This is a genomic window from Pseudomonas sp. AMR01 (genome assembly GCF_041946035.1).
GTDB lineage: Bacteria > Pseudomonadota > Gammaproteobacteria > Pseudomonadales > Pseudomonadaceae > Aquipseudomonas > Aquipseudomonas antarctica_B.
On sequence record NZ_JAUTYR010000023.1, the window covers coordinates 1 to 57083 of the forward strand.

A 57083-nucleotide genomic window follows, 5' to 3' on the forward strand; every position below is an offset into this window, starting at 1 on the left:
GCGGGGCAAGCCCGCTCGCCACAGGGATAGTGTTCGCCCTTTCAGACAGATTCCCAAAGACCTTGAAAGGGCTGGCTGTAAGAGCGGAACCATAAGCCGCCATAACGCAACAACGGATATGCCCCCACAACTGTTGCCTGAACAACAGCAATCAAGCAGTTCATACACAATTACAACATGCCGCCCATCCTAAAATGTTTATATCTACATGATTCGTATAAAGAAAAATCCTGGCACGAGCTCTGCAATACCCCTGGCCAACCCCTTCCCCAGGTCGCCCAGCGGAGCCCCATATGCCCTCCACCCCCAACAAATTTTCCCGTTTAATCTATCTAAGCGCTGCACTGCTCCTGGGCCACGCGACCCTCTCTCAGGCCACTGAAGACACCACCACCGTCCCCTCACTCGCCGGCAAACGCATCGCCGTCAGCATGACCGGCACCAGTCACTATTTCGACATCAAAGCCTTCCAGGCCCAGGTCGACGAAATCAAACGCCTGGGTGGCACACCGATCACCCTCGACGCCGGGCGTAACGACAAAAACCTCGTCACCCAACTGCAAACCGTCGTCACCCAAAAGCCCGACGCCGTCATCCAGACCCTCGGCACCCTCAGCGTCATCGACCCCTGGCTCAAGCGCATCAGCAAGGCCGGCATCCCGCTGTTCACCATCGACGCCCCGTCGCAATACAGCCTCAACAACACCACCTCCGACAACGTCGCCACCGGCAAGGAACTGGCCGAGCAACTGATCAAGGACGCTGGCGGCAAAGGCAAGATCCTGGTGTTCAACGGCTTCTACGGCGTGCCCGTCTGCGCAATCCGCTACGACCAGTTAAAGCTCGCGCTCAAGGACCATCCGCAACTGGAAATCATCCAGCCCGAGCTGCGTGATGTGATCCCCAACACCGTGCAGGACGCCTATTCCCAAGTATCGGCCTTGCTCAACAAGTACCCGAAGGGCAGCGTCTCGGCGATCTGGTCGGCGTGGGATATTCCGCAGTTGGGCGCGAGCAAGGCGTTGATCGATGCCAAGCGCACCGAGATCAAAACCTACGGCGTCGATGGCACTCCGGAAGTGCTGGCGCTGCTCGGCCAGGCGGACTCGCCGGTTGGCGCGGTAGTGGCGCAGCAACCGGCGTTGATCGGCAAAACCGCCGTGCAGAACGTCGCACGCTACCTTGCCGGTCAGCGCGATTTGCCGAAGGAAACCCATGTGGCGACCTTGCTGACCACCGCCGCCAACCTGGCGCAGGTTCAGCAATTGCGGGGTGACTGATGACAGCGTTGCACCTGCAGCATCTGCACAAACGCTTTGGCGCCACACGGGCGCTGGATGACGCAAGCCTCAAGGTCGAGCGCGGCACCATTCACGGGCTGGTCGGTGAAAACGGCGCGGGCAAGTCGACCTTGATCAAAATTCTCGCCGGTATCCACAAGGCTGATGCCGGGCAGGTGAGTATCGACGGCCAGGCCTATGCCTCGCTGTCGCCGCGCCAGGTGGACGGGCTGGGGGTGCAGTTCATTCATCAGGAGCGTCTGTTGCCCGCCAGTTTCACCGTGGGCGAAGCGCTGTTTTTCGGGCATGAGTTGCGCCGTGGTCCCTTTGTGGATCGGCGCCGCCAACAGCGTGAAGCCGAGCGTTTGCTGGTGGAATATTTTGACCTGCAATTGCCTGCCGGCGCGCTGGTGAGCGAGCTGAACAGCGCCGAGCGCCAGGTGCTGCAAATCACTCGCGCGCTGATCCGCAAGCCGAAGATTCTGGTGTTCGACGAACCCAGCGTGGCGCTGGTCAAGCGTGAGGTCGACCAGTTGCTGCGCATCGTCAAACGCTTGCGCAGCGAGGGCTTGTCGATCCTTTACATCTCTCATTACCTGCAGGAAATCGACAGCCTGTGCGATGAAGTCACCGTGTTGCGCAATGGCCGGGATGTGGCGGTGGTGGAGCCTCGGCACACCTCCAGCGCCGAGATTGCGCGGCTGATGGTCAACCGTGAAGTGCAGGAGATGTACCCCAAGGCAGCAGTCGAACCTGGCGAACCGTTATTGCAGGTGCGCGGGCTGAGCCTGGCGCGGCGTTATCACGGCATTGACCTGGACGTGCGCCGCGGCGAAATCGTCGGCCTTACCGGGCTGGTCGGCTCGGGGGCCAAGGCATTATTCAAGACGCTGTTTGGCGTCGAAAAACCTGACAGCGGCAGCATTCATCTTGAAAGGCGTTTGTTGCGCCTGCGTTCTCCCGGCCAGGCGATTGCTGCGGGGATAGCACTGGTGCCGGAGGAGCGCCGCACACAAGGCATTTCTCCCGTTTTGTCGGTGCTGGAAAACCTCACACTCGCGGGGCTCTCCCGGTTCACGCGCTGGGGCGTGTTGAGCCGCCACAAGGAGCAGGCGGAAAGTGCCCGTTTGATCGAGGCGTTGGCTATCAAGGCGCCCGGTCCTCATGCCGCCGTCAGCCAGCTCAGTGGTGGCAACCAGCAGAAAGTCGCCCTGGGTAAATGGTTGAGCCGTCGCTCGGCCGTGTACCTGTTGGATGAGCCGTGTGTGGGTGTGGATGTCGGCGCCAAAGTAGAGATTTACCGCTTGATCGGGCGGCTGGTGGAGGAGGGCGCGGCGGTGCTGGTGCTGTCCTCGGACCTGCCGGAATTGCTGGGTATCAGTGATCGCATTGTGGTGCTGCATCGCGGAGAAATCGCCGGCGAGTTCCGCGCAGGCGAGGCTGACAGCGATCAGTTACTGGCCTGTGCCACGGGCGCCGCGCCTGTCTCGACGGCGCTTGTGCGGGAGGTTGAACATGCTTGAAGTCGCCCCGTCGGGGTTTTCGCAACGCCTGTGGGTGCTGGTGCTGCGCCGAGGTTCGGTGGGCGTATTCCTCGCGATCCTGTTGGGGTTTGCCATGACGGCGCCGAACTTTTTGTCGGTGGGTAACCTGGCGAATGTGTTCAGCCAGTCGGCCATCCTCGGCGTGCTGGCCTTCGGGCTGACGTGCGTGATGATTGGCGGCGGCTCAAACGTGGTCGCCGGTGGCCTCGACCTTTCGCTCGCGGCCAATCTCGGGCTGTGTGCCGCCGTGTTCAGCCGCCTCAACAATGCGGGCCTGGAGCTCTGGCTGACATTGCTGCTGACCTTGGGGTGTGGCCTGGCGGTGGGTTTGTTCAACGGGCTGGCCGTGGTGGTGCTGCGTTTGCCGCCGCTGCTGGCGACGCTGGCGAGCATGAATGTAGTGGCCGGTTTGGAGCTGGTGCTGACGGAAAATACCGTGGTGTCCACCGATTCGCCGGTGCTCGACCTGCTCAGCGGTGGCGCTTGGCTGGGCGTGCCCGCGTTGGCCTGGGTGCTGCTGGTGACGGCGGGGTTGCTGACCGTGTTGATCCAGCATTCGGCCTACGGGTTGCGCCTGCAAGCGGTGGGCGAGTACCCACAGGCAGCCGAGGCGGCGGGTTTGCGCGTGCCAGCCTACGTACTGTCGAGTTACCTGTTGGCCGGCCTGTGCGCGGCGGTGGCCGCGCTGTGTTCGGCGGCGTTTTTCAGCGGCAGCACCACCGGTTCCGGCGACATGTTGCTGTCGGTGGTGGCGATCGCTTTTTTGGGTGTGGTGTTTTCCCGGCGGCTGGTGGCAAGCATTCAGGGCACCTTGCTCGCGGCCTTGTTGATCGGTTTTCTGATCAATGGTTTTCAACTGCTTAACGTCTCGAGTTTCTGGGTCAACGGCGTGCAAGGCGTGTTGATCCTGTTGGTGGTCGCGGCTTCCAGCGCATTGAATAAAGGGGCGAGTTCATGAACCTGCGTGCCTTGCTGCCGCTGACGTTGCCTGTGGTGTTTGCTGTCATTGTGGTGCTGTTTGCCGTGCAGGCACCGGGGTTTTTGAGTGCCGGCAACCTCAAAAGCCTGGTACTGAATAACTTCGTATTGCTGGCGATTGTCGCCATCGGCATGACCTACGCGGTGGCGGCCGGTGGTATGGATTTGTCGGTGGGCACAGCGCTGGATTTCGCCAGTTTCAGCTTTGTGGTGCTGCTCAATGGCGGGCATGGCTGGGCCTTCGCTGCCACCGGCGCATTGGCCGCCGCGCTGCTGGTGGGCGCGGTGAATGCCGGGTTGATCGCCGGGCTGCGGATCAGCCCGTTTTTGGCGACCCTCGGCACTTTGTTTATTGGCACCAGCGCCCAGCAATTGCTCTCGGACGGCGGCCAGCCGATCTATATTAGCCAAGGCCTGGAGCCTGAGCTGGCCGGGCTGACGCCGTTGCTGATCGTAGTGGGTTTGGCGGTGTTTTACGGCCTGGCGTTGGCGCGCGGGCGCCTGGGCCGTGAACTGCTGGCCCAGGGCACGCAGCCGCTGTTGGCGTATTACTCGGGGTTGTCGGTGCGGCGCATTGTCACCGTCGTGGCATTGGCCACGGCCTTGGCGTGCGGCGTGGCCGGCGTGCTGCTCAGCGCAACTGTCAGCGCCTACGTGCCGCTGTCCGGCAACGCGTTTTTGCTGAACGCGATTGGTGCGGTCTTTATCGGCACCACCCTCAGCCGGCAAGGTCGCGCGAATATTCCCGGGACCTTGCTGGGCGTGCTGTTTATCAACGTGATTGCCAACGGCTTGCTGCTGATCGGCTGGAATTTCTATTGGCAGCAGGTGGCGACCGGCGTGCTGATTTTTGCGGTGCTGACCTTCAGTTTTGCCAGTCGCCGGGTGTTGGAGAGCGCTTGATCAAAACTGGTATTCGGCACCTGCTCCGGCGTACCACGAACGGCCCGGCGCGGCTTCGTAGTAACGCCCATTGCCGTCGCCGACGATCACCGAGCCGACGTACTGGCGGTCCAGCAAGTTATCCAGGCGCAGGGTCTGGTGGAAGGTCCAGTGCTCCACCTTCTGTTCGAAACGCGCGCGCCAGTTGAACACGCTGTAGCCGGGGGCGGCGTGTTGGGTGTTGGTGTCTTCGACGTAGACCTTGCTGCGGTACAGGCCTTCGAGGGCGGTGCTGACCCAGTCGCGGGGCTTCCAGTTGAGTTCGGCGAACAGCGTGGTTTGCGGGACGCCGGGGAGGTAGTTGCCCTTGTCGATTGGAGTGTTGCCGCCGCTGACGAAGTCGCTGTCATAGGTGGCTTGCAGGCGGGTGTAAGCGAGGTGGGTGCTCCACTGTTCGCTGAGTTGGCTTTCGACGCCCAGTTCAAAGCCGCGCCGTAACGTGCGGCCAGCGTTTTGGTAGGTGGTGCGACCGCCGCTGGATTGCTGCACCACCAACTCGTCTTCGGTGGTGATCTGGAACACGGCGGCGTTGAGGCGCGTGTCCTGGCCGAGCCTGGCCTTGAGCCCCACTTCATACTGTTTGCTGACTGACGGTTTGAGCGCAAAGTTAAAGCCGTTGACGGTGCTGGAATACGCCGATTCGGCCTGGGTCGGGGTTTCGAAGCCTTTGCCTGCACTTACATAGCCATGCAGGTCCGGCGTGAAGGCGTACATGACGCTGACCGACGGCGTGTTCTTCTGATACGTCTTGTTGCCGCTGTCGTTACCGTCGCTGAGGAAGTGGTCATCCACGTCCATCTTCATGGTGCTGTGGCGCAGGCCGGCCTGCAGAGTCCAGTCGCCCAGTAGCCAGTTGGCTTGTACGAACGGGTCGAGGCTGGTAGCGGTGTCGATTTCGTCGCGGCCCAGGGCGCCTTTGACACCGTGCACGCCGTTCAGGGTGTTGGAATAGCCTTGGCGATCATCACTGCTGCGGTCGTAGTCGAGGCCGGTGATCAGGGTCAGGTCGCCGGGAGCGCTGGTGATGGGTTGCAGCCAGTGAAGGGAGCCGCCGTAGAACGTGCGGTCGAAGTCCACCACGCCGCCGCGCTTGTCTGCTGGGCTGCCGCCTGGAATCGACAGATACTGAATCACGCTCCGTCGGCCCGTGTACGCATTCACCTGCAGCGTCGCATCGCCGAAATAACGCTCGTAATTCATCCCCAGTTGCTGATGATCGATGCTTTTTCGCGTGTTGTACGTCAGCGCAGCCGGAGCCACCGAGCGCGGGTCGGCCTTGTACGCCGCCCAGGTTTGCCCCAGCGGGTCCTGAGTGCCGTTCTGCTCCAGGCTGCTGTAGATCAGCGCCAACTTGCTGTCGTCGTCCGGCTGGACGTTGAGCTTGGCGAACGTCTGGTCGCGGCGGGCGCTGCTGTGGTCGCGGTAGCCGTCGGTGTCCATGCGCGAGGCGTCGAGCACAAAACCTGCGCCATTGGCCGAGCCTTCGGCGGTCAGGTGGTTCTTGTTCAAGCCATCACTGCCCACCAGCGTTTCAGCGCCGATGCGCGGCGGGCCTTCGCCGTCGCGGGAAAACATCTGGATCACCCCGCCAGCGTTGCTGCCGTACAACGTGGCCGCCGGGCCGCGCAGCACTTCGATGCGCTCGGCGGTGTCGAGGTTGAACGTGGCGGCCTGGCCCTGGCCGTCCGGGGTGCTGGCGGGGATGCCGTCGGCGATCAGCTTGATGCCGCGCACGCCAAACGCCGAGCGGGCGCCGAAGCCTCGGGAGGAGATCTGCAGGTCCTGGGCGTAATTCTGACGGTTTTGCACCACCAGGCCCGGCACGCGGGACAGGACCTCGGAGGCGTTGATGCCGAGTTGGCCGTCGCTGATTTGCTCATGGCTGATGCTGTCGACCGAGTAGGGCAGGTCGAAGGTCGGGCTGGCGCTGCGCGAACCGGTGACGACGCTGGGGTCGAGCGTCAACGTGGCCTCTTCGGCCAGGGCGTTACAGCTCAAGCCTAAGAGCATCAGGGCCAGAGGGGTGGTTGCGGATGTATTCATCGGGGAGCCGGATCAGAGGAACTGCGCGGGTGACAGGCGTCAACGCGGGGAAAAACCGAGTTTACCGGTTACTCCCGTTCTTTTGCCGAAAAAGAAGGTTCCTACTCTGTTTTGGGTACTTGGAAGCTGTGGGTGCCTGGTCAGGGTGTTAGGTTTGCGCCTTTCCCGTGAGGCGAGGCAACTATGAAAGTAACAAAAATGGCAGGCCTGCTGGCTTTGATGGGCGGTTTTCTGGTCATGGGCGGCTGCGGTACGGTGACCACGGTGTTTCGAGCGGACAACGCCACGGTTCAAAGCCTCAAGGCGAAAAAAACCTATTGTCAGTCTGTTCCGCGTGTCTACAGTGGCCTCGCCTATGACTTGTGCGTGCTGCATGCGCCGCCGAGTTCCGCAACCGGGGTGTCGTTGAACAGCGTGCCCTGGGCTTTCATTGATGTGCCTGTCTCCGGCGTTCTGGATACGCTCATCCTGCCTTACACGATCTACCGGCAAAACGTCGACGGCAGTATCGAACTTCGCTAGTCCTCGCGGCTAACAGCTTCCTGCTGCTTTTACGCTATAATCCCGCCCTTTAGCTGTTTCCTGCCCAGGCGGGAAGCACACTTTTTTCAGGCGCGACCCGCCTGCATGCAGACTAAAAGAGGCTAGACCCCTGTGGCATTGACGATTCTTGGCCTGTCCGGCGCCCTTAGCCATGATCCTTCCGCAGCCCTGTATATCGACGGCAAGCTGATCGCGGCCGCCGAAGAAGAGCGCTTCGTACGCGACAAACATGCAAAGAACCGCATGCCCTACGAATCGGCGAAGTTCTGCCTGGAACAGGCCGGTATCAAGCCTTCCGACGTTGACGTGGTGGCGATCCCGTTCGCCCCGATCAGCCTGTTCGGCGAGGCGCGCTGGCACTACGCCAAGCGTTACTGGTACGCCCCGGACCGCGCCCTCGACGCGATCCTGATGGGCAACCGTCGCTACAAGCGCTACCGCAACAAGATCGTCTGGTGCCTGGAGCAACTGGGCTTCGATCCGAAGAAAATCAAGATCGAACCGGTTGAACACCACCTGGCACACGCCTCCAGCGCTTACCACTGCTCGGGCTTCCAGGAAAAAACCGCGATCCTGGGCATCGACGGCAAGGGCGAGTACGCCACCACGTTCTTCGGCTACGGCGAAAACGGCAAGATCCACAAGATCAAGGAATTCTACGATCCGGACTCCCTCGGCGGCCTCTACGGCGCGATCACCGAGTTCCTCGGTTTCGAGATGCTCGACGGCGAGTTCAAGGTCATGGGCATGGCGCCGTACGGCGATGCCAGCAAATACGATTTCTCGCGCCTGGCCTCCTTTGAAAACGGCGAGCTGGTGATCAACACCGACTACGCCAACGTCATTGGCCTGCGCCGCTACAAAGAGAAGGGCAAGGGTTTCTACTTCTCGCCAAAACTGATCGAGTGGCTGGGCCCAAAACGCGAAGGCGACATCGCCGACGAGCCGTACATCCACTACGCGGCCAGCATGCAGGCGCTGTTCGAGAAGCTGGCGTTGCAGATGATCGACCATTACCTGGGCGACATCCTCAAAGACACCGGCAAGCTGGCCTTCGCTGGCGGTTGCGCGCTGAACGTGAAGCTGAACCAGAAAATCATCGCCCGTGACGACGTGAAGGAACTGTTCGTGCAGCCTGCGTCCGGTGATGCGGGTACTGCGGTGGGCGCGGCGGCCTATGTGTCCCACGCCCGTGGTGTGCCGGTGGAGAAGATGGAGCACGTCTACCTCGGCCCGTCCTACAGCAACGAAGACGTGATCGCCGCATGCGCCAAGCATGCGAGCAAGCCCAAGTGGCGCCAGATCGAAAACATGCCCAAGCGCATCGCCAAAATCATGGTCGACGGCAACCCGGTGGCCTGGTTCCAGGGCCGCATGGAGTTTGGCCCGCGTGCCCTCGGCGGTCGTTCGATCATCGGTTGCCCGAGCGCCACCGGCGTGGCTGACCGCATCAACCACCAGATCAAGTTCCGCGAGCGCTGGAGGCCTTTCTGCCCGTCGATGCTCGACACCGTGGCCCCGCTGATGATCAAGGTCGATCACCCGGCGCCGTTCATGACCTTCACTTTTGAAGTGTCTGAAGAGTGGAAAACCCGTGTGCCGGAAGTGGTCCATGAAGATGGCACCTCCCGCGCCCAGGTGCTCAAGCGCGAATACAACCCGCGCTACTACGACATGATGAAAGAGCTGGAAGTGCTGACCGGCAACGGCGTGTCGCTGAACACCTCGCTCAACCGTCGTGGTGAAGCGATGATCTGCTCGCCAACCGACGCGCTGAACATGTTTTTCGGCTCGGACCTCGAGTACCTGATCATGGAAGACATCCTGGTCGTCAAAGACGGCGTGGACCCTTATGACACGGTCGGCTGAACGTCACGTCCTGCAGTTCTGCCACGGCTATGACGGGCCGTTTCTGGATTGCGCGCGACAGTACGCGAGCCTGTTCGCAGGCTCCGGCTACAAGGTGACGACGGTGTTTCTCACCGGGGTCGCCGACCCCGATGTCGCCGCCGGTTGTGCCAGTGATGAAGTGTTGTTCATGGAATTCAGCTCCAAGGCCATTCGTGGCCTGAAGCTGGGTGCCATCCGTGAGCTGCGCAAGATTGCCGCATCGCGCAATTTCAGTTTTTGCATCGCTCACCGCTTCAAGCCGATCTATATCGCACTGCTGGGTACGCGCCTGCCGGTGATCGGTGTGCATCACGCATTTGGTGACTACAAGCGCGGCACCCGCAAACTGTTCGCGTCGATTTTTCGCAAGCGCCTGAGCCTGCTCGGTGTGTCTGATGCGGTGCGCGATGACATGCGTCGCTGCCTGCCGGCTTGGCCTGCGGCGCGCATCCAGACCTTGTATAACCGCATCGACGTTGAGGCCATGCAAGCGCTGCAAGTGCCGGCCGAAGCTGCGCGCGACGCCTTGGGGTTGTCGCCGGATGAATGGGTGGTCGGTAACGTCGGCCGCCTGCACCCGGACAAGGACCAAGCCACGCTGATCAAGGGCTTTGCCCGTGCATTGGCGCATTTGCCGGCGCAGAGTCGCCTGGCGATCCTCGGCACCGGGCGCCTGGAAAAGGACCTCAAGGCCCTGGCCCGCGAGCTGGATATTGCCGACCGCGTGCTGTTCCTTGGCCAAGTGCCGGACGCGCGCCGGTATTTCCGTGCGTTCGATGTGTTTGCGTTGAGTTCCGACCATGAACCGTTTGGCATGGTGTTGCTCGAAGCCATGGCCGCTGGCGTGCCGCTGCTGGCCACCTCCTGCGGTGGCGCCCGGGAAGTGGTTGACGGTGTGGGGATCCTGTTTCCCTTCGGCGATGCCGACCACCTGGGCCAAGGGCTTCGGCACCTGGCGGCGATGGACCGTCAACAGCACCAGCAATGTGCCGAAATGATGCTGGAGCGCCTGCACGCGCGGTTCTCGGATCAGGCGGTACGCGCGACGTTCTGGCAGTTGCCTCACGTCATCGAACTGACCGCGAGGGCTTGATGCTCAATCGATTCCAAGGCTGGCGCGAGCGTGGCTGGTCCGTCGTTGATGCCTGCACCTACAGCGCTGCCTGGCAGCGTTTTGGTGGCAGTGTGGCGACCCATCCGCAGGTGGTTGAGCGGCTGGCCGGGCTGGCTGAAATCCCCGTGCGCTATCTGGCGTGGGAGCAGGGCGGCGAACTTAAGGCGAGCATCGCCACCTGGGGCCAGGATCTGGCTTTGTCCAAGGACGTGCTCAAGCGTCAGGGCAAGAAAGGCTTGTTTGACCTGGGCAATGCCGAGCTGATCCTGCCCGCCGCTGCCGACGCCCAGGTTCCGCTGCGCCATCGCGGCCGTTACTTGTCGGCGCTGAATGAAGGCCGGTTTGCCGGTATCAAGCTGCAGGCCGAACAGTTGGCCATGGCGCGCAGCCCTGAAGAGCTGTCGAAAAAATTTCGCTACAACCAGCGCCGTGAGCTGCGTCTGCTCGAGGAAGCCGGTGGCGTGGTGCGTACGGTGCAGGAATTTTCCAGCGCTGAGCTGGCGGCGATCTACTGCGATCTGTTCCAGCGCCGCTGGGGTTTTGCCGCCACCGGCGCCGAGCACATGGCGCAGGTCATCGAGTTATTGCGCGAATGGCTGATCGGTTCGGTGATTTTCCTTAACGATGCGCCGATTGCCATCCAGTTGGTGTACCGCGTTGAAGCGCCGCAGTGGGTCAGCGTTGAGTACATCAACGGCGGTGTTGACCCCGAAACGCGCGCGTTCAGCCCAGGCAGCGTGCTGAGTTTCCTCAACACACAAAGTGCCTGGGAACAGGCGCGGGCAGTCGGCAAGCCGCTGCGGTTTTCGTTTGGCCGCGCCGACCGTGAATACAAGGACCGTTGGTGCAACCCCGTGCCGGTATTCAAAACATGAGTGAGTCCGTGAGCCGCAAGCAGGCGCTGCTAAAGCGTCATCGCCGCCATAAACGCATCAGCCTGCTGGTTGGGTTGTTGCTGTTGGTGGCCGTGGGTGTGCTCGTGGCCTGGTGGTTGCCGCTGGTGCTGGCGGTGCTGGCCTGGGTGGCGCATGAAGCGTGGTTTGCCGATCACCTTTTCTACTCGCCCAAAGACGACTATCAGTATCAATTTGCGGCGGACACCGAGCAGCCTGAAGTCAGCCTGGAGCAGGGTCGCCTGGTGCTCAGCCAGCCTTTAAAGCTGGCCGGCGATGAAACGCTGATCCTGGCGCTGCGCCTCAAGAGCAATTGGCTGGGCCGCTTTATCGATCCGTTCATTGCCTTGCCCGACGGTGACCGTCAGGTGTTCGAGCGCGGCGTGAATGGCTTGCGCTACCTGAACCTGACCGGCCAAGCGCAAGCGCTTCTCGATGGGCAGTTGCTGCTGCGCAGTCGCTTCTGCCGCGTGCAGGGCTCGCCGGTTTTATCAGTCTTCCGCCAACCCGACGTGCGCCGGCAGCGGGTGATGGTGATTGCCCCCCACGCCGACGACGCCGAGTTGGCAGCCTTTGGTCTCTACTGCCAGGCGACGCAACCCTGGGTCGTGACGTTGACGGCTGGCGAAATTGAAGCCGAACACTATCAGCACATGGGCCTGAACAAGCCTGCGGCGGCGCGGCTCAAGGGCCGCTTGCGTGCCTGGGACAGCATTGCCGTGCCGCGTTGGGCCGGGGTGGCGCAGGAGCATTGCGTGCAGTTGGGGTATTTTTGCCTGCAGCTGGCGGCGATGAAGGCCGAGCCTGACCGGGCGGTAGCGTCCCGGGAAGCCGACCTGGATGATATTCGTGTGTTTCGCCAGTTCAACCCGTTCACGTTGCCTGCCGATGCTGACGGTCGACCGACCTGGAACAACCTGCTGGCTGATCTTCGCGCGGTGCTGTTGATGGCGCGTCCGGAGGTTATCGTGCTGCCTCATGCGGTGCTGGATCCGCACCCTGACCATATCTGCGCTCAGCAAGCCGTGTTGGAAGCATTGCAGGGGCTCGAATGGCAGCCGACCACGTTGCTGGGTTACGCCAACCATTTGCATGACAATGACCGCTGGCCGATGGGCGATTCGGGCGCTGGTATCGCTTTGCCGCCATGCTTTGATTCAACGTACACTTTGCAGCCTTATTGCCTGCCGGTATCTCAAGAGCAGCAGTGTGACAAGGCGATGTCGCTTGGCATGATGCATGACTTGCAGCCGAGGATGCCGTTCAAACGGCGCGTTCGGCGTGTCATTCAGCGCCTGTTGGCAGGCAGAGCCGTCTCGCCCTGGGGAGAGAACGAGTTCTTCCGCAAAGCCATCCGGCGCCATGAGCTTTTTTGGTTCATCAATCATAAGTAACGTAACGTGATGGAGCGAAGAGCGCTCCCGCCTCAATGACAGTGAGTCCCCAGAGTGATAAATCAGTGCCCCCGCATTCTTTTCATTATTCCTTACTTTGGCCGCTGGCCATTCTGGATGCCTTTTTTCCTCGAAAGCTGTCGGCGCAACGCGGACATTGACTGGCTGCTATTCAGCGATTGCCCAATGCCCAAAAACGTGCCGGACAACGTCAAGATTGAAAGCATCACGTTTGCCGATTATTGCGCATTGGTTTCGCAGCGCCTGAACATCAACTTTGCGCCTCAAGCGCCTTACAAGTTGTGTGACATAAAGCCGGCACTCGGGCATATCCATGCGGATCGCCTCGATGGCTATGATTTCTGGGCGTTTGGCGACCTGGACCTTATCTACGGCAACCTGCGCAATTACTTCACCGCCGAGCGATTGGCCCGCTATGACTTGTTTTCGACCCATGAGCGCCGGGTCGCCGGCCATTTGTGCCTGCTTCGCAATACCGCCAGAAAACGGCATGCGTTCATGCAGATCAAGGATTGGGAAGCGCGTTTCGCCTGTCAGGCGCATCATGCGCTGGATGAGGGCGCGTTCAGCCGTATTTTCCTGTGGCGCAAGAATTTCCCGAAACCGTTGTTCAACCTGGTGGGCAAGTTCAATCCCTGGCGTCGACGCAGTGAATTCACTGAGGCGTTCAGCACGCCGGGTGGCGTCATCAAGTGGCATGACGGCAGTGATCGCTTCCCTCATCAATGGTTCTGGAACAACGGTCGGCTGACCAATGACAGGGATGGCGAGCGGGAATTTCCGTATTTCCATTTTGTCTGTTGGAAGCGTAATCAGTGGCCGTTATTACCGTCGCCCAGCGACGAGTCCGTTGAGGCGCTGGCTGCGCAACCCTCTTGGGTTGTTGATGCCACAGGTTTCCATCGAGGAGAGTTATGAGTCGGCGTTTCAAGGTTCTGCAATTGCAGCCTGACTACAATGTTAAATCCCATGACTTTGCCGACCTTGCCGAGCAGATCGTCAAGGCATTGCCGGCAGACCGCTATGAGGTCACGGCAGCGTTCCTGCGTGGCCGTCCTGGGCCCGGCGCGCCGGTCAGTCGCGCGGGCACATCGGTCTACTTCGAGTTTTCCGACAAATCCCTCAAAGGCTTGAGGCTGCGCGCCATGTGGCAGCTGTACAAGTTCTGCCGCCGGGAAAAGTTCGACGTCGTGGTGTGCAACCGCTTTAAGCCGGTCAACATGATGTTGCAACTGAACCGCTGGTTGGAGATCCCGCTGTGTATCGGCATCTCCCACGGCTTCGGCGAGTATGACCGTCTCTACCGGCGCAAGCAGGCGCAGCGCTGGATCGACGAACACTGGCGTTTTGTCGGAGTGTCACCTGCGGTCAAACAGTACCTGCTGGACTGCCAGTGCGGCTTTACTGACAGCAATACCTACGCCATCACCAACGCCATCGACATCGAGCAGGCTGAAGCCCTGCAGCATTCGCGCGAACGTGCACGCGAGTTGCTCGGCATCGACCCTTCGGTACGTCTGATCGGCGCGCTGGGGCGCCTGGTGCCCGTCAAGGGCCACACCTATTTGTTGCAGGCGTTCGCCGCACTCAAAGACAAGTACCCCACAGCACAACTCGCCATCATTGGCGCGGGGCGCGAGGAATCCAACCTGGCCGCGCAAATCCAAAGCCTTGGTCTGGACGGGCGCGTGCATTTGTTGGGTTTCAAGGAGAATGCCCTGCAGTACGTGCGCGCTTTCGATATTTGGGCCATGCCGTCGCTGGCAGAAGGCCTGGGCCTGGCGCTGCTGGAGGGTATGAGCGGCCGCCTGCCGGTGATCGCTTCAAGCGTGCCGGCCATGCTGCCACTGATTGAGGGAGCGGGTGGCCTGGCGGTCGAACCGGCCAATGTCCCCGAACTGACCGGGGCGCTGGACACCTACCTGGCGCTGCCCGTTGAGGCGCTGGCGCAGAAGGGCGAACAGGCTTACAGGTACCTTCAGGCGCAGCACGACATTGAGGTCTTCCGTCAGGAATACCTGGAACTGATTGATGCCGGATTGGCTCAAGCACACGGGAACAGTGTATGAACCAGCCTCAGCCTTTGGTCACCGTGATCATCGCGTCTTACAACCATGCGCCCTACATTGAGAACAGCATCCTCAGCGTCCTGAACCAGACGTACCCCAACATCGAATTGCTGGTGATTGACGATGGTTCGACAGACGACAGCGTCGAGCGCATTCGCCGGTTGCAGGAACATCACACCTTCGATTTTCGCGTGCAGCAGAACCAAGGGCTGACCAACACGCTTAACGGTGCCATTGCACGGTCCCAGGGCCCGCTGATTGTGCCGTTCGGCTCCGATGACATTATGTTGCCCGAGCGCATTGCGACCCAGGTGGCCTATATGGACGGCAAGCCCGAGGTGGGGATTTGCGCGGGGAACATCGAACTGATCGATTCCCAGGGTGAGCTGTTTCCGGAAAAGCGCCAGCGTCGGGATGTGCCTTTCCGGCGCTTGGACTTCGACGACTTGTTCATGGAGCGCAAGCCTTATCCGCCTGCGCCCACGCTGATGATCCGCCGCGAAGCGCTGGAGAAGGTCGGCGGTTTCGACCCTGAAATCCGCCTGGAAGATTTGCTGATTGAATTGAAAATTACCCACGCCGGATATTTCATCGACGGTTTGAACGTGGTCATGGCGCGCTACCGCAAGCACGCCACCAACTCGTACAAGAATCACCGCTTCATGATCGACAATATCCTGCGTTCGTACGCGTTGTTCAGTGACCATCCGCAATACGACGAGGTGCGTTACAAGTTTCTCAGTTCCATGTTCCTCAAAACGTCCAATCGCAACCGCGCGTTGGCGAGGGAGCTGCTCGCGCAGATTCCGTTTCGGGCATGGAACAAGAAAACGTGGCGGGGCTTGATGCGGCTGTATTTTTCCCCGCTGGAAAAAGACTGACCGCGACTGCGTGCGCTCCTCTAGGGCATAGGTATCTACACAAATCGAGCTAGACGCTTAAACCCCAGTAGGCAGGGCTTTCGTGGCGAGCGGGCTTGTCGAATCGTCGCACCGCCCGCGTTGGGCTGCGAAGCAGCCCCAGTAAAGAAGAATACGGTGTGTCAGACACTTCGTAGTGGCTGTTTCTGGGGCTGCTACGCAGCCCAACGCGGGCGGTGCGACGATTCGACAAGCCCGCTCGCCACAGAGAGATTCGCCAGCCTCTAAAAGTTGTGTAGATACCTATGCCTCTAGGGGGCGCATCTTTCAAATGGCTCAGGCAGCAGGGCGAGCGAGTGACTGAACCTGCTCGCGGATTTTTGCCGTCGCTTGCGGCGACGCTACCGATGCATAGCCCTGGGCCAATTGTTCGAAGTGCGATTCGAACAGCCAGTTGCGGTCCTGCGGGTAGCGTTGCATATGGTTCAGGTTGCGCTGGCGCAGTGCATTGCGCAGAGAGGACGGGAAGATGCGCAGGTCGGCCACATCAATCAAGCCAAATTCGCCGTCATCCATCAGCAACACATTGCCCAAGTGCAGCGAACGGAAGTACACGCCGCGTTCATGCAGCAGTGCGACGAAGCGGCCGAAACGTTCTACCAGTGACTCGCGCAGGCTGCTGTCCAGGCTTTGCAGCGCCTGACGCAGGGTCAGGCCGGGCAGCGGTGTGTAGACGACAGCGCTGCTGCCATCGTGCATTTCATAGAGGTTGAGAATTTCCGGGGAAGGGATGCCCAGCGTGCGCAATTGCTCACTGTTGCTCGCGAACCGCTCGGAGTAAGGGTTGAAGCTGCCCGAGGTATACCAGCGGCGTGGGCGGAACACTTTGAGGAAACGGCCGTCTTCCAGGCGTAGCACTTTCGGGCCGAGGCCATCGGCTTCGATCACGTGAGCGTTGCGGCTCAGTTGATCAAACGCTTGCGGCTTGAGGCTCTGCACCGGCATGCGCAGCATGCTGCGGCGGCGTTGGGCGATGCTCAGGCCGGCCAGAATTGCCAACGGAATCCACAGCAGGAACCAATGCTCCTTGGGACGCGACAGAATGCCACCGCCTTCGGTGAGGCCGGCGCCGATGCCGTAGGCCAAGAGTGTCGATGCCAGGATGAACAGCGGTTTAGCCCGTTGCTCGAAGCCTTTGTACAGGCCCCAGCAGAGCATGAAGGCCCACGGGATAAAACCGATGATGCCGACGTAGTAGAGCACGCCGAGGGCAAAGCTGTGGGGCTCAACCAGCGACATCCCTTCCACCGACAGCAGCAGGTCGGAATTGAAACTGTGGCCGATCCATGGGTATTCAGCGATGCGTTGCATCGTCAAGCCCCACAACTGGAAGCGGAACGAACTGCCGCGTTCAGTGATCGCTTCGGGATAAAACACGAGAAGCGCTGCTGTCGCCACGATCAGGGTAGTCATGAGTAGCGCAGAGCGACGGTTACGGCTGACGAAGGTTATCCACAGCACGCCCATGGTCAGTGCAACCAAAGGGGTTCGGGAGCCGGTGGCGAGGACTGCGGCCGTCATCACCGCCAGCGCGGGCACGCTCAACCACAACACCTGCAGGCGCCGGCAGGTGATGCACACATACAGCCAGTAAACGCAGAAAAAGCCGAAGACGTGAGAGCTAAGCAGCGGGTTGTCGAGGGCGCCACGACCGCCGATCATGCGCATGCCAGGCTCGAAACCTTTGAAGAAAGCCGCCAGGTTGCACGCGCATACCACCAGTGCAATCACCGCAGCGCCGAAGAAAATCGGTTTGAACAGGTCGTTGCGGTAATGCAGCAGCAGCCCGCACCCGCCGAACAGCATGAAGGTGTGCAGCGGTCGTTTGAAAAGGTCGGAGTCGACATCGGGAGCATGGCTCCAGAACAGCGTGATCAGCGCCCAGATGCAAAATGCAGCGAATGCGAGCACCAGTGGTTCGCGCAGCAATTCTTTCAGCTCTCGAGGGCGCAAGCACAGCAGCAGCAGGGTCGGTGCACTGAAAAAGCCATAGTAAAACTTATGCAACGTATTGCGGTTGGTCACGATGAACAGCGCACTTAGCAGCAAAAATAAGCCAATGGGCAAAATCCACAGAACCAGGAAGTCGAAAACGCGATTTGAGCCATAGTGAAGACGCTTGGACTGCATACAGTAAAAGCCATTCCAGAATAGAGAAAGCCGACCATGTTAGAGTGGTGGCTATATGATGTCGCCAATTGGATCCAGCCGGGCTGAGGGTCATGCCGGGTGCAAGTACAACAGAGAAGCTGTGCTAAAGTCAGCATCCTTTTTCAAAACGCCGCGTGATATGACCGACTCTAGTCCGAGCGCAAGCCCTTCGAGCTTGAAAATATACTTCCGTCTGCTCACCTACGTTAAGCCCTATGCCGGCTTGTTTGCGCTGAGTATCATTGGATTTCTGATTTTCGCGTCGACCCAGCCCATGCTGGGGTACATTCTCAAGTACTTCGTCGACGGCCTGTCCAACCCCGAAGCGGTGCTGTTCCCAAGCGTACCGCTGCTGCGGGATCTGCAATTGTTGCAAGCCGTGCCGCTGTTGATCATCTTGATCGCCGCCTGGCAGGGTTTGGGTTCGTTTCTGGGCAACTACCTGTTGGCCAAGGTTTCGCTGGGCCTTGTCCACGACCTGCGTGTGCAGTTGTTCAACAACCTGCTGACATTGCCGAACCGCTACTTCGATAACCACAATTCCGGGCACTTGATTTCTCGCATCACCTTCAACGTGACCATGGTCACGGGTGCGGCGACCGATGCCATCAAGGTTGTGATTCGCGAAGGCATGACGGTGATCTTCCTGTTCGCCTCGCTGCTGTTCATGAACTGGCGCCTGACGCTGGTGATGGTCGCCATCCTGCCGTTGATTGCCGTGATGGTCAGAACCGCCAGCAAGAAATTCCGCAAGCAGAGCAAGAAGATTCAGGTGGCCATGGGCGACGTGACCCACGTCGCCTCTGAAACCATCCAGGGCTACCGCGTAGTGCGCAGCTTTGGCGGTGAGATCTACGAGGAAAAGCGTTTCCTCAAGGCCAGCCTGAGCAACACCAACAAACAACTGAGCATGACCCGCACCGGGGCGATCTACACCCCGGCGCTGCAGTTGGTGATCTATACCGCCATGGCGGTGCTGATGTTCCTCGTGCTTTACCTTCGTGGCGACGCGTCGGCGGGTGACATGGTGGCTTACATCACGCTGGCGGGCCTGCTGCCCAAGCCGATCCGCCAATTGTCTGAAGTCAGCTCGACCATCCAGAAAGGTGTGGCCGGTGCCGAAAGTATTTTCGAACAGCTGGACGAAGAACAGGAAGTCGACGGCGGCACCGTCGAGCGCGACAAGGTCAGCGGCCGTCTGGACGTGCGCAATCTGAACTTCACGTACCCAGGCACCGAACGCCACGTGCTCAAGGACATCAGCTTCACCGCCGAACCTGGGCAGATGATCGCCCTCGTCGGCCGTTCCGGCAGTGGCAAGTCGACCCTGGCCAGCCTGATTCCGCGTTTCTATCACCACGAAAGCGGTGAAATCCTGCTCGATGGCGTAGAAATCGAAGACTACAAGCTGCTCAACCTGCGCAAGCACATTGCCCAGGTCACCCAGCACGTCACCCTGTTCAGCGACACCGTGACCAACAACATTGCCTACGGCGATTTGGCCGGTGCACCACGGGCAGACGTTGAGGCCGCGGCGGCAGATGCCTATGCCAAAGACTTCATCGACCAGTTGCCAAAAGGCTTCGACACACAGGTCGGCGAAAATGGCGTGCTGTTGTCCGGCGGTCAACGTCAGCGTCTGGCAATCGCCCGGGCCTTGCTCAAGAACGCGCCGCTGCTGATTCTCGACGAGGCCACCTCGGCGCTCGATACCGAGTCCGAACGGCACATTCAGGCCGCCCTGGACAAAGTCATGCAGGGCCGCACGACTCTGGTGATCGCGCACCGCTTATCCACCATCGAGAAAGCCGACCTGATTCTGGTGATGGATGACGGCCGCATCGTTGAACGCGGCACCCACGGCGAGTTGTTGGCACAGAACGGCTATTACGCCCGCCTGCATGCCATGGGCCTGGATGCACCCCTGCCGGCCGACATCACCTGAATCTCTGTGGGAGCGGGCTTTTGTGGCGAGGGAGCTTGCTCCCGCCGGGACGCGAAGCGGCCCTGAAAATGGGCCTGCTGCGCAGTCCAGCGGGAGCAAGCTCCCTCGCCACACCATCTTCTGTCACGCCCGCGACAAGCCTCCTGTAACCCTGTGCTAATATCGCGCCCCTGTTCATTTTGTATGTGGGTTGCTCCATGAAGTTGTCCATGCCGCGATTCGATCAAGCCCCTGTCTTGGTGGTCGGCGATGTCATGCTCGACCGTTACTGGCATGGCGGTACCTCACGGATTTCCCCTGAGGCGCCGGTACCGGTAGTCAAGGTCGAGCAAATCGAAGACCGCCCAGGCGGCGCTGCCAACGTTGCCCTCAATATTGCCGCCCTCGGCGCCCCGGCCTCCCTGGTGGGTGTGACCGGCGACGACGAAGCCGCCGACAGCCTGGCCAACAGCCTGCGCGGTGCTGGCGTGCGCGCGCTGTTTCAGCGCATTGCCCATCAGCCGACCACGGTCAAGTTGCGGGTCATGAGCCGTCACCAGCAATTGCTGCGTATCGATTTCGAAGAACCCTTCGCCACCGACGCCCTGGCCCTCAGCGGCCAGGTTGATTCGTTGCTCGAAGGCATCAAGGTGCTGGTGCTGTCGGATTACGGCAAAGGCGCCCTGAAGAATCACCAGGAACTGATCAAGGCCGCCAAGGCCCGAGGCATTCCCGTACTGGCCGATCCCAAGGGCAAGGACTTCTCGATTTATCGGGGCGCCAGCCTGATCACGCCAAACCTCAGCGAGTTTGAAGCCATCGTCGGCGGTTGCGCAGATGAGCACGAGCTGGTGACCAAGGGCGCGACGCTGATGGCCGACCTCGACCTCGGCGCCTTGCTGGTCACCCGTGGCGAACACGGCATGACCCTGCTGCGCCCGGGCCACCCGGCGATGCACCTGCCGGCGCGCGCCCGTGAAGTGTTCGACGTCACTGGCGCCGGTGATACCGTTATTTCCACCCTGGCCGCCTCCATCGCGGCCGGTGAGGAATTGCCCCACGCCGTGGCCCTGGCCAATCTGGCGGCGGGCATTGTGGTGGGCAAATTGGGTACCGCTGCTATCAGCGCTCCCGAGTTGCGCCGTGCGATTCAGCGCTCCGAAGGCTCGGAACGTGGCGTGCTGACTATCGAACAATTGCTGCTGGCGATTGACGATGCGCGCGCCCACAACGAAAGCATTGTGTTCACCAACGGCTGCTTCGACATCCTCCACGCCGGTCACGTGACCTACCTGGAACAGGCGCGCGCCCAGGGCGATCGTTTGATCGTCGCGGTCAACGATGACGCGTCGGTCAGCCGCCTGAAAGGCCCGGGCCGTCCAATCAACAGTGTCGATCGGCGCATGGCCGTTTTGGCCGGCTTGGGCGCCGTGGACTGGGTGATCAGCTTCTCTGAAGGTACCCCGGAAAACCTGCTGGCCCAGGTCAAGCCGGACGTGCTGGTCAAGGGCGGCGATTATTCCGTCGACCAGGTAGTGGGGGCCGATATCGTCAGTGCCTACGGCGGCACGGTCAAAGTGTTGGGCCTGGTTGAGAACAGCTCGACCACGGCCATTGTCGAGAAGATTCGCAACAATGAGTGACGCTGAGCAGTGGATTCTGATCACCGGCGGCGCTGGGTTTATCGGCTCGCACCTGGTCGATGCGTTGCTCGCCAAGGGCTATGCCGTGCGGGTGCTGGATGACCTGTCCACCGGCAAACGCAGCAATCTGCCGTTGGACAACCCGCGCGTCGAACTGATTGAAGGCGATGTGGCCGATGCCGAACGGGTGGCGCACGCCGCCATCGGCGCGACGGCGGTGGTGCACCTGGCCGCCGTGGCGTCGGTGCAAGCCTCGGTCGATGACCCGGTCAGCACACACCAGAGCAATTTCGTCGGCACCTTGAATGTCTGCGAGGCCATGCGCAAAGCCGGTGTGAAGCGCGTGGTATTTGCCTCCAGCGCGGCGGTGTATGGCAACAATGGCGAAGGTGCTTCGATCGACGAAGAGACCACCAAGGCGCCGTTGACGCCGTATGCATCGGACAAGCTGGCCGGCGAGCACTACTTCGACTTCTACCGCCGCCAGCATGGCCTGGAGCCGGTGATCTTTCGCTTCTTCAATATCTTCGGGCCGCGTCAGGATCCGTCATCGCCGTATTCCGGCGTGATCAGCATCTTCAGCGAGCGCGTGCAGCAAGGCGTGCCGATTACCGTGTTCGGCGACGGCGAGCAAACCCGCGATTTCATGTACGTGGAAGATCTGGTGGATTTGCTGGTGCAAGCCATCGAGGTACCGGATGCGCCGGTGGGTGCGATCAATGTCGGCTGGAACCGCACCACAACGCTCAAGCAGGTGTTGCAGGCGCTCGAAGAGGTAGTGGGCGCATTGCCGGCGATCACTTACGGGCCTGCGCGGTTGGGGGATATCCGGCATTCGCGGGCGAATAACCAGCGGCTTTTGGCCAGTTTCACGCTGCCTGAGCCGACGCCGCTGAAGGTCGGCCTGGAGCGCCTGCTCAACGGCTGAACGCAATCAAATGTGGGAGCGGGCTTGCTCGCGAATGCGGTGTATCAGTTACAGATGTACTGACTGACACGACGCATTCGCGAGCAAGCCCGCTCCCACATTTGATCTACTTCGTCTGTGAGTTCAGTGGCTGGCTTTTTTCTTCGGCACAATCTTGCGCAGCATCTGCTTTGCCTTACCCGTCAAGCGCTTGAGCTTCGACTCTTTTTCAGGCTGTGCCAAGCCTTGCTGACGCAACCAATCCTTCCAGCGAATCCGCTCGTCCCGCACCAGCCAGCCTTCCTGCAACGCGAAGCTTTCCGCCAGGTATAAACCGCGGGTGCTGGCCGGGATGAGCTGGTCTTTCTTGACGGTGTACAACTCGGCAATCGGTTGCCCGTCTTTCAACGGCATCAGGTACAAGTCCGGCCGCTGGCGGTCAAGGCGCGCCACCAGTTGGTCGCCTTCCAGCCGTTCATCCACATGGAACAGGCTGAGGGACTTGGCTTCCTTCGGCACCTCCAGTCGCAAGTCGTAAATCAACTGCAACGACGCCGTGGGCAAGTGCACATAGGCGCGTGGGCGTTCGATAAGTTGGGTGGTCGCGCAGCGCACCGGGCGCGCGGCGCCAGACAGCGGGCTCAAGCGAAAAGGCAGGGCCTCGCGGTAATGCAGGGCGGCGGAGTAGGGCGCCGGCAGCCAGGTGTCATTGAAGCGCCCGCCGAGCCAGCCTTCGGGCGTCTCCAGCAAACATTCTTCGGCAATTTCCTGGATGGCGGTATGCAGCGGCAGGTTCAGTTCATGGGCAGGGACGTAGCCGGAAATCAGCTTGAGCACCACGTCGCCACGGTCCTGGCGGCGTTGACGTACCAGCACCCAGTAATCCTTGTTTTGCCAATGCAGGGTCAGGCGTACCGACACACCGAGGTTGGCCAACTCCACAGCAAAACGCTCGGGGTTTGCTACCTCCACCGGCTTGCGCCGTTGCAGGGTCTGGGCGAAGTTGAGCGGCATGCCCACGCTCTGGTAACTCAGGCCTTCGGGTGTGGCTTCGACGTGCAGCGGCAGTGTTTTGAAGTTGCTCGGGTTTTTTCTTATGAGCGTTCGCGGCATGTCGGCTCCTTCTTGCGACGGTGTCGGCCGCGTGGGCGGCATCAGAGTTGACGAATGACTTGGGCAGCGGTCGCCACGTTATGGGCCAGGTGCAGCGGATTAATGGTCCCGACAATAGCACTGGCGACGCCCGTTTGCGCAAACAACAACATGAAACTGGCACGAATTGGATCCATTCCCGGCTCCAGGCACACGTGGCCGCTGGCCAGCGCCTTTTTCACCAGGATGCCTTTGCCATGGGCCGCCGCGTAATCAATCACGGCTTTCTCGCTCTGTTCGTTCAAATTGTAGGTGACCATCGCGCAATCGCCCCTTTCCAGAGCCTTCACGCCGCCTTCAACGGTTTTGCCGGAGAAGCCGAAACCGCGAATCTTGCCTTCTTTTTTCAACGCTTCCAGGGTCTCGTAGACTTTGCAGTCGTTGAGGATGTGAAGGTCATTTCCATCGGAATGCACCAGCACCAGGTCGATGAAATCCGTTTCAAGGCGTTTCAAGCTGCGCTCAATCGACATCCGCGTATGGGCCGCGCTGAAATCGTGATGGGACACGCCCGCTTCGAACTCCTCACCGACCTTGCTGACAATCACCCAGTCCTTGCGCTGGTCACGCAGCAGCGGGCCAAGGCGCTCCTCGCTGCGGCCATAAGCAGGTGCGGTGTCGATCAGGTTGATGCCCAGTTGTCGGGCCTGGCGCAATAACATCCGCGCTTCGTCATCATCGGGAATCTGGAAACCATTGGGGTATTTCACCCCTTGGTCGCGGCCCAGCTTGACTGTGCCCAGGCCCAGTGGCGAGACCAGCAGGCCAGTGTTGCCCAGCGGGCGATGCAAGTCGTGCAGGGTTGGCAGGCTCATGGCAACAGTTGCTCCCAGGCAGGTAGGCCGAGGGCCGGTTTCGGCAAGTCAGGCAGGGCGTCTGTGGCGCTTGGGCGGATGCCGTCGCGCTCTAGGGCGTTGAGCACGCGGTCTGCGAAGTCCGGCGCGAGGGCCAACTTGGTCGGCCAGCCGACGAGCAGGCGGCCTTGATCGGCGAGAAAGGCATTGTCCGGGCGGGTCAGGCCCGATTGCAGCGGCTCGGCGCGGTCGACGCGCAGGGTGGCCCACTGGGTCTGGCTCATGTCGATCCACGGCAGCAGTTGCGCCAGCTCTTTTTGCGCGGTGGCGATCTGTTCTTCAGGTGTGCGCGCCACGCCATCCGCCTCGGCAATGTCGCCGCCCATGTACCACACCCAATTGCCATCGGCGGCCGGGTGGGTAGTGATTGTGATGCGCGGTTTGGTGCCGCCGCCCAGGCAGTGGGCGTACAGCGGTTTGAGGCCCGGGCCTTTGGCGATGATCATGTGCAGCGGGCGTTTCTGCATGGCCGGCTTGCTGAGGCCCAGGGCGCTGAGCAAATCCGCCGTGCCGCCGCCTGCGCTCAAGACGATGCGCTGGGCGCGGATCTCGCGACCGTCCACCTTCAAGCCCACCAGCGTGTCGCCGTCCAGCAGCGGTTCGATGTGTTGCCCGGCGAGCAAGCCGTCTCCGGCCAATTGCGCCAGGCGTGCGACCAGGCTCGGGACGTCGACCACCAGTTCCGCGAGGCGATAGACCTTGCCCTTGAAGCGGCGGTCTTGCAGGGCCGGGGGCAACTCGTCGCCCTTGACCTGATCGACACGCCCGCGCACGGCCTTGCTGGCGAAGAAGCTGGTGAGGTTGCCGGCGAGTGTGCCGGGGGACCACAGGTAATGCGCTTCGGACAGCAAGCGCACGCCGGACAGGTCCAGCTCGCCATTGCCCGCCAGCGCTTCACGCCAGCGGCGCGGCATGTCGGCAATCGCTTCGGAGGCGCCGGTGAGGGCGCCGTGCAGGGCGTATTTCGCACCGCCGTGAATAATCCCCTGGGACTTCACGCTTTGCCCGCCGCCGAGTGTGGCGCTTTCCACCACCACCGTGGAAAACCCCTGGCCGCGCAGGCGCGCATTCAACCAGAGGCCGGCAACCCCGGCGCCGACAATCAGAACGTCGGTGGAAATAACGGATGGCATCGGCGACCTCAGTGTTCAAGACAAGAGGCGCAGTATACAGGCTGTTGAGGCGGGGTCAGTGCCCGGCGGTTTTGGAGAACAGCTGAATCACCACCACGCCCAGCACAATCAGGCCCATGCCCATGATTGCCGGCACATCAAGCTTTTGCCCGTAAATAAACAGCGCCGCGACGCTGACCATCACAATCCCCATCCCCGCCCACACGGCGTAGGCCACGCCCACCGGCACGGTGCGCACCACCAGGGTGAGCATCCAAAACGCCACGCCGTAGCCGACGATCACCAGCAGCAGCGGGATGGGCGTACTCCAGCCTTTGATGGCCTTCATGGAAACGGTGGCAATCACTTCCGAGCAAATGGCGATGGCCAGATAAACGTAGGCAGCATTCATGGAGGTGTCCTCGGTGTGCAGCGTATTTGAATAAGGTCGTCATTCTAACGCTTCAGCAGATGGGATAAAGTCATTACCTATCCGAAATCAAGATGGGTTGAGCCATGAGCGTGCAGTGGAACCTCGAACAGATGCGCTTGTTCGTCAGCGTCGCTGAACAGCGTTCGTTTTCGGCGGTGGCGCGCGACCAGCGCAAGGCGCAATCGGCGGTGAGCAACGGCATTGCGCTGCTGGAGGCGGATTTGGGCCTGAGCCTGTTCGAACGCAGCAGTGGCCGCCAGCCGACCCTGACTGAAGCCGGCAGCGTGTTGCTGGAAGAAGCACGCGAAGTGTTGCGCCAGTGCGAGCGGCTCAATGGCCGCGCGTTGTCGCTGACGCGCGGCGAAGAAGCCTGCCTGCGGCTGGCCCAGGACGAAGCCATGCTGTTCCAGCCGGTGCTCGACAGCCTTGAGGCATTGGCCGGGCGATACCCGCATCTGGAAGTGCAGTTGTCCAGTGCCGCCCAGGGCGATGTGGCGCGCAAGCTGTTGGAGCGCAAGGCGGACCTGGGCCTGTTGTTTTATCACGACCAAATCCCCGAAGCCCTTGAACGGCGAGTGGTGGGCAGCGTGGAAATGGTCACGGTGTGCGGCGTGAATCACCCGCTGGCAAAGGACACGTATGTCACGTGCCAGCGCCTGGCGCAGTTTCGACAATTGCTGATGTCGACCCAAACCAGCGTCTACCCCGGCAGTGAAGCCGCCAGCCCGCTGGTGTGGCGCGCCGACAGTTTCTACGTGTTGGCCGAATGGCTGATGAGTGGGCTGGGCTGGGCCTGGCTGCCCCGGCATATCGTGCAGTACCCGACCTATCAACAGCAGATGGTCGAACTGCACAGCGAATGGACCCCGCCGGCGCTGGTGGTGGAATTGGTCTGGCGCCGGGATGAGCACCTCGGGCCTGCTGCGCGTTTCCTGGCCGAACGATTTGCCGAGTGCTTGCAGGCGATCGACTGAAAAAGCCGATAAACTCCGCCGCCATGAATAGAACTCTCTACAGCTGTCTGTTTTACCTGGCGCTGCCGTTGGTGGCTTTACGTCTGTGGCTGCGCGCGCGCAAGGCGCCGGCCTACGCCAAGCGCGTCGGCGAACGGTTTTCCTATGGCGTGCCGGTGATGCAGCCGGGCGGGATTTGGGTGCATGCGGTGTCGGTCGGCGAAAGCATTGCCGCCGCGCCGATGATTCGCGGCCTGATGGAACGTCATCCCACGTTGCCGATTACCGTCACCTGCATGACGCCCACGGGTTCCGAGCGTATTCAGGCGCTGTTCGCCAATGAACCGCGCATTCAGCACTGCTATTTGCCGTATGACGTGCCGTGCGCGGCCAAGCGGTTTCTTGATCGGGTGCAGCCGAAACTGGCGGTGATCATGGAAACCGAGCTGTGGCCCAACCATATTCACGCCTGCGCTCAACGCGGGATTCCGGTTGCGTTGGCCAATGCTCGATTGTCGGCGCGTTCGGCCAAGGGTTACGGACGTTTCGCCAAGCTGACCGCGCCGATGCTCGCTGAAATGAGCCTGTTTGCCGTGCAGACGCACACCGAAGCGCAGCGTTATCTAAGCCTGGGCGCGCGCCCGGAAACGGTTGAGGTCACTGGCTCGATTAAATTCGACCTGACCATCGACCCACAACTGCCGGTGCGCGCCGCCGCCCTGCGCGAGCAATGGGGCGCCAGCGAGCGCCCGGTGTGGATTGCCGCCAGTACCCATGAAGGTGAGGACGAAGTGGTTCTCGCGGCTCATCGCCAATTGCTTGCCAGCTATCCGAATGCGTTGTTGATTCTGGTGCCGCGTCATCAGGAACGCTTCGGCCCGATGTTCGAGCTGTGCACGCAACGCGGCTTTGCCACGGTGCGCCGCTCCAGCGGTGAGCCGGTGACTGCGCAAACTTCGGTGTTGCTGGGTGACACCATGGGCGAGTTGCTGTTTCTGTATGCGTTGGCTGACAGCGCTTTCGTCGGCGGCAGCCTTGTTGCCACTGGCGGCCACAACCCGCTGGAACCAGCGGCGCTTGGCAAGCCGGTGATCATGGGGCCGCACGTATTCAACTTCCTCGACATCACCGCGATGATGCGCGAAGCCGGGGCGTTGCGAGCCGTGGATGATGCCGAAGGGTTGGCGGAGGCTGTGCGGCAATTGTTCGAACTGCCGCAGGACGCGCGCAAGATGGCTGCAGCAGGATTGAAAGTGATGCAGGCCAACCAGGGCGCGCTCAAGCGCTTGCTCGATGGCTTGGACAGACTGCTGAATCACTGAATCAACGCGGAGCAAAATGTGGGAGCTGGCTTGCCTGCGATAGCATCACCTCGGTGTACTTGAAGTACCGAGGTGCCTGCATCGCAGGCAAGCCAGCTCCCACACAAGCCCGCTCCCACATTAGTTGTGTGGTGTATTCAAGAACCGGGGCGGGCCTTGAGCTGTTCGGCGGCAGCCTTGGCCAAATCCGGCGGCAGGAAGTCTTTGTCCGGGTTGTAGTCGGCCTTGAGATAACGCGCCAAGTCCTGCAAATCCCCCGGGTTCAACGTGCCTGCCGCTTGCTTCAAACGCAGGTTGTCGAGGATGTAGTCATAGCGGCTGTTGTTGTAGTTGCGCACCGACGCGTAGAGCTGGCGTTGCGAATCCAGCACATCAACGATATTGCGCGTGCCCACCTGATAACCGATTTCCGTGGCTTCCACCGCGCTCTGGTTGGAGATGATCGACTGGCGGCGCGCCTGCACCTGTTCCACGTCGGTGTTCACCGCGCGGTGCAGGTTGCGTGTGTTTTCCACCACCTGACGGCGCAAGCCTTCGCGCTGCTGCTCGCTCTGGTCCAGGCGTGAATAGGATTCACGCACTTGCGAGCTGGTCAGGCCGCCGCTGTAGATCGGGATGTTCAGGCGCAGGCCGATGGTGCGTTGGGACACATCGCCACCGTACGGCACCGGCAGTTGGTTCGGGTTGCTGAAGCCGAGCGCGTCGTTGTCGCCTTTTTCGTATTGCGCCACGGCATCAAGGGTCGGCAAGTGGCCGGCCTTGCGCTGCCGCAGGGTTTCTTCGGCGGCGGTGACGGCGTAGTTGCTGGCGAGCAGGTTGAGGTTCTGACGACCGGCGGTTTCAACCCAGGCCTTGGCGTCGTTCGGTGACGGCGGCAACACCGGCAACGTGTGCACGATGCCTTGAATCGAGTTGTACTGGCGGTTGGTCAGGGTGATCAGCGCTTCGAAGGCGTCATCGACCTGGCGCTGCGCAACGATGCGGTTGGCGCGCGCAGTGTCATAGCTGGCCTGGGATTGCAGTACGTCGGTCTTGTCGGACAGGCCCACGTCGAAGCGTTCGTTGGACTGGTCGAGTTGACGCTTGAACGCGTTTTCTTCGGCCCTGGTGGAGGCCAGGTTGTCCTGGGCGCGCAGCACGGCGAAGTAATTTTCGGCGCTTTGCAGGATCAGGTTCTGTTCGGTGGCCGAGAGTTGCAGCGAGGCTTGCTCGTTGACGGCCTCGGCGGCTTGCAGCTGGAACCAGCGGTCGGCGCGAAACAGCGGCTGGCTCAGGGTTGCACGCCAGGAGTGGGCGTCACGGTCGACGGTGGCGGCCGGTTGGTCGATCTGGGTGCGCACATTATTGCTGTCGGCACCGGCTGACAGGTTCGGCAGCAAACCGGCGCGGGCCTGGGGCACCACTTCTTTCTGTGCGCCATATTGGGCACGGGCAGCGGCCAGGTCGGCGTTGTTGCTGGCCGCTTCCTGATAGACGCTGACCAGATCGGTTTGAGCGGACAAGGGCGCTTCAGCTGCCCAGACCATTCCGTTGGTCGCACAAGACACGGCGAGAGCCAGTGAGAGTTTGCGCAGCATGTGGCGATCCCTAGATTCAATATTACGGCTATAATTTAGCGCCCAAGGCTAAGGCTGGCCGTTACCGGCGTCAAGCGTTGAGGCAACGCCCGAGTGTAGTTGCGCGATCACGCCACAACAATCTGCAATCACGCCATTCATCACGCTGAATGCACCGCCATTGGCAATTTGCCCATGCCATGGTCTAGACTGGCCGCGTTCTTGTCGGGGTGCCTTGTTGGAAGGCTGAGATCGGTAAATACCGGATCCCGTTGAACCTGATCAGGTTAGCGCCTGCGTAGGGAACAAGATTTCTCGTCACCCGGCGAGTCCTCTTGTGCTTCGTCCGGGATGCTGTTCGACAATCGAACAGCCCTCGTGCATTGCACAGCACTGGTTTCAGTGCGTCCATCCGTCCCAGGTTCGCTCCGACAAAAATCCACCGCCTGGATAGTTGGAGAGCCTGAGATGAGCACAGAAATAAAAAGTACAAAACAAAAAAATACCGTGCACCTGAGTGAATCGGCCAAGGTCGACTCTGGCTCCGTGCAGCCGTTTACCCGCTCGCAAAAAATCTACGTACAAGGCACTCGCCCGGACATCCTTGTGCCGATGCGCGAAGTCAGCCTGGACGTAACCCCCACCGATTTCGGCGGTGAAATCAACGCGCCCGTGGTGGTCTACGACACCTCCGGCCCGTATACCGACCCCAACGTGATCATCGATGTGCGCAAAGGCCTGGGCGATGTGCGCTCGCCGTGGATCGAGGTGCGTGGCGACACTGAGCGCCTGCAGGGCTTGAGCTCGCACTTTGGCCAACAGCGCCTGAGCGATGCCGAGCTGACCGCCCTGCGTTTCGCCCACGTGAAAAACCCGCGCCGCGCCAAAGCCGGGGCCAACGTCACGCAGATGCACTACGCGCGCAAGGGCATCATCACTGCCGAGATGGAATACGTCGCCATCCGCGAAAACATGAAGCTCGAAGAAGCCCGCGCCACCGGCCTGCTCGACCAGCAGCACGCCGGCCACAGTTTCGGCGCCAGTGTGCCGAAAATCATTACGCCCGAATTTGTACGCGAGGAAATCGCCCGTGGCCGCGCGATCATCCCGGCCAACATCAACCATACCGAACTGGAACCGATGATCATCGGCCGTAACTTCCTGGTGAAGATCAACGGCAACATCGGCAACAGCGCCCTGGGTTCTTCCATTGAAGAAGAAGTGGCGAAACTGACCTGGGGCATCCGCTGGGGTTCGGACACCGTGATGGACTTGTCCACCGGCAAGCACATCCACGAAACCCGCGAGTGGATCATCCGCAACTCGCCGGTGCCGATCGGTACCGTACCGATTTACCAGGCCCTGGAAAAAGTCGGCGGCGCCGCCGAAGACCTGACCTGGGAGCTGTTCCGCGACACCCTGATTGAACAGGCCGAGCAGGGCGTCGATTACTTCACCATCCACGCAGGCGTCCTGCTGCGCTACGTGCCACTGACCGCCAAGCGCGTCACCGGTATCGTCTCCCGTGGCGGTTCGATCATGGCCAAGTGGTGCCTGGCGCACCACAAAGAGAACTTCACCTACACGCATTTCGACGAAATCTGCGAAATCATGAAGGCCTACGACGTCAGCTTCTCCTTAGGCGATGGCCTGCGCCCAGGCTCGATTGCCGACGCCAACGACGCCGCGCAATTCGGCGAGCTGGAAACCCTCGGCGAGCTGACCAAGACCGCCTGGAAGCATGACGTGCAAACCATGATCGAAGGCCCCGGCCACGTGCCGATGCAGTTGATCAAGGAGAACATGGACAAGCAGCTGGAATGCTGCGATGAGGCGCCGTTCTACACCCTCGGCCCGCTGACCACCGACATTGCGCCGGGCTACGACCACATCACGTCGGGCATCGGTGCGGCGATGATCGGCTGGTTCGGTTGCGCCATGCTCTGCTACGTCACACCGAAGGAACACTTGGGCTTGCCGAACAAGGATGACGTGAAGACCGGCATCATCACCTACAAGATCGCGGCGCATGCGGCTGACCTTGCCAAGGGCCATCCCGGCGCGCAGATCCGCGACAACGCCTTGAGCAAGGCGCGCTTTGAATTCCGTTGGGAAGACCAGTTCAACCTTGGCCTGGACCCGGACACGGCGCGTTCGTACCACGACGAAACCCTGCCGAAAGATTCGGCCAAGGTCGCGCATTTCTGCTCGATGTGCGGGCCGAAGTTCTGCTCGATGAAGATTACTCAGGAAGTGCGTGAGTACGCGGCCAACCAGCGCATTGAAGCGGTGGATGTGGACGTGGCCAAGGGTTTGGCGGAGCAGGCGGAGCGGTTCAAGCAGGAAGGCAGTCAGCTCTACAAAAAGGTCTGATCCCTAGGCGGCGGTGACTGTGCCGCCGCCATCGCGGGCAAGCCCGGCTCCCACACTGGAATGCATTCCAAATGTGGGAGCCGGGCTTGCCCGCGATAGCGATCTTGCAAACAACAAAGTGCCCCTCAGAGATAACACCCTTGAGCATTCAACCGAGTACCTACTCACCTGACATAGCCGTGCCGAGCGACAAACGCGTGTTCGGCGCCCGCGACCTGTTCTCCCTGTGGTTCTCCCTCGGCATCGGCCTGATGGTCCTGCAAACCGGTGCACTCCTCGCGCCGGGCCTGGGCTTGTCCGGCTCGTTGCTGGCGATTTTCCTCGGCACGCTGGTGGGCGTGTTGCTGCTGGCCGCCGTCGGCGTGATCGGCAGCGACACCGGCCTGTCGGCCATGGCCGCGCTCAAACTCAGCCTCGGCGCCAAAGGCGCGAGCCTGCCCGCATTGCTGAACCTGCTGCAGCTGATCGGCTGGGGTTCGTTCGAAATCATCATCATGCGCGACGCCGCGAGCCTGCTCGGCACCCGTGCGTTCAGCGAAGGCAGCCTGTTGGCCAGCCCATTGCTGTGGACGCTGTTTTTTGGTGGGCTGGCGACGTTACTGGCCGTCAGCGGCCCGCTGACGTTCGTTCGGCAAATCCTGCGTAAATGGGGTATCTGGCTGCTGCTTGCCGCCTGCCTGTGGCTGACCTGGAACCTGTTTGTCAAAGCCGACCTTGCCGCGCTGTGGGCCAAATCCGGTGACGGTTCGATGCCGTTTGCGGTGGGGTTTGATATCGCCATCGCCATGCCGCTGTCGTGGCTGCCGCTGATTGCCGATTACTCACGCTTTGGCAAACGTGCGAAAAGCGTATTTGGCGGCACTGCGCTGGGTTTCTTTATCGGTAATTTCTGGCTGATGAGCCTGGGCGTGGCCTACACCCTGGCGTTTGCGCCCAGCGGTGAAGTGAACGCGCTGTTGCTCGCACTGGCCAGTGCTGGCCTGGGTATTCCGCTGTTGCTGATCTTGCTGGACGAGTCGGAAAACGCCTTCGCCGATATTCACTCGGCGGCGGTTTCCAGCGGGATGCTGTTGCGCTTGAAGGTCGAGCATCTGGCCTTGGCCATCGGTGTGGTCTGCACCTTGATTGCCTGCTTTGCACCGTTGGCGCAGTACCAGAACTTCCTGCTGCTGATCGGCTCGGTGTTCGCGCCGCTGTTCGGCGTGGTGCTGGTGGATCACTTCATCCTGCGCCGCCGTGGCCAGGGTTCAGTGGCCAACCTGCATTGGCCGGCGTTGGTGGCGTGGCTGGGCGGCATCGCTGCCTATCACTTGCTGGCCAACCTCTATCCAGATGTTGGCGCGACCCTGCCGGCGCTGGTGCTGGCAGGGCTGTTGCAGCTGATTCTGGGCCGTGCGTTTAGCGGCGCGCGGGCATCAGTTCAGGCTTGAGTACACCGGTGAGGCGCGCATAGGGGATGGTCATTTCGATCAGCCCCAATGCATAAGGGGCGATAGTCGCCACGTTGTACTTGAGTACCACGCCGGCGCTTGTCAGGGCCACGTTCGGGGTTTTCTGGAACGGCCAGTTCTTCACAAACTCCGGGTCTCGGTCCATCTGCGAGTTGATCAGCCAGCTGTTGTGGGCGACTTTCGCAGTGTTCCAGAACGCCTGTTCCTGGCCCGGCAACAGCATGTCGGTCAGGCTCAGCTCTTTGTGCAGCAGGCGCGAATAGTTGATGAAACCACGGCCAGGCTCGCCATGTACGGCGCCGGTGTCCAGGTAACTCGACACTTCAATGATCACCAGTCCGTCATGCTGCTCGCGTACCTTGGCTTGCAAGTACATGCTGTTGCGGTCCGGCGATTCGCGCAAAAACTTGTCGCGGTAGGCATTCAGGGTCGGCGGCAGGCTGGCGCCCGGCGTGGAGCGGGTCATTTGCAGCAGGCGCTGTTCCACAATGCTGTCGAGCTGCGGCTCGCTTGGGAAATGCACGGTGTCGATGTTCACCAGTGGGCAGGCAGGGCTGTCGCAGCCTGGCTTGATCTGTTCCGAGGCGTCTTGCTTGGTGTCCAGCGGCTTGAGATGGCTGGGCTGAAACAGGCTCTGGCAAGCCCCCAGGGTCAAGGCGATACAAGCCACGGAGGCGATTTTCAAAAGCGACATGGGTGTCCTTCACAAATCGATGGAAAGCGAAAAGAGTGGACCTTCGACTACCGACAACGCAGTCAGTTCGCCACTAGGCTAATTAGAGTGAGTTTGACGCCCGCCGTCTATCCCGGCAACTGTAAAGGGGCTGCACCGAGGGGCGTGAGCGCGTTAGGATGGCGCCAACTGCACGGGCATAACGAGGATTGATATGACGGACATTGCCAAATCGACGCCGAACAAAATTGAAATCGTTCAGCGCGACAATGCCTACAAAGGCTTCTACAAGCTTGATCGCGTACAGCTGCGTCACGAGAAATTCGACGGCGGCATGAGCCGGGTGATCAACCGCGAAGTCTTTGTTCGTCATGACGCCGTGTGTGTGCTGCCCTACGACCCGCAGCGCGATGAAGTGGTGCTGATCGAGCAATTCCGTGTGGGCGCCATGGGCCGTACCGACAACCCGTGGCTGGTGGAAATGGTGGCCGGCCTGATCGACAAGGACGAAGAACCTGAGGAGGTTGCACACCGCGAAGCCGAGGAGGAAGCTGGGCTGACGTTCTCCGCGTTGTGGCCGATCACTAAATACTTCCCGTCGCCCGGCGGCAGCACCGAATTCGTCCACTTGTACCTGGGCCGTTGCGACAGCTCCGGCGCCGGTGGCGTGCATGGACTGGAAGAAGAAGCAGAAGATATCCGCGTTACCCCTTGGGCTTTCGAAGATGCCCTGCAAGCGGTGCGTGACGGCAAAATTTCCAATGCAGCGAGCATTATCGCCCTGCAATGGCTTGCGCTTAATCGCGCGGAAGTGAGGGGGTTATGGCAGTAAAGGCACGGGAACGTTATCGAGTCGACCTGATCGGCCTGCAAGCCGCCTGCGAGGCCAACTATGCGCGGCTGATGCGTTTGCTTCCCGATATGCGCCACGCCCCCGAGGCGCGGCGCATTGCCGTCACCCACGGCGACCAGATGCTTGGCGTGCTGACCCTTGAAGTCATCGTCAACTGCCCATACACCACCACATTGCGCGTGCGCCAGGAACACAGCCTGCCGTGGCTGCCGGTGCCGCAGCTGGAAGTGCAGGTGTATCACGACGCACGCATGGCCGAAGTGATCAGCGCCGAACATGCGCGCCGCTTTCGCAGCATCTACCCCTACCCGAACGTGTTCATGCACCAGCCCGATGAGAAAGCACAGCTCAATGTGTTCCTCGGTGAGTGGCTAAGCCATTGCCTTGCCTTGGGCCACGAGTTTGAAGTGGTGCGGTAGATGTGAACTGCATCTGCTTCCTTAGGTTTCCTCTTGTGTCCTGCCCCAGCATAATCACGCCTACTGTCTATTTTCTGTGATTGCCTGGGAGAGCGCCTTGTCGAGCGTATCCACCGTGAACCCTGATGCGCCGGTATTGCTGGTGCAACTGTCCGATAGCCACTTGTTTGCCGAGGCTGACAGCACACTGCTGGGCATGAATACCCGTGAAAGCCTGCAGCGGGTGATCGAACGGGTGCAAGCGCAGCAGCCGCGGATTGACTTGATGCTAGCGACGGGGGACTTGTCCCAGGACGGCACGCTTGAGTCGTATCAACAGTTTCGCGATATGACGCAGGTGATTACCGCCCCGGCGCGCTGGATCCCCGGTAACCACGACGAGCCGCAGATCATGGCGCATGCCGCCGTGCACAGCGATTTACTCGAACCTGTGGTCGATATTGGCAACTGGCGTGTCACCTTGCTTGACTCTGCGGTGCCCGGCTCCGTGCCTGGTTATCTGCAGGATCAACAGCTGCAATTGCTCGCCCAGGCCTTGAGCGAAGCACCGGATCGGCATCATCTGGTGTGTTTTCACCATCACCCGGTGCCAATTGGTTGTGCATGGATGGAGCCTATCGGGTTGCGTAACCCGGAGGCCTTATTTGCGGTGCTCGACCGGTTTCCGCAAGTCAGAGCGGTGCTATGGGGGCACGTGCATCAGGAGATTGACCTGGAGCGCAACGGCGTGCGGCTGTTGGCCTCGCCTTCTACCTGTATTCAGTTTGCGCCGGGCAGTGAGGACTTCAAGGTCAGCGAGCAGGCGCCGGGATATCGGTGGTTAAGGTTGCATGCCGACGGACGGTTGGAGACTGGGGTGGAGCGGGTTCAAGGCTTCGAATTTACAATCGACTACGGCAGCAACGGCTATTAGCCGCTGTAAACACTGATCAAAAATGTGGGAGCTGGCTTGCCTGCGATAGCGGTGTGTCAGTCACCCATTTATGGGCAGGCACACAGCTATCGCAGGCAAGCCAGCTCCCACAGGGTTCTTCTGTGTCCTTTGGATTGAGGTCATCACACAGGCTCTCGATCCCTGTAAACTGCGCCTCTTTGGCTGAAGCACGGAGGACCCGGAATGTCCGCATCCATTCTGTATATCCACGGTTTCAACAGCGCCCCCGTCTCAAACAAGGCGAGCCAGTTGATCACCGTGATGGGCACCCTCGGCCTATCCGACCAATTGCGCGTGCCGGCCCTGCATCACCATCCGCGTCAGGCCATTCCCCAGTTGGAGGAGGCCATTGCGCAGCTCGGTCGGCCGCTGCTGGTCGGAAGCTCACTCGGCGGCTACTATGCAACCCATCTTGCCGAACGCCATGGCCTCAAGGCGCTGCTGGTCAACCCGGCGGTCAGCCCTCACCGGATGTTCGACGGTTACCTGGGCACCCAGAAGAACCTCTACACCGGCGAAACCTGGGAACTGACCCACGACCACGTCACGGCGCTGGCCGAGCTGGAGGTCCCGGCGCCCCAGGACGCAGCGCGTTACCAAGTGTGGTTGCAGACCGGCGATGAAACACTGGATTATCGCCTCGCCCAGCAGTATTACCGGGCCTGTGCCTTGCGCATCCAGGCCGGCGGCGACCATGGTTACCAAGGGTTCGCCCGGCAGTTACCCGCGCTGTTGAGTTTTGCCGGTATTGGCCCGGATCAGTATCAATCCTTCGATTTTTCTTCACTGTAGAAAAATTGAAGGTCACTTTTTTAATCGAACGACTCACGACGAGACCCCATGGCCACTCCCAGCGCTAGCTCTTATAACGCCGACGCCATCGAAGTCCTCTCGGGCCTCGACCCGGTGCGCAAACGCCCCGGCATGTACACCGACACCAGTCGGCCGAACCACCTTGCCCAGGAAGTCATCGACAACAGCGTCGACGAAGCCTTGGCCGGTCACGCCAAGTCGGTGCATGTCATCCTTCACGCCGACCATTCTTTGGAAGTGTCCGACGATGGCCGCGGCATGCCGGTGGACATTCACCCGGAAGAGGGTGTGTCAGGCGTCGAGCTGATCCTCACCAAGCTCCATGCGGGTGGCAAGTTCTCCAACAAGAACTACCAGTTCTCCGGTGGCTTGCACGGCGTGGGTATTTCCGTGGTCAACGCCTTGTCCAACCACGTGCGGGTCAAGGTCAAGCGCGACGGCAACGAATACGAGATGACGTTTGCCGATGGCTATAAAGCCACTGATCTGCAAGTGATCGGCACCGTTGGCAAGCGCAATACCGGCACCAGCGTGTACTTCGCGCCGGACCCGAAATACTTTGATTCACCGAAATTCTCCATCAGCCGCCTCAAGCACGTGCTCAAGGCCAAGGCCGTGTTGTGCCCGGGCCTGCTGGTGACCTTTGAAGACAAAGGCACCAATGAGAAGGTCGAGTGGCATTACGAAGACGGCCTGCGCTCTTACCTGGAAGACTCCGTCAGCGACTTCGAACGCCTGCCCAACGAGCCGTTCTGCGGCAGCCTGGCCGGTAACAAGGAAGCCGTGGATTGGGCGTTGCTGTGGCTGCCCGAAGGCGGCGACAGCGTGCAGGAAAGCTACGTCAACCTGATCCCCACCGCTCAGGGCGGCACCCACGTCAACGGTTTGCGCCAGGGTTTGCTGGACGCCATGCGCGAATTCTGCGAATACCGCAGTCTGTTGCCGCGCGGCGTGAAGCTGGCGCCGGAAGACGTGTGGGAGCGCATCGCGTTCGTGCTGTCGATGAAGATGCAGGAGCCACAATTCTCCGGCCAGACTAAAGAGCGTCTGTCTTCTCGCGAAGCGGCGGCGTTTGTCTCCGGTGTGGTCAAGGATGCGTTCAGCCTGTGGCTCAACGAGCACCCGGAACTGGGCCTGGCCTTGGCGGAACTGGCGATTAACAACGCCGGCCGTCGTTTGAAAGCCAGCAAAAAGGTTGAGCGCAAGCGCATCACCCAGGGCCCGGCATTGCCAGGCAAGCTGGCCGACTGCGCCGGGCAAGACCCGATGCGTTCCGAACTGTTTCTGGTGGAAGGTGACTCCGCCGGCGGTTCCGCCAAGCAAGCGCGGGACAAGGAATTCCAGGCGATCCTGCCATTGCGCGGCAAGATCCTCAATACCTGGGAAGTCGATGGCAGCGAAGTGCTCGCCAGCCAGGAAGTGCACAACATCGCCGTGGCCATCGGTGTCGATCCGGGTTCGGCGGATATCGCCCAACTGCGCTACGGCAAGATCTGCATCCTCGCCGACGCCGACTCCGACGGTCTGCACATTGCAACCTTGCTCTGCGCCCTGTTCGTGCAGCACTTCCGCCCGCTGGTGGATGCCGGTCACGTCTACGTTGCCATGCCGCCGCTGTACCGCATCGACCTGGGCAAAGAGATTTTCTACGCCCTGGACGAAGCCGAGCGCGATGGCATTCTCGACCGTCTGGTGGCCGAGAAGAAACGCGGCAAGCCGCAGGTCACGCGATTCAAAGGCCTGGGTGAGATGAACCCGCCGCAACTGCGCGAAACCACCATGGACCCGAATACGCGGCGCCTGGTGCAGTTGACCCTGGAAGACTACGCCGCCACCTCGGAAATGATGGACATGTTGCTGGCGAAGAAGCGCGCGCCGGACCGCAAGTCCTGGCTGGAATCCAAAGGCAATCTGGCGGAGGTGCTGGGCTGATGCGCACAGGCTTCGCCCTGGCGATCCTGATGTTAAGCGGGTTGGCGGCCACTGTAGTGGTTGCCGCGCCCGTGGCTGAGCTCAAACTTGTGTCGGAACACCCGGTGGACGGCATGCGCGGCGGTAACCTGTCGGGCCTGGCCCTGTGTGGCAAAGACTTGTGGACGGTTTCCGATCGCGATGACGACCAGATTTATCGCCTGGATATCAGCGCGCCGACCTGGCAGGCCGAAGCAGTGAAAATCGACGTGCCGCCGGTGCCCGAATCCGGGTTGCCCTGGGGGTTGCGTTCGCGCACCAAGGCCGCTTCGTTCATTCGCGGTGGCGACCTCGATTTTGAAGGCATCACCTGCGATGGCGCCGGCAACCGTTACATTGTCAGTGAAGCTCACGCGGCCGTGCTGCAAGTGCCGGTGACCGGCGCGCCAGAGTGGCTGAAAATCGCCCCGAGCATGGTCCGTGAAGCCCGCGCGAGTGGCATGTTGTTGCACTTTAATGCGTTGTTTGAAGGCCTTGCGATAAACCCGGAAGGCAATCAGATCTGGTTGGCGGCCGAGCGTGAGCGACGTGGATTGATCTCCATCAAGCGGCCGCAAAGCCTGTGGGACTGCGACGGGCCTTGCGTATTGTTGAGCGAGGCCGGGCAGGAAGTGCAGCCGGCGCAGTTTACCAACGCCAAAGCGGTGTCCAAGGACTTTGCCGACCTGGCGCTGTTCAACGGCAAGCTGTTTACCCTGGAGCGCAATGCGTTTCAGATTTGTCGGCGCGATGCGGTCACCGCCAAAGTAGAGCTGTGCTGGTCGTTTGCCGACGAGACCCTGGCGCCGAACCGCCGTTATGCACAGCCCTATGGCCTGGCGGAAGCGCTGGTGCTGGATGCCGACGGCGCCTGGCTGGGCATCGACAATAATTTTGGCCCGCGCGCCGATGGGGAAAAACGCCCGGTGGTTTATCGTTTCGCCGCCCCTGCGGGTGGCTGGAGCGCCAATCCATGAGTGCACAACAGCCCGGTAAACGCGCCGGACGCGTGTTGATGTTTGTGGCGTGGGGCGCCGGACTGTTTTTGGCGACACGGTTTTTTGGGCAATGGGAAGCGCGTCAGGAAAACCCGAATGCCGTCGTAGCCTCAGAGCGGCACCAGGGTTACATCGAAGTCAAACTGCTCGGCAATAAACAGGGGCATTTTGTCGCCAGCGGCCAGATCAACGGCCAGCCGGTGACGTTTATGCTCGATACCGGGGCCACGGATGTGGCGGTTCCGGCCGAGTTGGCCGATCGCCTTGGGCTTAAACGCGGCATGCCGGTCACCTTGAGTACCGCCAATGGCCTGAGCCAAGGGTTTCGTACCCACCTCGACCGCCTGCAACTGGGCGACATCGTCATGCAGGACGTGCGCGCCCTGGTGGCGCCGGGGTTGGACGGCGATCAGATATTGCTGGGCATGAGTGCACTGAAACAACTTGAATTTACCCAGCGCAGCGGCACTTTGCTGCTGCGCCAGACCAAACAATGATGAGGCCCGCATGAGTGACATCCTCGCAGACAGCTTAGATGGCGTAGAACGCCGGTCGCTGGCTGACTTCACCGAAAATGCCTACCTCAACTACTCCATGTACGTGATCATGGACCGTGCCCTGCCGCATATCGGCGACGGCCTGAAGCCCGTGCAACGGCGCATCATCTACGCCATGAGTGAGTTGGGCCTGGACGCTGATTCCAAGCACAAGAAGTCGGCGCGTACCGTCGGTGACGTGCTCGGCAAGTTCCACCCCCACGGCGACTCGGCGTGCTACGAAGCCATGGTGCTGATGGCCCAGCCGTTCAGCTACCGCTACACGCTGGTGGACGGCCAGGGTAACTGGGGTGCGCCGGATGATCCCAAGTCCTTTGCCGCCATGCGTTACACCGAAGCGCGCCTGTCGCGTTACTCCGAAGTGCTGCTCAGCGAATTGGGGCAGGGCACCGCCGATTGGGGCCCGAACTTCGACGGTACCCTCGACGAACCGCTGGTGTTGCCGGCACGTTTGCCGAACATCCTGCTCAATGGCACTACCGGCATCGCCGTGGGCATGGCCACTGACGTACCGCCGCATAACCTGCGCGAAGTCGCCACGGCCTGCGTGCGTTTGCTCGATGAGCCAAAGGCCACGGTCGAGCAGCTCTGCGAGCACATCCAGGGCCCGGATTACCCGACCGAAGCGGAAATCATCACGCCGCGTGCCGACCTGTTGAAGATGTACGAAACCGGCAAAGGCTCGGTGCGCATGCGCGCCGTGTACCACATTGAAGACGGCGACATTATTGTCACCGCGCTGCCGCACCAGGTGTCCGGTGCCAAGGTGCTGGAGCAGATCGCCGCGTTGATGCAGGCCAAGCCGTCGAAACTGCCGCAAGTCGCTGACCTGCGTGACGAGTCCGACCACGAAAACCCTTGCCGCATCGTGATCATCCCGACCAACAGCCGGGTCGACCACGAAGTGCTGATGCAGCATCTGTTTGCCAGCACCGAGCTTGAGTCCAGCTACCGGGTTAACGTCAACATCATCGGCCTGGACGGCAAGCCGCAGCTGAAAAACCTGCGCAACCTGCTGGTGGAATGGCTGGAGTTCCGGGTCAACACCGTGCGCCGTCGCCTGCAATTCCGCTTGGACAAGGTTGAGCGCCGCCTGCACCTGTTGGACGGCTTGCTGATTGCTTACCTCAACCTGGATGAAGTGATTCACATCATCCGCACCGCCGAGCACCCGAAAGCCGAGCTGATCGCGCGTTTCGAGCTGAGCGAGATCCAGGCGGACTACATCCTCGACACCCGTTTGCGTCAGTTGGCGCGACTTGAAGAAATGAAGCTGCGCGACGAGCAAGACGCGCTGCTCAAGGAACAAGCCAAGCTGCAAGCGCTGCTGGGCAGCGAAGCCAAGCTCAAGAAGCTGGTGCGCAGCGAGTTGATCAAAGACGCCGAAACCTATGGCGACGACCGTCGTTCGCCTATCGTGCAGCGTGCTGAAGCGAAAGCGCTGACAGAAACAGAGCTGTTGCCTAACGAGAAAATTACCGTCGTTCTGTCGGAAAAGGGTTGGGTTCGTTCCGCCAAGGGGCATGATATCGACGCCACCGGCCTGTCGTACAAGGCTGGCGACGGCTTCAAAACCGCCGCCGCCGGGCGTTCCAACCAGTTTGCGGTGTTTATCGATTCCACCGGGCGCAGTTACTCGGTGCCGGCCCACACCCTGCCATCGGCACGCGGCCAGGGCGAGCCACTGACCGGGCGCCTGACGCCGCCACCTGGGGCGAATTTCGAGTGCGTGCTGCTGCCGGACGATGATTCGCTGTACGTGATCGCATCCGATGCGGGTTACGGTTTCGTGGTCAAGGGTGAAGACCTGCAGGCCAAGAACAAGGCGGGTAAAGCGTTGTTGAGCCTGCCGAACAACGCCAAGGTGATTCTGCCGCGCACCGTAGAGGACCGCGAGAGCAACTGGCTGGCGTCGGTGACCACTGAAGGGCGTTTGCTGGTGTTCAAGATCAGCGACCTGCCGCAGTTGGGCAAAGGCAAGGGCAACAAGATTATCGGGATTCCAGGGGAGCGGGTCGCCAGTCGTGAAGAGTATGTGACCGACATCGCGGTGATCCCTGAAGGCTCGACCCTGGTGCTTCAAGCCGGCAAGCGCACGTTGTCGCTGCGCCCTGACGACCTTGAACATTACAAGGGTGAACGTGGCCGACGTGGCAACAAACTGCCACGCGGCTTCCAGCGAGTGGATGCTTTATTGGTGGAAACACCGGTTTAAGGCGTATTAGAGCACTTGATCTACGATTTAACGCGTAGATCGACGCTTTGGCGCTGGAGTCATGACGCATATTCACGGATGATATGCCCTTTCCAGCGCCGGCGTGGCCGAGCGTATTTAAGTTATTTTTTAGTATTACAGTGTGGTTAGCCTTGTGGCAGCCACTTGGATGGGATGATGACTGCTCCACGCCTTCCTTTATTTTTGATGCTCGCTGGCCTTTTGGGGCTGACGGGTTGCAGCACACACCAACCGGTGTCGCTGTACCAGCTGGACAGCGGAAGTCCGGCTCAACCAGCACAAACCGCTGGCATGGCTGTATTGCTTGGCCCGGTAGTCGTTGCTGACTACCTGCAACGCGAAACCCTGCTGCAACGCCAGAACGACGGCAGCCTGCAAGGTTCTACCGATGGTCGTTGGGCGGGCAGCTTGTCCTCCGACATCAACCAGTTGATGTTGCGCCAGGTGGCCGGTCATCTGGACAGCCAGCGCGTGGTGCTTGCCCCCGGGCCCGCCGGCTTCACGCCGGATGTGCAGGTGTTGCTGACTATCACCCGGCTCGACTCGGGTGCTTCGCAGCCGGCGATCCTCGATGCGCAGTGGCGCTTGATCGACCGTCGTGGCCAAGTGCGGGATAACCGTATCGTGCATTTGCAGGAAGAACACACCGGCTCCACCGCGTCCCAGGTTCAGGCCCAAGGCGTATTGTTGCAGCATCTGGCGGAGCAGTTGTCGGTGGCGCTCAAGCCATTGGCCAACCAGCCGCCAATCGCCGAGGCCCCGCGCAAGCAGGCTCCGGCGGCTAAACCGGCAGCGCCGGGCAAGCCGAAGATGCCGATGGCTGCACCGATTCGTACCGATATGGAAGTGTTCAGGTTCTGACCTGAATCGCAGGCAAACAAAAGGCCCGCTGAGTAAGCGGGCCTTTTTGTTGTCTGCGATTTAAGCCCTGTTGAAGATCAACTGTGGGAGCGGGCTTGCTCGCGAATGCGGTGGGTCAGCCAATAAATCTACCCACTGACACTCCGCCTTCGCGAGCAAGCCCGCTCCCACACAAGCCCGCTCCCACAGGAAGGGGTGGTGAGCTTCAGTTTTTGCTGCGTGTCTCGTGCATCCGCGCCAACTGGCGTTCCAGCATCGACGGATACGGCTCCATCAACCGCTCCACACAGCTCGCGCCTTCCGGGCTGGCGATCGGGCGGATGCGCGCACGCTGACGGATCAATGCATCTTCGCTGATCTTGCGCTCCACCAGCAGCAGGTTGCGGCTGTGTTGCGACAAGGCCAGTGCATCCTGAGCGATTTCGGTGAGCAGCAGATCAATCTGGCTCATGCCAAACAGATCGTCGCCTACCGTCAGGCCCAGTTGCAGCTGCAAGGTGATGCCACTGTCGGCCACTTCAATCTGCAGGGCATGGCCCAGGGCGCGCAGCAACTCGCCGCAGCAGATGGCGTTGGTCAGGTAGTCTTCGCCGCTGTCTTCGCTGTGGAACAGCATCAGTGTGCTGCCATCGTTCAGGGTGTGCAGCTCGCTCTGATACAGCGAGGCCGCCTGATCGAGGCAATCACGGTAGCGCTCCAGCAGTTCCGTCAGACGGGCGCGGGGCAGGCGACGCAGTTGGTCCTGTGCACCCAGCTGCACGGCCAGTACCGCGCTGTGCTGAGGTTCGGTGTTCTTCACCGGTACCGGCACTGGCTTGGGTACGGCGGCCGGGGCGGCGGCAGAATTGTCGCGCAGGTCGGCGAACGGGTCTTCGTCGTCCAGTTCGTCTTCTTCAGCCTTGATCACCTGGCGTGTCGCAGGCTTGAGACCCGCCACCGGGGCCTCTTCGTCAAAGCCTGGCTCACGCAGGTCGCGGGTTTCAAACTCGGGCTCGTCGTCGTAATCGGTGTCGTCGTACTCAGGCTCGGGTTCAACCTCGGGCACCACCGGCTCCGGGGCGAAGCTGGCATGCAGCTGGCGCGCAAGGTCGCCGATTTCATCCTGGCGATCCGTGGCCGGGGTGTTTTCGTCGATATCGCGCAGCCAGATGCGCAGTTGCATCAGCGGCGTGGAGATATGCCGACCCAGGCGCAAGCTCAGAGCCAGCGCCAGTGCCAACAGGATCGCGCTCAAGATACCCATGCTTTGCAGGCTGATGGTCATCGGCTGCTGGAATTGCTGCATGTCGAGGCTAATGCGCAGTTGGCCAGCCTTCACATCCTGAAACGTAATGTTGCTCTGATACAAACCTTCGGCTTCGCCCAGCAGGCCGTTTTTCGGGCGCTGCCCGGCTTCGGCCATGATCCGGTTGTCCACGCTATAAATAGCGGCGTGGGCCACCAGTGGGTTCTTGGTCAGGTTATTGAGCAGCACGTTGAGGCTCAGGATGTCGTTGGACACCAGCAACTCAGTCGCCGAGGTGGCGGTCTGGGTCGTCAAGCTCTCGCCCAGGGCGTCGGCTTGCTCGTGCATGGCCTGTTTGAACTGCAAACCCATCACGCAGGCGTAGATCACCAGGGCCAGAGCGACCAGGATCACGTTATGGCTGGCGATGCGTAATGCGATCGGTACACGGCGGTGGCGCAGTGCCCGGAAGATCAGCAGGAAGAAATTATCGGTTTTTACTGGCGTGGGCCGGTTCACTTGCGCTCGGCTCTTGGTCCGTGAAGTTGACGCGCAGTATAGCGACAGCCCTAGAACCGGCAAAGCGCTGGCTGTGCCCGATGGTCACTGAAAGTGGGTAGAATGCGGTTTTTTTCCAGCCTGGGGGTGCGCCTTGCGCGAAATTGTCCTGATAAACATCACTGGCGAAGATCGCCCGGGTCTTACCGCCGCCATTACCGGTGTTCTGGCGCAGGGTGGTGTGAACATTCTCGACATCGGCCAGGCGGTGATCCACGACACCTTGTCGTTCGGCATCCTGGTGGAAATTCCAAGCACCGAGCAGGCGTCTTCGGTCCTCAAAGACATCCTGTTTACGGCGTACAAGCTGGATCAACAGGTGCGTTTCACCCCGGTGTCCGAAGCCGATTATCAGCATTGGGTAGAGGGGCAGGGCAAAAAACGCCACATCGTGACGTTGCTGACCCGCAAGGTTACCGCCGAACAATTGCAACGCGTCAGCTCTATTACCGCGCAGTACGGTTTGAATATCGACCATATTGACCGTCTGTCGGGTCGCATGCCGTTGGACACGCCTGCGGACAAAGGCAAGGGCTGCATCGAGTTCTCCGTGCGCGGTGAACCGGCTGATCCGCAAGCCCTGCGCGCCGAATTCCTGAGCGTGGCACAGGAGCTGAATGTCGATATCGCCTTCCAGGAAGATTCGCTGTTTCGCCGCAACCGCCGCCTGGCGGTGTTCGACATGGACTCGACGCTGATCGAAGCCGAAGTCATCGACGAACTGGCCAAAGCCGCCGGTGTGGGCGAGCAAGTCTCCGAAATCACCGAGCGCGCCATGGCGGGCGAGCTGGATTTTCGTGCCAGCTTCAAGGAGCGCCTGGCGCTGCTCAAAGGCTTGGACGTGAGCGTGCTGGATTCCATCGGCGCGTCGCTGCGCTTAACCGAAGGCGCCGAAACCCTGTTCGCTGAACTCAAGCGCCTGGGTTACAAGACTGCGATTCTGTCGGGCGGTTTTACCTACTTCGCCAAGCAACTGCAGGCCAAACTAGGCATCGACTATGTGTTCGCCAATGAGCTGGAAGTGGTGGATGGCAAGGTCACGGGCGTCGCGGTCGAGCCGATTGTCGACGCACAGCGCAAGGCGGACCTGCTGAGGGAGTTGGCGCACAAGGAAGGGTTGCGTCTGGAGCAGACCATTGCGGTCGGCGACGGGGCGAATGATTTGCCGATGCTGGCGATTGCCGGGTTGGGTGTAGCGTTCCGTGCCAAGCCACTGGTTAAGCAGTCGGCCAAGCAGGCGATTTCGACCTTGGGTCTGGATGGCGTGCTGTATCTGCTGGGCTTGCGCGACCGCGATGGTCAGCTGTAAGCCGGTCTCACTGTAGAAATGCAGTCAAAATGTGGGAGGGGGCTTGCTCCCGATTGCAGAGTGTCAGCCAGCACATGTACTGACTGAATCACTGCCATCGGGAGCAAGCCCCCTCCCACATTTGATCTTCACAATGTTCGAAAAGTCAGGCTTTCGGCAATGCCATGCCTTGACCCATCTGCACCGGCGTACCCGCCACCAACGCTTCAGCCCACTTCACTTGATCCGGCCCGAACAGCACGATGGCGGTCGAGCCCAGTTTAAAGCGACCCAGCTCCGCACCTTTTTCCAGGTGAATCGGCGCACGTGCGGCTTCGTCGTAGCGGAAGGTTTTCAGTTCGCGTTTGGGCGGCGTTACCAGCCCGGCCCACACGGTTTCAATCGACGCCACAATCATCGCGCCCACCAACACCACCGCCATTGGGCCGCGTTCGGTGTCGAAAATGCAGGCAACGCGCTCGTTACGTGCGAACAGCTCAGGCACGTTTTCGGCGGTGGTCTGGTTGACCGAGAAAATGCGGCCTGGAATGTAGACCATCTCACGCAGGGTGCCGGCCAGTGGCATGTGCACGCGGTGGTAGTCCTTCGGCGACAAGTAAACGGTCGCGAAATCACCGCCCATGAAGGGCGCGGACAAGGCGGCGTCACCACCCAACAATTCCAGCACGCTGAAACTGTGGCCCTTGGCCTGGAACACACGGCCATGCTCGATCGGGCCAAGCTGGCTGATCGCGCCGTCGGCCGGGCTCAGCACCGCGCCTGGGGTTTGGTCCAGTGGGCGTGCGCCATCTTTGAGGGCGCGGGTGAAGAAGGCGTTGAAGTGCTCGTAGGCGGTCAGGTCTTCGACCAGGGCCTGGGACATGTCGACTTGATAGCGTTTGGCGAACCAGCTGGTGAAGGCGTTCTTGAACCAGCGCACGCGACATTCGGCGATGCAGCCAGCCAAACGCGAGAGCAAGTGGTGCGGCAGCAAGTACTGGCTGAGGATAAACAACTGCTTTTTCATGGAGTGTCCTTAAACCTTAAATCTCAACGGGGGTGTCGGGGTGGTTGCCCCATTCGCCCCAGGAACCGGCATAACCTTTGACTCGCGGATAACCGAGCGCCTTGGCCACCAGGTAGGTGAAGCCAGAGCGGTGGTGAGTCTGGCAGTGGGTGATGATTTCTTTGTCGCGGGTCAGCCCGAGGTCTTCGAGAATCTGCGGCATGTCGCGGCGAATGCGCAGGTTGCGCGCCTTGTCCATGCCGGCCGTCCATTCGAAGTTCACCGCGCCGGGGATGTGACCGCCTTTGGCTGCGAGGACTTTTTCGCCGGAATATTCCAGCGGGCCGCGTGCGTCCCAGATGCCCAGGTCAGCAGCGCCAAGACGGCTTTGCAGATATTCACGGGTGGCCGTTGGGCCGTCGTGCAAGGTCAGGCTGACTGGGCCGCCAACGGGGGCGGGCACCTCGGTGGAAACCGGGTGCTGGCCTTCCAGCCACGCCAGCAAGCCGCCGTCCAGGTAGTGGTATTTCTGGTGGCCGATCACGTCGAGCAGCCAGATAAACCGCCCGGCCCAGCCGCCGCCTTCGTCGTCGTAGACCACGTAAGTTGCGTCCGGGGTGTGGCCCAATTCGCCGAAGAGTTTTTCCAGATCAGCCTTGTGGGGCAGCAGGCCAGGTGCCGGCGGCTGGCCCAGTTGGGTGCGCTTGGGGTCAACGAAATGCGCGCCGGGGATATGCCCTTCGGCGTAGCGGGCGGCACTGGTGAGGTCCACCAGAATCAGGTGTTCGGCATCCAGTTGACCGAGCAGGTCGCTGGATTCGATCACCAGCGGCAAGCCAGAGAAGTCAGGCATGTGAGGTCTCCTGGGCACAAATGTTGGCGATAAAAGACGGCGATTGTAGCGCAAGCATCAGGCGCTGCGGTTGGTAAAGCTGTGCAGGGCCTTTTCGATGCATTGCGCGGTTTTGCCGAAGGCCTGCACGGTGGTTTCCGAGAACTGCCCGCCGCCCTGGTCAGCCACCATCACCATCACCACGCGGCCATTGCAGCTCATCGAACGCAGCAGCAGGTGTTCGCCAGTGAACAGGCGACGCAAGGTTGGCGGCAACAGCGCGGAGAACTGCGCGTGGTTGTCGGGCGTCAGGCGCACCTGGGCGGACTTTTCCAGCATCCGTTGCAGCAGCGTGCTGTTGACCACGTCCAGGCTCAGGTTCGCGGCGTCCTTGGGCAAGCCGTCGGCTTGGTGCGCGCGCAAGGTGCTCAAGGCGCGGTCGGCCATAAACAGCAACACCCGCTGCATGCCACTGGCGACCAAGGCTTCCTTGGCGCAGGTGGTCAGGTGCATGGCGTTGGCAAAACGGCTCGGCTCCACCAGCAACTCGGTGCAGCGCTTGCGCCAGATCGCCAGCGATTCGGCGGTAGGCGGTGGCGCTGGCAACAGGCCGCGATGGACCTTTTGCGCATGCCACGGCCAGATCAGCGACAACGCCGGGTGCCAGAGGTCAGGCATCAAGGTGGTGCTGGCGCTGGTCACCGCTTGCTGGTGAACCTGTTGCTGCACGTCGCCCAACGGCGCTTGCAGGTACAGCGCGGTGAGGTACTGCCAGCGCTCGGTGTGCGGGCAGGTCCAGGACTCCTGGGCCGACATCGCCAGGCCGTTGGCGAGCAACACGGTGTTCGCCGGCTGGTTCAGCCAACGGCGCAGGTTGGGTTCGGCGTCGAGCAGTTGCTGGTGGCGCAGCGGGTCGTCTTCACGGGCGATGTGCAGTGCCTTGACCAGCAGACGCTGTTCGGTCAGCAGCAGTGTGTAACCCTGGGACACCCAGATCGGCAGGTGCCAGGCTTCGGTCAAGCCGAGGCACAGCTCGAGCAGGCGCACGCCGAACAACTCTTTTTCGACCTGGCGCGCCGACTGGCCTTTATGTATCACCCGCAGTTCCCATTCTTCCAGGAGCTTGGGATAGGCCACGGCCATTGGCCATAGCGGCGACAGAAACAGCAGGCTGCCCCAGTGGATGTCTTGCCACAAACGCGCCAGGCGGCTGGCGAACAAACCGCTGGCTTGCTGCGACGCGTGCTGGCTTACCAGCAATAGTTGGCGCAAGGCCACGGGAATGTCTTTTTCCGGCACTGAGGGCAGGCGCGCGAGCAACTCTTCGGCGCGTTTGAGGCCGAGACGGTTGAGCGCCACTTCGAGGTTTTCCGCCGGTTCCGCCATGCTGCCATGGGTGTGGCTGTTGGCTTCGCGCATCACGCTGAGCACCAGCGCCGGGCTGTTTTGCATCAGCTCGGCGATATCGCGCAGCGAGCTGCGGCTGTCGCGAATGGCTTTGCACACGCGCTCGTGGCTGGCCAGGGGGACAGGCAGCAGCACCTCGTCCAGGCGTTTGATCCAGGCGGCGAGGGTGGTGGGTTTTGCACTTGGAGCTATCGTTTCATTGGCCATGATTGGTGCGCGATCATCACTTGCGTTCAACACGCCCGGATCGGGCCGGATTGGCTTTTCGCCTTAACGGGCTATAGTCTGGCGCAGTTTTGCCGATAAGTAGAACAAGAGTTTTCAGCAGCACCCAATATGTCCATGAACCCGACGGCGCAAGTACAAATCCCCTATGGCTAAAATTATCGGCATCATCGTCGTCATCGCTAGCGTGCTCGGTGGCTACGTCCTGTCCCACGGTAAAATTGCCGCGCTGGTACAGCCTTTCGAAGTGCTGATTATCGGCGGCGCCGCGTTTGGCGCATTCTTGCAAGCCAACCCCGGCTACATGACGATGCACGTGATCAAGAAGTCGATCGGCATGTTCGGTTCGCGTTTCTCCCACACTTTTTATCTGGAAGTGCTGGGGCTGGTCTACGAGATCCTCAACAAGAGCCGCCGCGAAGGCATGATGGCCATCGAAGGCGACATCGAAGACGCCTCCGCCAGCCCGATTTTCGCCAAGTACCCGGCTGTGCTTAAAGATGAGCGCATGACCGCCTATATCTGTGATTACCTGCGCATCATGTCCTCCGGCAACATGGCGCCCCACGAGCTGGAAGGCCTGTTCGACATGGAACTGTTCAGCCTCAAGGAAGAGCTCGAACACCCTTCCCACGCCGTGACCGGCGTCGCCGACGGCATGCCCGGTTTTGGTATCGTCGCGGCGGTACTCGGTATCGTGGTCACCATGGCTTCCCTGGGCGAAGGCGACCAGGCGGCCATTGGTATGCACGTCGGCGCGGCGCTGGTGGGTACGTTCTTCGGTATTCTTGCGGCTTACGGGTTCTTCGGCCCGCTGGCAACCTGCCTGGCTCACGATGCCAAGGAAGAAATCAATCTGTACGAATCGATCAAGGCCAGCCTGGTGGCGTCGGCCTCCGGCATGCCGCCATCGCTGGCGGTGGAGTTCGGTCGTAAAGTGCTGTACCCCAAGCATCGCCCAAGTTTTGCCGAGCTGGAACAAGCGGTTCGCGGTCGCTAAGTCATGGAAAACAACCAGCCGATAATCATCAAGCGCGTCAAGCGCTTCGCTGCGGGGCACCATGGCGGCGCCTGGAAAATCGCCTTCGCCGACTTTGCGACGGCGATGATGGCGTTCTTCCTGGTGCTGTGGCTGATGTCTACCGCCACGCCCGAGCAGAAGATCGCTATCGCCGGGTACTTCAAAGACCCGATTGGTTTCTCGGAAAGCGGTACGCCGTTTGTAATCGACCTGGGCGGTTCGCCGGAGTTGGCGCCTGAGCGCACCATCAACCCGGAGGTCAAGACCGATTCGCCGCAGGAAAAAATCCCGGTTGAGCGCGATACCGTCGAGAGCATGGCCGAGCAGGTCGAGCAGGAACGTCTCGAGTTGTTGCTCAAAGAGCTGCAGACCAAGGTTGAAGAAAACCCGCAACTGCTGAAATTCAAGGATCAGATCTCGTTCGAGATCACCCCTGAAGGTCTGCGCATCCAGATCACCGACGCGGCCAATCGGCCAATGTTCGACTCCGGCAGCGCGCGCCTGAAACCCTACTTTGAAGACATCCTGCTGGCCATGGCTGACACCATCAAAGCGGTGCCGAACAAGATCAGCATAAGCGGCCACACCGATGCCAAACCCTATGCGGGCCAGGGCGACTTCGGTAACTGGGAGCTGTCGGCCAACCGCGCGAACGCGGCTCGCCGTGCGTTAGTCGCGGGCAGCTATCCAGACCCGCAAGTGGCGCGCGTGGTGGGCTTTGCATCCTCGCAGCTGTTTGATGCCAAAGACCCGTTCAACCCGAGTAACCGCCGCATCGATATCGTTGTGCTGACCAAAAAGGCCCAGCGTGCGATCGAAGGTGATCAGGGCGCAGCGCCGGCTCCGACTCCGGGAGAGGGCGCGCCAGGTGAAGTGCCCGTAGACCCGAACGCCATCCCGCCAGGGCAGGAACCGTTGCCGGCGCATGAGCTGCGGCAGAAGCTGAACCTGTTTGATGAGGGTGGGGTGAAAGATCCTACGGCGCCTGCGCCGTAATCCTCACAGAGCACGTGTGGAGAGTGGGCTTGATGTGGCAGGCGGGCTTGTTGTGGCGAGCGGGCTTGCCCCGCGTTGGGCTGCGAAGCAGCCCCAAAACCTGACAACGCGTTTTGTCTGAAAAAAATGCGGTGATTGGATTAGGGCTGCTACGCAGCCCAACGCGGGGCAAGCCCGCTCGCCACAACAAGCCCACCTGCCACAACAACCCTGCTCGCCACAACAAGCCTGCTAAGCACAACAAGCCTGTTCACCACAAACAGGCCCGCTCGCCACAACTATCAGTAACTGCTCTCAGGCAAGCTCGCAATAATCGAGCGATAGCTGTTCATGCGCTGTTGCTGCACGCGGCCGTCTTCCAGCGCCTTGAGCAACGCACAGCCCGGCTCGCGGTCGTGTTTGCAGTCGCGGAAGCGGCAGGTGCCGATCAGGTCGTTGAACTCGATAAAGCCCGCTTCCACATCGCTGCGGCTGACGTGGCCGAGGCCGAATTCGCGGATACCCGGGGAGTCGATCAGTTCGCCGCCGCCGGGGAAGTGGAACAACCGCGCGGTGGTGGTGGTGTGCGTGCCCTGGCCAGACAGCTCCGACAGCGGGCCGACACGGGTGTCGACTTCCGGCAGCAAGCTGTTGACCAGCGAGGATTTACCCACGCCCGATTGGCCGACAAACACGCTGATGCGCCCATCCAACTGCTGTTGCAGCTGTTCCATGCCATTGCCGTGATGCGCCGACACTTCCAGCACCGGGTAACCCAGGGTGCGGTAGACCGCCAGCAACGCGTTGAGCGCCGGGGCGTTCTGTTCGTCGATCAGGTCGAATTTGTTCAGCAGCAGCAGCGGGCGAATGCCGGCATGTTCGGCGGCTACCAGGTAGCGGTCGATCAGGTTGGCATGGGGCTCGGGCAACGGCGCGAACACGATCACGATCATGTCCACGTTGGCCGCTACCGGCTTGAGTTGGCCACGGCTGTCGGGGCGGCGCAGTTCGGTGGTGCGCGGCAACTGGGCGACGATTACGCCGATGCCCTGGTTGCCGGCACGCCACACAACCTTGTCGCCGGTGACCAGCGCAGGCAAGTTGGCGCGCAAGTGGCAACGGGATACCGAGCCGGCGAGTTCGCCTTCCAGCGCCTCGACTTCGACCTGCACACCAAAGTGCGCGATCACCAGGCCGGTTTGTTCGGGGCCCAGGTCGCCGCCCTCGAGCGCTTCCACGGCGGAGGATTCACGTTTGGCGGCGCGTGCAGCGCGCTCACCCTGAATCTTTTCGATGCGCCAATTTTGGCGACGATTGAGCTGGCGTTTGGCCATTGGTGTTCCGTGTCGATAATGCAAAGGTTAGGTAAAACGGTCGCGAGTCTAGCACGCCCCTGCCTGCTAAACTGCGCAGCTAAGCCAAGGTGCCAAGAGAATAGAGCCATGCAAAACCCACAGAACCTGATTTGGATCGATCTGGAAATGACCGGTCTGAACCCCGACAGCGACGTCATCATCGAGATGGCGACCATTGTCACCGACAGCAACCTCAACACCTTGGCCGAAGGTCCGGTGATCGCTATCCACCACAGCGACGCGGTTCTTGCCACGATGGACGAGTGGAACACTCGCACCCACGGCAACTCTGGCCTGACCCAGCGCGTGCGCGACAGCCGCATCAGCATGGCCGAAGCCGAAGCCGAAACCATCGCGTTTCTGGAACAGTGGGTGCCTAAGGGCAAGTCGCCGATCTGCGGCAACAGCATCTGCCAGGACCGTCGCTTCCTTTATACGCACATGAAAGGCCTGGAAAGCTACTTCCATTACCGAAACCTCGACGTGTCCACCTTGAAAGAGCTGGCCGCGCGCTGGGCGCCGGAAGTCAAAGACAGCTTCCACAAAGGCAGCACGCATTTGGCGCTGGATGATATTCGCGAGTCGATTGCCGAGCTGCAGCATTACCGCAAGCATTTCATTAAGGCTTGAATGTGTGGCGCTTGATCCGGCGCCTTCGCGAGCAAGCCCGCTCCCACATTTAACCGAGTTCCACCTATGGAATGCAGTCGAATGTGGGAGCGGGCTTGCTCGCGAAGGGCGCGACTCGGTCTTTCGCCAGGCGCCCCCTTTTGGTGCCATCGCCAAATGATTAGACTGCCGGCCTAATCGCAAGGATCGCCATCATGCTGTTGATGCTCTACCTCATCGCCATTACCGCCGAAGCCATGACCGGTGCCTTGTCCGCCGGGCGGCGTGGCATGGATTGGTTTGGCGTGGTGCTGATCGCCTGCGTCACGGCCTTGGGCGGTGGTTCGGTGCGCGACGTGTTGCTGGGGCATTACCCGCTGACCTGGGTTAAACACCCGGAATACCTGGTGCTGACCTCAATTGCGGCCCTGGTGACGATTTTTATCGCCCCGCTGATGCGCCACTTGCGCTCGCTGTTTCTGGCACTGGACGCCGTGGGCTTGGTGGCTTTCACCCTGATCGGTTGCATGACCGCCCTGGAAATGGGCCATGGCATGCTGGTGGCCTCGGTCAGCGGCGTGATTACCGGCGTCTTCGGCGGCATCCTGCGCGACATCTTCTGCAATGACATCCCGCTGATCTTCCGCCGCGAGCTGTACGCCAGCGTGTCGTTCCTCGCCGCCTGGTTTTATATGCTCTGCCTGTACCTGGAGCTGCCGAGCGAGCAATCGATTCTGCTGACCCTGTTCAGCGGTTTTTTATTGCGTCTGCTGGCGATCCGTTTTCACTGGGAAATGCCCAAGTTTGTCTACAACGACGACGTGCACTAACGGCTGGCGTGCTGATTCAGCGCCCATTCCACATGTTCGCGCACCAGTTCTGACGGGTAATCCCGGCGCGCCTTCAAGGCTTCCAGCACCGGAATGCTCGACGGCGCATTACCCAGGCCCACTGCCAGGTTGCGCAGCCAGCGCTCATAGCCGGCGCGGCGCAGCGGCGAACCTTCGGTGCTGCTGAGGAATTTATCCTCGTCCCACATAAACAGTTCGGCCAGTTCTGCGTTATCCAGGTTATGCCGTGGCTTGAAATCACTTTCGCCGGTAGGGCGGGCGAAACGATTCCACGGGCAAACGATCTGACAGTCATCGCAGCCAAACACGCGGTTGCCAATCAGCGGGCGCAAGTCTTCGGGAATGGCGCTTTTGAGTTCAATGGTCAGGTAGGAAATGCAGCGCCGGGCGTCCAGCACGTAAGGGCCGACGAAGGCATTGGTAGGGCAGATATCCAGGCAGGCGGTGCAGCGGCCGCAGTGTTCGGTGGAGTGGGGCGGATCTACCGGCAACGGCAAATCGACAAACAGTTCGCTCAGGAAGAAATAGCTGCCGGCCTTGCGATTGAGTACCAGCGTGTTTTTGCCGATCCAGCCGAGACCGGCCTGTTCGGCGATGGCTTTTTCCAGCACTGGCGCGCTGTCGACAAAGGCGCGAAAGCCGAACGGGCCGATTTGGGCCTGGATGCGGTCAGCCAGTTGCTGCACGCGCTTGCGGATCAGCTTGTGATAATCGCGGCCCAGAGCGTAGCGCGAGATGTAGGCTTTTTCCGGCTTTGCCAGCAGTTGCGCCATTTGGGTGTCGCCTGGCAGATAATCCATGCGCAGCGACACTACGCGCAAGGTGCCGGGCACCAGTTCATCGGGGTGCGAGCGTTTGCTGCCGTGGGCGCCCATGTACTCCATCTCGCCGTGGTAGCCCGCGTCGAGCCAGCGTTGCAGGTGCTGCTCATGCTCGGCCAGGTCCAGGCCGCTGATGCCGACTTGTTGAAAGCCCAGCTCACGGCCCCAGTCTTTGATCGATTGGGCGAGGGCGGGCAGATCGGAGGTAATAGCGGGCATGAGACACGGGAAACCACAGGTTAGATGCGTATAATTCTGCCAGACATCGGAGCTTGAAGACGCATGCCGCAGACAAAACACCCAATAACCGACGTTCAGCCCCTGTTGCACGGCCATTTGCCGCAACTGGCTGAGCGTTCAACAGACGCCCATAAGGGCCAGTTCGGCCACCTGCTGGTCATCGGCGGCGACCGCGGCTTTGGCGGCGCTTCGCTGTTGAGCGCCGAAAGCGCCCTGCGCAGTGGCGCGGGCATGGTGTCCCTGGCAACTCGCCCCGAGCACGTGCCTGCCGCGTTGGCGCGGTTGCCGGAGGTCATGACAGTCGGCGTCAGCTCGGCGAACCAACTGATGGGGCTGCTGGAAAAAATCTCGGTGATCGTGATCGGTCCAGGCCTGGGTGACGCTGCCTGGGGCAAAAGCCTGCTGTCTGTGGCGGCCAATGCCAGGCAGCCGCAGGTGTGGGATGCCGACGCCTTGAATCAGCTGGCGAAGGGCGGCGTGAGCTTGCCGGCCAATTCAGTGATCACGCCGCATCCGGGTGAAGCCGCGCGGTTGATGGGCATCACCACTGCCGACGTTCAGGCCGACCGCCTTAAGGTGGCGCGCGCTTTAAGTCAGAAATTCAATGCAGTGGCTATCCTCAAGGGCGCTGGCAGTTTGATTGCTGCCCCGGACGGACGTATTTCACGATGTGACCAAGGCCATCCCGCGATGGCCACCGCGGGGCTCGGAGATGTATTGGCTGGCCTGGTGGGCGCATTGCTTGCCCAAGGCATGCCGGCGTTTGAGGCGAGCTGCCTGGCGGTGTGGTTGCATGCCACGGCGGGGGATCGCCAAGGCACCTTTGGTCGCGGTTTGGCTGCCAGCGACCTGATACCCGCCATTCGTCAATTGCTGGAGGAGCAGTCGCCGTGTCTGAAGTAACCCTTTTCCTG

The 57083-nt window shown here is 60.9% G+C and carries 49 protein-coding genes and 1 riboswitch (1 of these 50 running past the window's edge); of the genes, 35 read left to right on the forward strand and 14 right to left on the reverse strand.

Features of this window, described 5'->3' with window-relative positions; translation table 11 throughout:
• Nucleotides 1-293: 293 nt before the first annotated feature.
• Genes Q7C20_RS18900 through Q7C20_RS18915 form a run of 4 tightly spaced genes read left to right on the forward strand, consistent with a single transcriptional unit; the run spans nucleotide 294 to nucleotide 4705 of the window.
• A complete protein-coding gene (locus Q7C20_RS18900; RefSeq protein WP_375069424.1) occupies nucleotides 294-1280 on the forward strand; it encodes a sugar ABC transporter substrate-binding protein in 987 nt (328 codons plus the stop codon).
• Nucleotides 1280-2803, forward strand: coding sequence for a sugar ABC transporter ATP-binding protein (locus tag Q7C20_RS18905; protein ID WP_375069426.1), 1524 nt, complete (start codon nucleotides 1280-1282; stop codon nucleotides 2801-2803). The genes Q7C20_RS18900 and Q7C20_RS18905 overlap by 1 nt, the downstream gene beginning before the upstream one ends.
• The gene (locus Q7C20_RS18910; RefSeq protein ID WP_375069428.1) at nucleotides 2790-3782 is read left to right on the forward strand and encodes an ABC transporter permease; all 993 of its coding nucleotides are present in this window, start codon (nucleotides 2790-2792) and stop codon (nucleotides 3780-3782) included. Before Q7C20_RS18905 ends, Q7C20_RS18910 begins: the two co-directional genes overlap by 14 nt.
• Nucleotides 3779-4705 carry an ABC transporter permease gene (locus Q7C20_RS18915; protein WP_375069430.1) on the forward strand — a complete coding sequence of 309 codons (927 nt, stop codon included), beginning with the start codon at nucleotides 3779-3781 and terminating at the stop codon, nucleotides 4703-4705. The genes Q7C20_RS18910 and Q7C20_RS18915 overlap by 4 nt, the downstream gene beginning before the upstream one ends.
• Here Q7C20_RS18915 and Q7C20_RS18920 read toward each other — a convergent pair whose 3' ends face one another.
• Nucleotides 4706-6787, reverse strand: a complete 2082-nt coding sequence (locus tag Q7C20_RS18920) for a TonB-dependent receptor family protein (protein ID WP_375069432.1) — start codon at nucleotides 6785-6787, stop codon at nucleotides 4706-4708.
• A 183-nt stretch (nucleotides 6788-6970) separates the two neighbouring features.
• Here Q7C20_RS18920 and Q7C20_RS18925 point away from each other — a divergent pair, with 183 nt between their 5' ends.
• The 8 genes from Q7C20_RS18925 (at nucleotide 6971) to Q7C20_RS18960 (ending at nucleotide 15592) form a co-directional block, all read left to right on the forward strand.
• Complete coding sequence (locus Q7C20_RS18925; protein ID WP_375069434.1) at nucleotides 6971-7309, forward strand: YceK/YidQ family lipoprotein; 339 nt, start codon at nucleotides 6971-6973, stop codon at nucleotides 7307-7309.
• A 132-nt stretch (nucleotides 7310-7441) separates the two neighbouring features.
• Nucleotides 7442-9199, forward strand: coding sequence for a carbamoyltransferase (locus Q7C20_RS18930; protein WP_375069436.1), 1758 nt, complete (start codon nucleotides 7442-7444; stop codon nucleotides 9197-9199).
• A complete protein-coding gene (locus Q7C20_RS18935) occupies nucleotides 9183-10313 on the forward strand; it encodes a glycosyltransferase (RefSeq protein ID WP_375069438.1) in 1131 nt (376 codons plus the stop codon). The genes Q7C20_RS18930 and Q7C20_RS18935 overlap by 17 nt, the downstream gene beginning before the upstream one ends.
• Complete coding sequence (locus Q7C20_RS18940; RefSeq protein WP_375069439.1) at nucleotides 10313-11209, forward strand: antimicrobial resistance protein Mig-14; 897 nt, start codon at nucleotides 10313-10315, stop codon at nucleotides 11207-11209. Before Q7C20_RS18935 ends, Q7C20_RS18940 begins: the two co-directional genes overlap by 1 nt.
• The gene (locus tag Q7C20_RS18945) at nucleotides 11206-12621 is read left to right on the forward strand and encodes a PIG-L deacetylase family protein (RefSeq protein ID WP_375069441.1); all 1416 of its coding nucleotides are present in this window, start codon (nucleotides 11206-11208) and stop codon (nucleotides 12619-12621) included. Before Q7C20_RS18940 ends, Q7C20_RS18945 begins: the two co-directional genes overlap by 4 nt.
• 54 nt (nucleotides 12622-12675) lie before the next feature.
• Nucleotides 12676-13560, forward strand: a complete 885-nt coding sequence (locus tag Q7C20_RS18950; RefSeq protein WP_375069443.1) for a DUF6625 family protein — start codon at nucleotides 12676-12678, stop codon at nucleotides 13558-13560.
• Nucleotides 13557-14711 (forward strand): glycosyltransferase, encoded by a 1155-nt coding sequence (locus Q7C20_RS18955; protein WP_375069444.1) that lies wholly within the window; start codon nucleotides 13557-13559, stop codon nucleotides 14709-14711. Before Q7C20_RS18950 ends, Q7C20_RS18955 begins: the two co-directional genes overlap by 4 nt.
• The gene (locus tag Q7C20_RS18960) at nucleotides 14708-15592 is read left to right on the forward strand and encodes a glycosyltransferase (RefSeq protein WP_375069445.1); all 885 of its coding nucleotides are present in this window, start codon (nucleotides 14708-14710) and stop codon (nucleotides 15590-15592) included. The genes Q7C20_RS18955 and Q7C20_RS18960 overlap by 4 nt, the downstream gene beginning before the upstream one ends.
• Before the next feature lie 315 nt (nucleotides 15593-15907).
• On the opposite strand, the gene Q7C20_RS18965 is transcribed toward Q7C20_RS18960, so the two are convergent.
• Entirely contained in the window at nucleotides 15908-17761 is a 1854-nt protein-coding gene (locus Q7C20_RS18965) for an O-antigen ligase family protein (RefSeq protein ID WP_348061973.1), read from the reverse strand.
• A gap of 160 nt (nucleotides 17762-17921) precedes the next feature.
• Between Q7C20_RS18965 and msbA the strand changes: the two genes are divergently transcribed.
• The 3 genes from msbA (at nucleotide 17922) to Q7C20_RS18980 (ending at nucleotide 22277) form a co-directional block, all read left to right on the forward strand.
• Nucleotides 17922-19727 carry a lipid A export permease/ATP-binding protein MsbA gene (msbA, locus tag Q7C20_RS18970; protein WP_375069446.1) on the forward strand — a complete coding sequence of 602 codons (1806 nt, stop codon included), beginning with the start codon at nucleotides 17922-17924 and terminating at the stop codon, nucleotides 19725-19727.
• A gap of 197 nt (nucleotides 19728-19924) precedes the next feature.
• Entirely contained in the window at nucleotides 19925-21349 is a 1425-nt protein-coding gene (gene hldE / locus Q7C20_RS18975; RefSeq protein WP_375069448.1) for a bifunctional D-glycero-beta-D-manno-heptose-7-phosphate kinase/D-glycero-beta-D-manno-heptose 1-phosphate adenylyltransferase HldE, read from the forward strand.
• Nucleotides 21342-22277 (forward strand): NAD-dependent epimerase/dehydratase family protein, encoded by a 936-nt coding sequence (locus Q7C20_RS18980; RefSeq protein WP_375069450.1) that lies wholly within the window; start codon nucleotides 21342-21344, stop codon nucleotides 22275-22277. The genes hldE and Q7C20_RS18980 overlap by 8 nt, the downstream gene beginning before the upstream one ends.
• Nucleotides 22278-22400: 123 nt before the next feature.
• Here the strand turns inward: Q7C20_RS18980 and Q7C20_RS18985 are convergent, their stop codons facing one another.
• Genes Q7C20_RS18985 through Q7C20_RS19000 form a run of 4 tightly spaced genes read right to left on the reverse strand, consistent with a single transcriptional unit; the run spans nucleotide 22401 to nucleotide 25786 of the window.
• Complete coding sequence (locus tag Q7C20_RS18985) at nucleotides 22401-23369, reverse strand: metal ABC transporter ATPase (protein ID WP_348061977.1); 969 nt, start codon at nucleotides 23367-23369, stop codon at nucleotides 22401-22403.
• A gap of 41 nt (nucleotides 23370-23410) precedes the next feature.
• Complete coding sequence (locus Q7C20_RS18990) at nucleotides 23411-24223, reverse strand: aldo/keto reductase (RefSeq protein ID WP_375069452.1); 813 nt, start codon at nucleotides 24221-24223, stop codon at nucleotides 23411-23413.
• On the reverse strand, nucleotides 24220-25395 hold the full coding sequence (locus Q7C20_RS18995) for an NAD(P)/FAD-dependent oxidoreductase (RefSeq protein ID WP_375069453.1): 1176 nt from the start codon (nucleotides 25393-25395) through the stop codon (nucleotides 24220-24222). The genes Q7C20_RS18990 and Q7C20_RS18995 overlap by 4 nt, the downstream gene beginning before the upstream one ends.
• Nucleotides 25396-25450: 55 nt before the next feature.
• Complete coding sequence (locus Q7C20_RS19000) at nucleotides 25451-25786, reverse strand: multidrug efflux SMR transporter (RefSeq protein ID WP_348062405.1); 336 nt, start codon at nucleotides 25784-25786, stop codon at nucleotides 25451-25453.
• A gap of 104 nt (nucleotides 25787-25890) precedes the next feature.
• On the opposite strand from Q7C20_RS19000, the gene Q7C20_RS19005 reads away from it, so the two are divergent.
• Nucleotides 25891-26781: a LysR family transcriptional regulator gene (locus Q7C20_RS19005; protein ID WP_375069454.1), complete on the forward strand. Its 891-nt coding sequence runs from the start codon at nucleotides 25891-25893 to the stop codon at nucleotides 26779-26781.
• A gap of 23 nt (nucleotides 26782-26804) precedes the next feature.
• On the forward strand, nucleotides 26805-28082 hold the full coding sequence (gene waaA, locus Q7C20_RS19010) for a lipid IV(A) 3-deoxy-D-manno-octulosonic acid transferase (protein WP_375069455.1): 1278 nt from the start codon (nucleotides 26805-26807) through the stop codon (nucleotides 28080-28082).
• 137 nt (nucleotides 28083-28219) lie between these two features.
• On the opposite strand, the gene Q7C20_RS19015 is transcribed toward waaA, so the two are convergent.
• On the reverse strand, nucleotides 28220-29659 hold the full coding sequence (locus Q7C20_RS19015) for a TolC family outer membrane protein (protein WP_375069456.1): 1440 nt from the start codon (nucleotides 29657-29659) through the stop codon (nucleotides 28220-28222).
• A 195-nt stretch (nucleotides 29660-29854) separates the two neighbouring features.
• Nucleotides 29855-29960, forward strand: a riboswitch (TPP riboswitch).
• Nucleotides 29961-30106: 146 nt separating this feature from the next.
• Between Q7C20_RS19015 and thiC the strand changes: the two genes are divergently transcribed.
• Both thiC and cytX read left to right on the forward strand, forming a co-directional pair.
• Entirely contained in the window at nucleotides 30107-32011 is a 1905-nt protein-coding gene (gene thiC / locus Q7C20_RS19020) for a phosphomethylpyrimidine synthase ThiC (protein WP_375069458.1), read from the forward strand.
• A gap of 140 nt (nucleotides 32012-32151) precedes the next feature.
• The gene (gene cytX / locus Q7C20_RS19025) at nucleotides 32152-33441 is read left to right on the forward strand and encodes a putative hydroxymethylpyrimidine transporter CytX (RefSeq protein ID WP_375069459.1); all 1290 of its coding nucleotides are present in this window, start codon (nucleotides 32152-32154) and stop codon (nucleotides 33439-33441) included.
• Here cytX and Q7C20_RS19030 read toward each other — a convergent pair.
• On the reverse strand, nucleotides 33410-34156 hold the full coding sequence (locus tag Q7C20_RS19030; RefSeq protein WP_375069460.1) for an RsiV family protein: 747 nt from the start codon (nucleotides 34154-34156) through the stop codon (nucleotides 33410-33412). The genes cytX and Q7C20_RS19030 overlap by 32 nt on opposite strands.
• A 193-nt stretch (nucleotides 34157-34349) precedes the next feature.
• Between Q7C20_RS19030 and Q7C20_RS19035 the strand changes: the two genes are divergently transcribed.
• The 9 genes from Q7C20_RS19035 (at nucleotide 34350) to Q7C20_RS19075 (ending at nucleotide 43756) form a co-directional block, all read left to right on the forward strand.
• A complete protein-coding gene (locus Q7C20_RS19035; protein WP_348056884.1) occupies nucleotides 34350-34967 on the forward strand; it encodes an NUDIX domain-containing protein in 618 nt (205 codons plus the stop codon).
• A complete protein-coding gene (locus Q7C20_RS19040; protein WP_017138485.1) occupies nucleotides 34958-35407 on the forward strand; it encodes a DUF1249 domain-containing protein in 450 nt (149 codons plus the stop codon). Before Q7C20_RS19035 ends, Q7C20_RS19040 begins: the two co-directional genes overlap by 10 nt.
• Before the next feature lie 97 nt (nucleotides 35408-35504).
• Nucleotides 35505-36320 (forward strand): 3',5'-cyclic-AMP phosphodiesterase, encoded by an 816-nt coding sequence (gene cpdA / locus Q7C20_RS19045; protein ID WP_348056886.1) that lies wholly within the window; start codon nucleotides 35505-35507, stop codon nucleotides 36318-36320.
• Between the two features lie 204 nt (nucleotides 36321-36524).
• On the forward strand, nucleotides 36525-37133 hold the full coding sequence (locus Q7C20_RS19050; protein WP_375069463.1) for a YqiA/YcfP family alpha/beta fold hydrolase: 609 nt from the start codon (nucleotides 36525-36527) through the stop codon (nucleotides 37131-37133).
• A gap of 48 nt (nucleotides 37134-37181) precedes the next feature.
• A complete protein-coding gene (gene parE / locus Q7C20_RS19055) occupies nucleotides 37182-39086 on the forward strand; it encodes a DNA topoisomerase IV subunit B (protein WP_375069465.1) in 1905 nt (634 codons plus the stop codon).
• Complete coding sequence (locus Q7C20_RS19060) at nucleotides 39086-40081, forward strand: esterase-like activity of phytase family protein (RefSeq protein ID WP_375069466.1); 996 nt, start codon at nucleotides 39086-39088, stop codon at nucleotides 40079-40081. The genes parE and Q7C20_RS19060 overlap by 1 nt, the downstream gene beginning before the upstream one ends.
• Complete coding sequence (locus tag Q7C20_RS19065) at nucleotides 40078-40599, forward strand: TIGR02281 family clan AA aspartic protease (RefSeq protein WP_375069468.1); 522 nt, start codon at nucleotides 40078-40080, stop codon at nucleotides 40597-40599. The genes Q7C20_RS19060 and Q7C20_RS19065 overlap by 4 nt, the downstream gene beginning before the upstream one ends.
• A 10-nt stretch (nucleotides 40600-40609) precedes the next feature.
• On the forward strand, nucleotides 40610-42874 hold the full coding sequence (gene parC, locus Q7C20_RS19070) for a DNA topoisomerase IV subunit A (protein ID WP_375069470.1): 2265 nt from the start codon (nucleotides 40610-40612) through the stop codon (nucleotides 42872-42874).
• A 177-nt stretch (nucleotides 42875-43051) separates the two neighbouring features.
• Complete coding sequence (locus Q7C20_RS19075; protein ID WP_348056898.1) at nucleotides 43052-43756, forward strand: ABC-type transport auxiliary lipoprotein family protein; 705 nt, start codon at nucleotides 43052-43054, stop codon at nucleotides 43754-43756.
• Between the two features lie 205 nt (nucleotides 43757-43961).
• On the opposite strand, the gene Q7C20_RS19080 is transcribed toward Q7C20_RS19075, so the two are convergent.
• Nucleotides 43962-45500 carry an AhpA/YtjB family protein gene (locus Q7C20_RS19080; protein ID WP_375069473.1) on the reverse strand — a complete coding sequence of 513 codons (1539 nt, stop codon included), beginning with the start codon at nucleotides 45498-45500 and terminating at the stop codon, nucleotides 43962-43964.
• A gap of 133 nt (nucleotides 45501-45633) precedes the next feature.
• On the opposite strand from Q7C20_RS19080, the gene serB reads away from it, so the two are divergent.
• Nucleotides 45634-46848, forward strand: a complete 1215-nt coding sequence (gene serB / locus Q7C20_RS19085) for a phosphoserine phosphatase SerB (RefSeq protein ID WP_348056902.1) — start codon at nucleotides 45634-45636, stop codon at nucleotides 46846-46848.
• 145 nt (nucleotides 46849-46993) lie between these two features.
• Here serB and asd read toward each other — a convergent pair whose 3' ends face one another.
• The 3 genes from asd to Q7C20_RS19100 are packed head-to-tail and all read right to left on the reverse strand — an operon-like array spanning nucleotide 46994 to nucleotide 50279.
• Nucleotides 46994-47854: an archaetidylserine decarboxylase gene (gene asd, locus Q7C20_RS19090; RefSeq protein ID WP_348056904.1), complete on the reverse strand. Its 861-nt coding sequence runs from the start codon at nucleotides 47852-47854 to the stop codon at nucleotides 46994-46996.
• 16 nt (nucleotides 47855-47870) lie between these two features.
• Nucleotides 47871-48686: a thiosulfate sulfurtransferase gene (gene rhdA / locus Q7C20_RS19095; RefSeq protein WP_375069475.1), complete on the reverse strand. Its 816-nt coding sequence runs from the start codon at nucleotides 48684-48686 to the stop codon at nucleotides 47871-47873.
• Nucleotides 48687-48743: 57 nt separating this feature from the next.
• On the reverse strand, nucleotides 48744-50279 hold the full coding sequence (locus Q7C20_RS19100) for an HDOD domain-containing protein (RefSeq protein ID WP_375069477.1): 1536 nt from the start codon (nucleotides 50277-50279) through the stop codon (nucleotides 48744-48746).
• Between the two features lie 166 nt (nucleotides 50280-50445).
• Between Q7C20_RS19100 and motA the strand changes: the two genes are divergently transcribed.
• A complete protein-coding gene (motA, locus tag Q7C20_RS19105; RefSeq protein ID WP_375069479.1) occupies nucleotides 50446-51297 on the forward strand; it encodes a flagellar motor stator protein MotA in 852 nt (283 codons plus the stop codon).
• Between the two features lie 3 nt (nucleotides 51298-51300).
• Nucleotides 51301-52314 (forward strand): flagellar motor protein MotB, encoded by a 1014-nt coding sequence (motB, locus tag Q7C20_RS19110; RefSeq protein WP_348056912.1) that lies wholly within the window; start codon nucleotides 51301-51303, stop codon nucleotides 52312-52314.
• A gap of 281 nt (nucleotides 52315-52595) precedes the next feature.
• On the opposite strand, the gene rsgA is transcribed toward motB, so the two are convergent.
• Nucleotides 52596-53627: a small ribosomal subunit biogenesis GTPase RsgA gene (gene rsgA / locus Q7C20_RS19115; protein ID WP_003171340.1), complete on the reverse strand. Its 1032-nt coding sequence runs from the start codon at nucleotides 53625-53627 to the stop codon at nucleotides 52596-52598.
• Between the two features lie 108 nt (nucleotides 53628-53735).
• Here rsgA and orn point away from each other — a divergent pair, with 108 nt between their 5' ends.
• Nucleotides 53736-54278 (forward strand): oligoribonuclease, encoded by a 543-nt coding sequence (gene orn / locus Q7C20_RS19120; protein WP_375069482.1) that lies wholly within the window; start codon nucleotides 53736-53738, stop codon nucleotides 54276-54278.
• 191 nt (nucleotides 54279-54469) lie between these two features.
• Complete coding sequence (locus Q7C20_RS19125; protein ID WP_176159752.1) at nucleotides 54470-55087, forward strand: trimeric intracellular cation channel family protein; 618 nt, start codon at nucleotides 54470-54472, stop codon at nucleotides 55085-55087.
• Here the strand turns inward: Q7C20_RS19125 and queG are convergent.
• On the reverse strand, nucleotides 55084-56148 hold the full coding sequence (gene queG / locus Q7C20_RS19130; RefSeq protein ID WP_375069485.1) for a tRNA epoxyqueuosine(34) reductase QueG: 1065 nt from the start codon (nucleotides 56146-56148) through the stop codon (nucleotides 55084-55086). The genes Q7C20_RS19125 and queG overlap by 4 nt on opposite strands.
• A 63-nt stretch (nucleotides 56149-56211) precedes the next feature.
• Between queG and Q7C20_RS19135 the strand changes: the two genes are divergently transcribed.
• Entirely contained in the window at nucleotides 56212-57072 is an 861-nt protein-coding gene (locus Q7C20_RS19135) for an NAD(P)H-hydrate dehydratase (RefSeq protein ID WP_375069486.1), read from the forward strand.
• Nucleotides 57060-57083, forward strand: partial view of a tRNA (adenosine(37)-N6)-threonylcarbamoyltransferase complex ATPase subunit type 1 TsaE gene (gene tsaE, locus Q7C20_RS19140; protein ID WP_375069488.1) — the 5' portion only. The gene runs 447 nt beyond the window's last position; only the first 24 of its 471 coding nucleotides appear in the window; its start codon is at nucleotides 57060-57062; the stop codon falls past the right edge of the window. Before Q7C20_RS19135 ends, tsaE begins: the two co-directional genes overlap by 13 nt.

Excerpts from the sequence above, each read along its gene's own strand:
- Q7C20_RS18900 (WP_375069424.1), top strand. The coding sequence starts at position 294 with ATGCCCTCCACCCCCAACAAATTTTCCCGTTTAATCTATCTAAGCGCT.
- Q7C20_RS18905 (WP_375069426.1), top strand. The coding sequence starts at position 1,280 with ATGACAGCGTTGCACCTGCAGCATCTGCACAAACGCTTTGGCGCCACA.
- Q7C20_RS18915 (WP_375069430.1), top strand. The coding sequence starts at position 3,779 with ATGAACCTGCGTGCCTTGCTGCCGCTGACGTTGCCTGTGGTGTTTGCT.
- Q7C20_RS18920 (WP_375069432.1), bottom strand. The coding sequence starts at position 6,787 with ATGAATACATCCGCAACCACCCCTCTGGCCCTGATGCTCTTAGGCTTG.
- Q7C20_RS18925 (WP_375069434.1), top strand. The coding sequence starts at position 6,971 with ATGAAAGTAACAAAAATGGCAGGCCTGCTGGCTTTGATGGGCGGTTTT.
- Q7C20_RS18935 (WP_375069438.1), top strand. The coding sequence starts at position 9,183 with ATGACACGGTCGGCTGAACGTCACGTCCTGCAGTTCTGCCACGGCTAT.
- Q7C20_RS18940 (WP_375069439.1), top strand. The coding sequence starts at position 10,313 with ATGCTCAATCGATTCCAAGGCTGGCGCGAGCGTGGCTGGTCCGTCGTT.
- Q7C20_RS18945 (WP_375069441.1), top strand. The coding sequence starts at position 11,206 with ATGAGTGAGTCCGTGAGCCGCAAGCAGGCGCTGCTAAAGCGTCATCGC.
- Q7C20_RS18955 (WP_375069444.1), top strand. The coding sequence starts at position 13,557 with ATGAGTCGGCGTTTCAAGGTTCTGCAATTGCAGCCTGACTACAATGTT.
- Q7C20_RS18960 (WP_375069445.1), top strand. The coding sequence starts at position 14,708 with ATGAACCAGCCTCAGCCTTTGGTCACCGTGATCATCGCGTCTTACAAC.
- Q7C20_RS18965 (WP_348061973.1), bottom strand. The coding sequence starts at position 17,761 with ATGCAGTCCAAGCGTCTTCACTATGGCTCAAATCGCGTTTTCGACTTC.
- msbA (WP_375069446.1), top strand. The coding sequence starts at position 17,922 with ATGACCGACTCTAGTCCGAGCGCAAGCCCTTCGAGCTTGAAAATATAC.
- hldE (WP_375069448.1), top strand. The coding sequence starts at position 19,925 with ATGAAGTTGTCCATGCCGCGATTCGATCAAGCCCCTGTCTTGGTGGTC.
- Q7C20_RS18980 (WP_375069450.1), top strand. The coding sequence starts at position 21,342 with ATGAGTGACGCTGAGCAGTGGATTCTGATCACCGGCGGCGCTGGGTTT.
- Q7C20_RS18985 (WP_348061977.1), bottom strand. The coding sequence starts at position 23,369 with ATGCCGCGAACGCTCATAAGAAAAAACCCGAGCAACTTCAAAACACTG.
- Q7C20_RS18990 (WP_375069452.1), bottom strand. The coding sequence starts at position 24,223 with ATGAGCCTGCCAACCCTGCACGACTTGCATCGCCCGCTGGGCAACACT.
- Q7C20_RS18995 (WP_375069453.1), bottom strand. The coding sequence starts at position 25,395 with ATGCCATCCGTTATTTCCACCGACGTTCTGATTGTCGGCGCCGGGGTT.
- Q7C20_RS19000 (WP_348062405.1), bottom strand. The coding sequence starts at position 25,786 with ATGAATGCTGCCTACGTTTATCTGGCCATCGCCATTTGCTCGGAAGTG.
- Q7C20_RS19005 (WP_375069454.1), top strand. The coding sequence starts at position 25,891 with ATGAGCGTGCAGTGGAACCTCGAACAGATGCGCTTGTTCGTCAGCGTC.
- waaA (WP_375069455.1), top strand. The coding sequence starts at position 26,805 with ATGAATAGAACTCTCTACAGCTGTCTGTTTTACCTGGCGCTGCCGTTG.
- Q7C20_RS19015 (WP_375069456.1), bottom strand. The coding sequence starts at position 29,659 with ATGCTGCGCAAACTCTCACTGGCTCTCGCCGTGTCTTGTGCGACCAAC.
- thiC (WP_375069458.1), top strand. The coding sequence starts at position 30,107 with ATGAGCACAGAAATAAAAAGTACAAAACAAAAAAATACCGTGCACCTG.
- Q7C20_RS19030 (WP_375069460.1), bottom strand. The coding sequence starts at position 34,156 with ATGTCGCTTTTGAAAATCGCCTCCGTGGCTTGTATCGCCTTGACCCTG.
- Q7C20_RS19035 (WP_348056884.1), top strand. The coding sequence starts at position 34,350 with ATGACGGACATTGCCAAATCGACGCCGAACAAAATTGAAATCGTTCAG.
- Q7C20_RS19040 (WP_017138485.1), top strand. The coding sequence starts at position 34,958 with ATGGCAGTAAAGGCACGGGAACGTTATCGAGTCGACCTGATCGGCCTG.
- Q7C20_RS19050 (WP_375069463.1), top strand. The coding sequence starts at position 36,525 with ATGTCCGCATCCATTCTGTATATCCACGGTTTCAACAGCGCCCCCGTC.
- parE (WP_375069465.1), top strand. The coding sequence starts at position 37,182 with ATGGCCACTCCCAGCGCTAGCTCTTATAACGCCGACGCCATCGAAGTC.
- Q7C20_RS19060 (WP_375069466.1), top strand. The coding sequence starts at position 39,086 with ATGCGCACAGGCTTCGCCCTGGCGATCCTGATGTTAAGCGGGTTGGCG.
- Q7C20_RS19065 (WP_375069468.1), top strand. The coding sequence starts at position 40,078 with ATGAGTGCACAACAGCCCGGTAAACGCGCCGGACGCGTGTTGATGTTT.
- parC (WP_375069470.1), top strand. The coding sequence starts at position 40,610 with ATGAGTGACATCCTCGCAGACAGCTTAGATGGCGTAGAACGCCGGTCG.
- Q7C20_RS19075 (WP_348056898.1), top strand. The coding sequence starts at position 43,052 with ATGACTGCTCCACGCCTTCCTTTATTTTTGATGCTCGCTGGCCTTTTG.
- asd (WP_348056904.1), bottom strand. The coding sequence starts at position 47,854 with ATGAAAAAGCAGTTGTTTATCCTCAGCCAGTACTTGCTGCCGCACCAC.
- rhdA (WP_375069475.1), bottom strand. The coding sequence starts at position 48,686 with ATGCCTGACTTCTCTGGCTTGCCGCTGGTGATCGAATCCAGCGACCTG.
- Q7C20_RS19100 (WP_375069477.1), bottom strand. The coding sequence starts at position 50,279 with ATGGCCAATGAAACGATAGCTCCAAGTGCAAAACCCACCACCCTCGCC.
- motA (WP_375069479.1), top strand. The coding sequence starts at position 50,446 with ATGGCTAAAATTATCGGCATCATCGTCGTCATCGCTAGCGTGCTCGGT.
- motB (WP_348056912.1), top strand. The coding sequence starts at position 51,301 with ATGGAAAACAACCAGCCGATAATCATCAAGCGCGTCAAGCGCTTCGCT.
- rsgA (WP_003171340.1), bottom strand. The coding sequence starts at position 53,627 with ATGGCCAAACGCCAGCTCAATCGTCGCCAAAATTGGCGCATCGAAAAG.
- orn (WP_375069482.1), top strand. The coding sequence starts at position 53,736 with ATGCAAAACCCACAGAACCTGATTTGGATCGATCTGGAAATGACCGGT.
- queG (WP_375069485.1), bottom strand. The coding sequence starts at position 56,148 with ATGCCCGCTATTACCTCCGATCTGCCCGCCCTCGCCCAATCGATCAAA.
- Q7C20_RS19135 (WP_375069486.1), top strand. The coding sequence starts at position 56,212 with ATGCCGCAGACAAAACACCCAATAACCGACGTTCAGCCCCTGTTGCAC.